Genomic DNA, 56,587 nt, shown 5'->3' with positions numbered 1-56,587 from the left:
GGCGCACTCGGGTTCACCGTCGCGGCGATGCTGCTGCTCGCCTTCACCGTCGCGATCGCCGGCGCGCTGCGGCGCGGCCGGCGCTCATCGTGCCGCTGCTTCGGTGCCTCCGACGCCCCGCTGGGCGCGCGCCACCTGGCCCGCAACGGGGTCCTGCTCGCCGCCGCCTGCGCCGGTGTCGCGGCGGCCGTGCCGGGTGGCGCCGCCGCTTCCCCGCCGCTCGCCGGCGGCGTGATCGCGGGCGTGGCGGGCCTGGTCGGCGCACTCCTGATCATCACCCTCGACGACATCGTCGACCTGTTCGCGAGGACTGCCTGATGCCCTACCTGGTCGCCGCCGTGGTGCTGCTGGCCCTGATCACCGCGGTCAATCTGCTGCTCACCCTGGGCGTCATCCGTCGCCTGCGGGAACAATCGAGTCCGCCACACGGCGGCCACGCGGCCTCGGACCCACCCGCGCACGGGCTGCGACCCGGCGTGCGTCCCGAGTCGTTCACCGCGACCACCACCGACGGCGAACGGATCTCCGACTCCGACGTCCACGGCATGGTCGGGTTCTTCTCCGCGCACTGCACGCCCTGCCACACCCTCGCGCCGCGGTTCGCCGAGCAGGCCGAGGTCATGGGCCGGGACCGGGTGATCGCGGTGATCGCGGGCACCGACCCCGAGTTGTCGGCCGTCCTCGCCCCGGTGGCCCGGGTGATCGTGGAGGACTACGACGGCGCGGTCCAGGCGGCCTTCCACAACAGTTGGACGCCGTGGGTGTACCTGCTCGGGCGGGATCGGCGCGTGGTGGCCTCCGGCGGCCGGATGACGGACCTGTTCAGCGAAGCCCCCGCGTGAGCGGACGGATATCCACCCGCGAGGCGGCCGGCGCCGCGCGGGTGGGGCTGGCGCTGATCCTGCGCGCCGCGCCCGGCCGGGCCGTCGGGTCGCTGGCGGTCACGATCGCTTCGGCGGGTCTGCCGATCGCCACCGCGTGGTCGACCAAGTCGGTGATCGACCGGTTGGCCGACCCGCACGGTTCGATCACCGCGCCGGCGCTCGCGCTCGCGGGCATCGGGCTGGTCGCGACCGTACTGCCCGGGCTCGGCCGCTACCTGCACGCCCAGATCGGCCGGGCCACCGGCGTGCTGGCCACCGACCGACTCTTCGGCGCGGCCGAACGCCAGGTGGGGCTGCGCCGATTCGAGGACCCGGCGTTCCTGGACCGGCTGCGGCTGGCCAAGCAGAGCACCACCAACGTCGGCGGCCTCGTCGACGGCGCGGGCAACACCCTGCAGGGCTCGCTGACCCTGGTCGGCTTCATCGGCTCGCTGTTGATCCTCAGTCCCACGATGACCGCGCTGGTGTTGGTGGCGGGCGTGCCGGTGCTGATCGCCGAACTGCGGTTGTCCCGCATGCGGGCCGGGATGTTGTGGGAGAACGAGCAGGTGCACCGCCGGGAGTTCTTCTACGGCGGGCTGCTCACGGGTGTCCAGGCGGCCACCGAGATCCGGCTGTTCGGGATCGGGCCGGTGCTGCGGGCGCGGATGATGGGCGAGCGTCTTCGCGCCAACGAGGCCGAACGGCGCATGGATCTGCGCGAGTTCGTCACCCAGGCGGCACTGGGCGCGCTCGGCGCCGCGGTGGCCGGCGGCGGCCTGTGGTGGGCAGTGACGGCGGCGCACGACGGCAGGCTCACCGTCGGCGACGTGGTGATGTTCGTCGCCGCGCTGACCGGTATCCAGAACGCGCTGAACACCCTGGTCGCCTCCATCGCCGCCACCTACGGGCAACTGCTCGGCCTGACCCACTACGTCGCGGTGTCCCGGGCCGAACCCGACCTGGTCTCGGCGATCGCCGGCCCGACGGTGGTGCCCGTGCCCGGGGCGGGCATCGAGTTCCACGACGTGTGGTTCCGCTACAGCGACGAGCATCCCTGGGTGCTGGGCGGGGTCGACCTGAGCATTCCGCACGGCCGCGCGGTGGCCCTGGTCGGGCTCAACGGCGCGGGCAAGAGCACGCTGGTCAAGCTGCTGTGCCGGATGTACGACCCGACCCGGGGGCGGATCACCTGGGACGGCGTGGACCTGCGCGAGATCCCGCCCGCCGCGCTGCGGGAGCGGATCAGCGCGGTGTTCCAGGACCACATGAACTACGACATGAGCGCGGCGGACAACATCGCGCTGGGCGACCCGACCCACCTGGACGACCGGGACCGGATCGAGGCCGCCGCGCAACGGGCGGGCATCCACGCGAAGTTGGCCGCCCTGCCGCGCGGCTACGACACGCTGCTGACCCGGATGTTCTTCAGCGAGGCGGACAAGGCGGACCCGGACACGGGCGTGGTGCTCTCCGGCGGCCAGTGGCAACGGCTCGCCCTGGCCCGGGCGTTCGTCCGCGTCGGGCGCGAGCTGATGATCCTGGACGAGCCCAGCTCGGGGCTCGATCCGCAGGCCGAGCACGAGGTGCACACCCGGATGCGCGAATACCGCGAGGGAGGCACCAGTCTGCTCATCTCGCATCGGCTCGGCGCGGTGCGCGACGCCGACGTGATCGTGGTGCTGTCGGCCGGCCGGATCGCCGAACAGGGCTCGCACGAGGAATTGCTCGACCGCGAGGGGTACTACGCGAAGCTGTTCCGGCTCCAGGCCGCGGGATATCAGGAGGCGAAGTGAGCGCACGGGTGCACGGACGCACGGGCCTGGTGGCCGCGACCGCGGTCGGGGCGCCGGCCGTGGCGGCGCTGCTGTGGGTGCGGCGGCGCTATCTGGTGGCCACGGTCGAGGGGCCCAGCATGGAACCCACGCTCGCCCCGGGCGATCGGCTCCTGGTGCGCCGCGGTGCCCGGGTCCGGGCCGGTCAGGTGGTGGTCGTCCTGGTGCCCAACCCGGCGACACTGCCCGGACTGCCGCCCGAACTGCGGGAGTCGACGCCGGAGGAGCTGGCCGCGCTGCCGATGCGGCCGGAGTGGGCCCCGCGGCCGGCCGGTCGGTTGATGATCAAGCGGGCGGTGGCGGTGGGCGGTGATCGGGTGCCCCGGGAGCGGTTCCCGGTGCTGCGCGACGTGGCCGAGGAACGGGTGCCCGACGGCGCGCTGGTCGTGCTGGGCGACAACGCCGCGTCGAGTTGGGACTCGCGCGCGTACGGATTCGTGTACCGCCATCAGGTGGTCGGCGTCGCGGTGCGCCGGATCGTGCCGCCGACCGGCGCGACACGCACCTCGCGCGAGGGTCTGGCGTGGACGGCGCCGGCGTACGAGGATGGGGCCGCGCGGGAATCGCACACCGTGGACGGCGCGTGGCGCGGGATCGAACCTCGTTGGTTCGACGCGTACCGCGGCTGATCGCCGCGATCGAACCTCCGTGAGTGAATACGCCGAATTCGGCGAATATTCAAGCGCCGTTTCCCTCGACCTTTCGACCGGGGATCGCGACAGGATCTTGGGCGTCCCGAAAGCGAAAGGTTGTGTCCTTCATGCCCACCACCCACCGCCTGCGCACGATCGCGCCGGCCGTGGCCGGAGTCGTCGCCGCCACCGCCCTGCTGTCCGGCTGTCTCGGCAGTGACAAGAGCGACAAGAGCAGCAAGGCTCCCACCTCCTCCGCGACCGCGTCCACGAACGCGAGCGCCACCGAGAAGGCCACCACGAGCCCGACCGGCAAGCCGACCGGCAAGGCGACGGGCCTGCCGAAGCCGACCGGCTCCGCGAGCGGCTCGGCCGACGTGATCGACGCGTTCACGTACAAGACCGGCCAGTGCATCAACCAGAACGGCACCAAGACCGACGACGTGCCGTGCAGCAAGTCGCACAACGGCCAGGTCGGCCGGGCCTTCGAGCTGCCGTCCACGGTCACGCCGGAGACCCCCGGCTACGAGGACAAGGTCAGCGATCTGTGCGAGCAGTACGTCGGCCCGATCGTCGACCGGCAGCCCGCGTCGCCGAAGATCACGTTCTCGTTCACGTACCCGCTGGACATGGAGTCGTGGCGACACGGCAACCACCAGGCCGCGTGCATCATCGAGCGCGAGGACAAGTTGCCGCTCACCACGATCATCAAGTAGCACCGATTCCGGTGACATCGGTCGAGGCGTAGCGGCCCGCGGCCCCTCGACCCCTTCGAACCCCGGCCGGATCCGGCACGTCGCGTACGCCCCCTCGCGACGCGTATCGTCGCATCCGAGCGCACGTCTTGTTCGAGCCCCCGTGACTCCCCGCGGGGGCTCGATCGTTTTTCGCTCGGGCGGCGAAGGGGTTCGGGCGGGCGACCGGCCCCGCACCGCGCGGTGCGAGCGCGGTGCGGGGCCGGGCTGCGGGGGCTCGCGGGGGGCGCGGGCCTCCGCTTCAGCAGGCGCCCTTGTACAGGTACTTGCCGACGTCGGGCTGGTCGACGTTCTCCTTGGTGACGGCGATCAGGTCGGTGGAAATGGCCTTGGGGACCGGCTTCTTGTCCAGTGCGGCCACGGCCTGTTCCACGCCCTGGGCGCCGATGTCGAAGGGCTTCTGCGCGATCAGGCCCTGGATGGAGCCCTTGCGCAGCGCCTCGACCTGCTTGGGGGTGGCGTCGAACGCGATCAGCTTGACCTGGCCGGCCTTGCCCGCCTGCTCGATGCCGGTGGCCGCGCCCTCGCCGCTGAACACGTTGGCGGCGAAGACCCCGACCAGATCGCGGTGCGAGGCGATGGTGGAGGTGACGATCGAGGCCGCCTTGGCCGGGTCGTCGTCGTTGTACTGCACGCCGAGATAGGTGATGCCCGGGTGCTTCTTGATCTCGGCCTCGAATCCCTTCAACCGGGCGTCGGTGGTGGAGATGCCGGGCTTGACGCTGATCGCGGCGACGGCGCCGCGCTCCTGGACCTGGGCGGCCAGGGTCTGCGCGGCCAGCATGCCGCCGCGTTCGTTGTCGGAGGAGATCGCGGTCTCCCGGATCGAGGCGTCGTCGAGCTTGGTGTCCACCTCGATCACCTTCGCGCCGCGCGACTTGAGCTGCTGCTCGGGTTGGCGCATGGCCTGGGTGTCGGTCGGCGCGATCAGTACCGCGTCCGGGCTCTTGGCCGCGACCGCGTTGACCACCGGGGTCTGGAGCGACGCGTCCCACTTGTCCGCGCCGGTCACGTCGAGCTTGACGCCGAGTTCCTTGGCCTTCTGCTGCGCGCCGCAGGCCATCGAGATGTAGAACTCGTCGCCCTTGACGCCCTGGACGAAGGTGATCTTGCGCCCACCCCCGGAGCCGGCGCCGTCGTCGCCGCATCCGCTCAGGGCGGCGACCGCGGTCAGGGCGATGGTCACGGCGACGTAGGTCGGTGTCTTCATCGGGCAGTGCCTCCTGGCGGTGGTGGGGCGATGCGGGGGTGGACCGAGAGGGTGGGTAACCGGCGTGGATTTCAACGGCGTTGGCGACCGCGGCGGCGCAACTGGTCGGCGTACACGGCGGCGATCAGGACGGCGCCGACCGCGACGCTCTGCCAGAACGGCTGCACGCCGAGGATGACGAAGCCGTTCTGCAGGATCGCGGGGATGAACACGCCGATCAGCGTGCCGATCACGGTGCCGATGCCGCCGAACAGGCTGGTGCCGCCCAGCACCACGGCCGCGATGGCGCCCAGCGAGTCGTTGGCGTGGCCGCCGATCGTGGTGGTGGTGAAGCGGGCGAGGGACAACACGCCGGCGAGCCCGGCCAGGGTGCCCGACAGCGCGTACACCGCGATCATGTGCCGGTCGACCGGGATGCCGGCCCGACGCGCCGCCTCGGCGTTGGAGCCGACCGCGTAGGTGCGGCGGCCGAATCGGGTGGTGCCGAGCACGAGCGCGCCGACCGCGGTGACCAGGAGGGCGATCACCACCAGCCAGGGCACGCCCAGGATCCGGCCGTTGCCGATGGTGTCGGTGAACCGGGTGGGCACGCCCCGGACATCCTGACCCTCCGTCATCACCTGGGCCAGGCCGAGCGCCATGCCGAGGCTGCCGAGGGTGACGATCAGCGCCGGCACCCGGGCCTTGGCGACCAGGAATCCGTTGAACGCGCCCCACGCGGCCCCGGCGGCGAGGCCGGCCAGCACACCGAGCAGGATCGCGCCCCAGCCCGCGTCCGGGCCGGAGACGGCGGTCATCGTCTTGGCGGCCGCGACACCCGCGAACACCAGGACCGAGCCGACCGAGAGGTCGATGCCGGCCATGATGATCACGAAGGTCATGCCGACGCCGATGATCAGCAACACGGCGGCGTCCGTGGCCACGTTGCGCAGGTTGAACGTGGTCGGGAACTGCGACGGGCGCATGATCGAGAAGGCGGTCACCAGGACCATCAGGACCAGGAAGGTCCACCAGGTGTTGGTACGGGCGAGGCGGGGCCACAGGACGGTGCGGGCGAAGGCGACCGCGGGGTGCGAACCGGGCGTCGACTTGCGGTCGACGCCCGGGGGTTCGGGGTGATCGGTGCGGGGGTCGTCGGCTCGGTTCGCGGGTCGGCCGTCCGGGTCGGCAGCCGGGTCGGCAGCCGGTTCGGCGTCCGAGCCGGAACCCGGTTCGGCGTCCCGGTGGGCACTCGATGTGGTGTCCGGGTCGGGTCGGGCGTCCGGATTGGCGGTCGGTTTGTCTTCCGGCAGGTGGTCGGGGCGGTCGTGGGAGCCCGGAGTGGTGGCCGTGTCGTCGCGGTTCATGCCGGGGCGCCTTCCGTGTCGAGTGTGTCGAGCGCGCCGGTCATCGCGCCGACCAGTTCCTCCACAGTGGTGTCCGCCGCGGGGAGACTCGCCACCCGGCGGCCGAGGCGCAACACCTCCACGCGGTCCGCGACCGACAACACCTCGGGCATGTTGTGGCTGATCAGCACGACCGCGATGCCGTTGTCCCGGACCCGGCGGATCACGTCGAGCACCCGGCCGCGCTGGAGGACGCCGAGCGCCGCGGTGGGCTCGTCCATGAAGATCACCTTGTCCGCCCAGGCGACCGCGCGGGCGATGGCCACGCTCTGCCGCTGGCCGCCGGACAACGTCCCGATCGGCGCGTCCACGTCCTGGAGTTCGACGCCGAGTCGGCCGAACGCCTCGATTGCCCGCGCCCGCATCGCGACCTTGTCCAGCACGCCGAGACGGCCGGCCAGGCCGCGGCGCAGCAGTTCGCGGCCGAGGAAGAGGTTGGCCGGCCCGTCCAGGTCCGGCGCCAGGGCCAGGTCCTGGTACACCGTCTCGATGCCCAACCCCTGTGCGTCGGTGGGGCGTTCCATGTGCACCTCGCGACCCTCGAAGAGGATCCGCCCCGCGTCGGGGCGTTCGGTGCCGGCCAGGGTCTTGGTCAGGGTGCTCTTGCCCGCGCCGTTGTCGCCGATCAACGCGACCACCTCGGCCGGGAAGACCGTGAAGTCGGCGCCGCGCAGGGCCTGCACCTGGCCGTATCGCTTGACCAGGCCGCGACCTTCGATCAGGGGTTGCACGTGCCCAACTCCTTCGGATTGTCGGGTCGTTCCCCGCGAGCCGGCTCGGCCGGAACCGGCGGGCGCCACGCGTTCGCACGTGTGTCGGGACGGGGACGAGGGGATCCGCGTCGCCTGCCGCTGACAACGGTGTCAGTACAGTGCCGGCCACACCGGCGGGTGTCCAGGGGTTGCGCCGCCTCGGATGAGGCGGAAATCGGGTGGGGATTACGGTGATTGCCCCGACAGGTACCGGCCAAACGGATGGCCGCCGAGGACGATCGGGTCGGGATGTCGACAGCTCGGGGCGAGGCGGGTACGGTCCGCATGACAACGATGTCAGAGGGAGCGTGCGGCACATGGCAGCTGAACCCTGGCCGGAACCCTGGCAGGACTCCCCCGAACACGCGGCCCGGCTCGACGCGGAATGCGACCGGCTGATCCGCTTCGCGACCGGCGCCAGATTGGCCGGCGGCGGCTTCGGTTGGCTCGACGACGTCGGCCGGCCGCTGCCGGACGGGGTGGTGCACACATGGGTGACCGCGCGGATGACCCACGTCTTCGCCCTGGCCCGACTGCGTGCGGAGGCGCGCGGGTCGGCGTTCGACGCCGCCGAGGCGGGCGCGCTCGTGGCGCACGGGATCGCCGCGTTGACCGGGCCGCTGCGCGACCACGAGTACGGCGGCTGGCATCCGGTCGTGGATCGCGGCGGCCGACCCGCGCCCGGCGCCGTCGACGGCGGCACCCGTGCCGGCGCCGAACCCGAACGGCCGGACGGCAAGCGCATGTACGACCACGCGTTCGTCGTGCTGGCCGCCGCGAGCGCGTGCGCGGCCGGTCATCCCGAGGCGCCCGCGCTGCTCGCCGAGGCCCTCGACGTGGTGGAGCGCCGCTTCTGGGAACAGGACCGCGGCGCCTGCGCGGAATCCTGGGACCGGACCTGGACCGTCGGCGAGCCCTATCGGGGCGCCAACAGCAACATGCACGCCGTGGAGGCGTTCCTGGCCGCCGCCGACGCCACCGGTGAGGCCCGCTGGCGCGAACGAGCCCTGCGGATCGCCGAGCGGGTGGTGCACGAACACGCCCGAGCCAACCACTGGCGGCTGATCGAACACTTCGCCGCGGACTGGACCCCACGGCCCGAGTACAACCGCGAACGCCCCGCCGACCCGTTCCGTCCCTACGGCGCCACCGTGGGCCACTGGTTCGAGTGGTCCCGGCTGCTGATCACGCTGGCCGAGGCGCTGCCGGAGGCGCCCGGGTGGCTGCGCGCCGACGCGGTGGCGCTGTTCGACGCGGCGGTGCGGGAGGGTTGGCGCGCCGACGGTCGGCCGGGCTTCGTGTACACCGTCGACTGGTCCGGGAAACCGCTGGTCCGGACCCGGATGCACTGGGTCGCGGCGGAGGCCATCGCGGCCGCGGCGGCGCTGCGTGGGGCCTCGGGGGACGCCGACTACGATGACTGGTACCGAGTGTGGTGGGAGCATGCCGACGCCGTATTCCTGGACCGGGAGCACGGCGGCTGGCATCACGAACTCGACGCCGACGCACGGCCCTCGGCCGACGTCTGGCGGGGCAAGCCCGACGCGTACCACGCGGTCCAGGCGACCCTGCTGCCTCGGCTCCGGTCCGCACCGACCATCGCGGAGGCGCTGCGTCGTCGGGCCGTGCGGTGAGCGCGGCGCCGTCCCGTTCCCCTTCCCACGCGCAACACGCAACACGCACCGTGAGTGCCGGGTGTGAGCCCGGTCGCCGGAAAGGAATGCGATGGCCGGCCCGACGACACCGGAGCGCCCGCGCGGGCGCGGGCGCTCCACGATGAAGGACGTGGCCGCCCTCGCCGGCGTGGGGATCAAGACCGTCTCGCGCGTGATCAACGGCGAGCCGAACGTGAGCGCGGTCAAGCGGCAGGCGGTGTGGGCGGCGGTCGCCGAGACCGGCTTCCGCCGCAACGACAGCGCCGCGCAGTTGCGTTCCGGACACACCTCCAGCATCGGCCTGGTGCTGGAGGACGCCGCGGATCCCTTCTCGTCCGCGCTCACCCGCTCCATCCAGGACATCGCGCACCAGCACGGCACGGTGTTGTTCAGCGCGTCGTCGGCGGAGGACCCGGACAAGGAGCGCGACCTCGTGCTGGCGCTGTGCGCCCGGCGGGTGGACGGGCTGATCGTGGTGCCGGCCAGCGGCAGCCATACCTATCTGCTGCCGGAGATCGAGGCGGGCATGGTGTGCGTGTTCGTCGACCGGCCGCCGGGCGACATAGAGGCGGACACGGTCCTGGTCGACAACGTGGGCGGGGCCCGGACCGGCGTCGGGCATCTGGTGCGGCACGGGCATCGGCGGATCGCGTTCATCGGCGACCGGCTGGAGATCTTCACCGCGCGCGAGCGGGTGCGCGGATACCGCGAGGCGTTGACCGAGGCGGGTATCGAGGTCGATCCGCGCCTGGTGTACAACGGGCCGCCGTACGGTGAGGAACTGCGCGCGTGGTTGCGGGCGATGCTCGGCGGCGCCGATCCGGCCACCGCGGTGTTCTGTGGGAACAGCCGGTTCACGGTCGAGACGGTGCGCGAGATCCGCCGCTCCCCGGTACAGCCGGCCCTGGTCGGCTTCGACGACTTCGAACTCGCCGACATGCTCACGCCGGCCGTGACCGTGGTCGCCCAGGATCCGTTCGGTCTCGGGCAGGCCGCCGCGCAGTTGTTGTTCCGGCGGCTGGCGGGGGATCCCACTCCGGTCCAGCACGTCCACATGCGCACCCGGCTCATCCCCCGGGGTTCGGGCGAGGTGGGGCCGTGACCGCGCGAGGGGTGAAGTCGGCGTACGACCAGGGAGGTTCCGCGGTGATCACGGTGATCGGCGAGGCGTTGATCGATCTGGTCCGGACCGAGGGCGGCCCGCCCGTCGCCCATCCGGGCGGCAGTCCGGCCAATGTGGCGGTGGGCCTGGGTCGGCTCGGGGTGCCGGTGCGGCTGATCACCCGTTACGGGAAGGACGAGTACGGCGGGCTGCTCGCCGCGCACCTGGCCGCGAGTGGGGTGGAGGTGGCGCCGGAGGGTGTGCACTCGGGGTCGACGAGCGTGGCGCACGCGCGGGTGGACGCGGCGGGGGTGGCCGACTACTCCTTCGACATCGTGTGGGATCCGCCCGACACGGTTCGGGTGCCGGCCGAGTCGCGGTGCGTGCACACCGGTTCGATCGCGGCGACGCTGGCGCCGGGGGCCGAGACGGTACGGGGGTTGATGGCCGCCGCGCACGCCGGGCGTCGCGCGCTCGTGTCGTACGACCCGAACTGCCGGCCGTCCCTGATGGGCGACCCGGAGGCGGCCCGGGCGCGGATCGAGGCGCTGGTGGACCTGTGCGATCTGGTCAAGGTCAGCGACCAGGACCTGGAATGGCTGTATCCGGCGCGGTCGTTCCTCGACGTGGCGGACGAATGGCTGGCCCGGGGGCCGGGGCTGGTCGTGGTGACCCGGGGGGCCGAGGGTGCGTACGGGGTCTGCCGGGCGGGCCGGGCGACGATGCCGGCGGTGTCGACGCCGGTGGTGGACACGGTCGGCGCGGGCGACGCGTACACGGCCGGGCTGCTCGACGCCCTCCGCCGGCGGGACGTGCTGAGCCCGAACGGGGTTCGCGACCTGCACTCGTCGACCGTGGCCGAACTGCTCGTCGAGGCCTCGTTGATCGCGGCGCTCACCTGCTCTCGGCCGGGCGCGGATCCGCCGACGGCCGCGGAGGCGGAGGCGTACCGGCGGAACGTGCGCGCCGAAATTGGTGATGACTGTGTGTGATCGCGTGGCGACCGAGGGGAAGGGATGTCGGGCGGCGATATTCGGACACTCGGTCGAGCGCGGGTGTCGTCGGCCTGTGGGGTGACACCGGGTCGGGGCCTCGTGGTTGTCCCGTGTCGGTGCTTCGGCGGGGGGATCGGAGGGTGATCGGGGCGATGGCCGATTCCGGTGGTGTCCGGTGGGTGGGGGTGGGTCCGGTACGTGGCCGGAACCGCGATCGACGCCCGTTTCGGTCACGGGTAGATGACGGCCGGCCCGGACGGTGCCGAGGTGGGATTCGGGCGCTCTACGGTAAACCCATGACTGTGTCGTCGGATGCCGACAAACAGCTCGCACTGATCGTCGAAGTCCAGGACCTGGCCCGGGAGTTGGGTATCGAGGTCTGGTTGCGCGGCGGTTGGGCGATGGATTTCTACCTCGGCCGGGTCACCCGGGAGCATGTGGACGTCGACTGGTTCGCGTGGGCGGAGGACGCCCCGGCGCTCACGGTCGCGTTCGCCGCGCGCGGCTTCGTGCGGTTGGCTCGGGCACCGGCCGAACAGCAGCTCGATTACACGACGGGAGACGTGGAATTGGGTTTCGCCTTCCTGGCCCGCGATCCGGAGGGCCACGTGATCGTGGCCGGCGGCCCGTGGGCGGGCGCCCGCTGGCCGGACGGGATGCTCGATACTCCGCCCGGGAAGTTGGCCGGGGTGTCGTGTCCGATCATCTCGCCGGAGGCCCAGATCGAGATCAAGTTGATGACCCCGGTCTGGCGACCGCACCGACCGCGCCGGCCCAAGGACGCGGAGGACATCGAACGCCTGCGTGAGGGATTGGCCCGGTAGGCGGTGGGGTGCGCGGTGGGGATCGCGTGACCCGGGACTGTGGGGAGGGTGGGGATGCGCTGGGGAGCGTGCCGGGCTTCGCCCGGGGTGCGTGCCGGGCTTCGCCCGGGGGTGCGGCACCGATTCGGCCGTGATCCGGATCGGGCCCGGAAACGAAATCCGTGTCGGGGAGCCGACCGCGTCGTCGGTCGAGCGGACTGAGACCGACATCGACAATCCGTGATCCGTATCCGGTCGCCGGTCGACCGTGATCGGGAAATTCGACGTGCGCTCGTGCGCGTGTGCGCACATGCGCTTTCGGGGCGCCGAGTCGTGGCCCGCGTGCCGGTACCGGCACGAGCGGTCGCGCCGAGGCGCCCTGGTCGCCGACCTGGCGAACTGTCGCGCCGACGCGACCCGATCGGCAACCCGGCAGGCAGTCACGCCGGGGTACCCCGGTCGGTAACCGGGCGGGTGGTTGAGCCGACGTGCCCCGATGGGCGAGCGGGCAGGCAGTCACACCGACGTGCCCCGATCCGGTAACCCGGGCGGGCGGTTGAACCGGGGTCTCCCGGTCGCTAACCGGGCGGGTGGTTGAGCTGGGGTGGACCGGTTGGGGCCTGGGCGGGTGGTTGGAGCCGGAGTGCCCCGATCGGCAACCCGGCAGGCAGTCACACCGACGTGCCCCGATCCAGCAACTCGGGCGGGCGGTCGAACCGAGGTAACCCGGTCGGTAACCGGGCGAGCGGAGTACCGACGTGCCCCGGTCACCCACCCGGCAGCCAGTCACACCGACGCGCCCGGATCCGGTGACCCAGGCGGGCGGTCGAGCCGACGTGCCCCAATCGGCAACCCGGGCAGGCGGTCGAACCGAGGCAACCCGGTCGGTAACCGGGCGAGCGGAGTACCGACGTGCCCCGGTCGGCAACCCGGCAGCCTGTCACGCCGAGGCGCCCCGATCCGGTGACCCAGGCGGGCGGTCGAGCCGACGTGCCCCAATCGGCAACCCGGGCAGGCGGTCGAGCCGAAGTAGCCCGGTCGGTAACCGAGCGAGCGGGCACTGACGTGCCCCGATCGGCAACCCGGCAGCCAGTCACACCGACGCGCCCCGATCCGGTGACCCAGGCGGGCGGTCGAGCCGACGTGCCCCGGTCGGCAACCCGGGCGGGCGGTCGAGCCGAGGTAGCCCGGTCGGTAACCGGGCGAGCGGGGTATCGACGTGCTCCGGTCGGTAGCCCGGGCTGGCGGTTGAACGGGGGTGTCCCGGTCGATAACCGGGCGGGTGGTTGAGCTGGGGTGGACCGGTTGGGGTCTGGGCGGGTGGTTGAGCCGGAGTGCCCCGGTTGGGTCCGGGTGGGTGGTTGCGTTGCGGGGGGTGTGGCGGTGCGAGTTTGGTGGGCGGGGGTCCGGGTGGGGTGGGTGTTGGGTGTTCGGGTGGTGGGTGGCCGGGGCTCCGGGGGGTTCGGGGGTGGCCGAGCCCCCCGGAGCGGTCACCGGCGGTCCGATCGGCGGATCGACGGTGGCCGGCCGACCCTTCGGGTCAGTTCGTGGGGGCGGGGCAGTGCAGCGTGGGGGCGTTTTGGCGGGCGCCCGCGTTGCTCAGGTCGGCGAAGCCGGTCCCGGCCAGGCCGAGTACCGCCTGGGCGGTGGCCCGGGTCGCGGTGGCCGGGTTGTACCCGCCCGCGTCGTAGGCGATCGCGCCCCGCGTGCCGGCGTCGGCCGAGCAGCCGACCTGACGCTCGGTCAGGAAGTGACGGGCGGTCAGGCCGGGGATCAGGCGCCCGCCGGACAGCAGCGCCTGCGCGGCCAGGCCCGTGCTGTTGGCGTTCGACGCGGTCGCGCCGGGCGTACCGAATCCCCCGTCCGGGAGTCGGTGTGCGACCAGCCACCGCAGGCCGGCCGCCGCCTCCTGGTGTCGCCCGGTGGCGGCCAGCGCCTGCACGCTCATCGCCGTGGAGTCGGCGTCGCTGGTGCACGTCGGCTGTCCGTAGTCGAGCGGGAATCCGCCGTCGGCGCAGTGCGCGCCGGCCAGGAAGTCCACCGCGGCGGTGGGCGCGCCGGCCGGGGTGCGATCCAGGGCCAGGAGGGCGAGGGACTGGCTGAAGGCGTTGCTGTAGTCGCCCCACGGCGAGGTGTCGGTGAATCGGCCGGAGGGCTGCTGGAGCGAGCGCAGCCGGGCGGGCAGGTCCACCCCGCCGAAGGTGGTGGGGTCGACGCGGCGCACCTCGGCGGCGAGGAGGGTCTTGGCGGTGGCTCCGGCGTAGGCGTTGGTGGTGCCGTCGCCGATGTAGCCGGACAGGATCTCCGGGCGGGCCAGCCACGCGGTGGCCTTGGCCCCGTTCTGTTCGGCGACCCCGGCCGCGGCGAACGCCAGGACCGCGTCGATGGTCAGGCCCTGGTCGGGGTAGGTCACGCCGTCGAAGGTGGTCTCGAAGCGCTCGCCGTCGACGAGTTGCCGGGCCAGCCAACCGGCCGCCGCCTGGGTGCGGTTGCCGGCGAGCACGGACGCGGTCGCCGCGGGCGTCGGGTCGCTCGTGGGCGGTGCCGCCACGGCGGTGGTCGGGATCAGGGCGGTCGCGCCGGCCAGGGCCAGTCCGCCGAACAGCGCGGCCATCCGGCGTCCGGGGCGGGTGAGCGTCATCACGGTGCCTTTCCGGGCCCACGACGCGGCGGACCCGGCGGATCCGTACGGCCGAACGGGACCGCCGACGGCGGCACCGTCCCGGCGCGCGGGGCGCTGGGGCTCCGCCCCGCGGACCACGACGGGGAAGGGAGACGAAACGCTCCGACGACAGGCATTCGGGCTGGCCGTCGGGAGCGACGGACCACCGTTGCGGGTCAGCGCCGGATTCACACCGGACTTCCCCTGCCACCGGAGATGGGGCTGGAAAACGGGATGCTACGGGAGCTACGGAACCGCGGGTCGCCACGCGGGCGACCGGATCGAGTCGCGATGTCCGCAACGGACACCGCGGGTACACCGGTATCCCGGCGTGTCGACGTCCCGCACTCTACGAGTTCGGGCGCGCGGGAAGAAACGCCGTTTCCGGCCAAGGACCGCGCCACCACGCCACCGACCGCCCGACCCGACCCAACGCATCGACTCCGTGGGCGACTTCGTGGCGATCGGTTTCCGTGCGCCCGGGGCGGCTTCGCGGGTCCGTCCGAACGCGATGGGAACGTCCCACGTCGCAGCGGTGGTTCGGGTCGCTTCCGGGCCGCCCGACGGTCGCGCGAGGCGACGATCGTGACGAACCGCACGGCGAATCGTCTTCCCGTCCCGTTATCCGAAGCACGGAATGCTCCGTATGCGCCGCTCGCCGACCCGTGTCGGCACCCTCACAACTTGATGATTCGAAACCCAGGGGAAGCCGGTCGAAATCCGGCGCCGACCCGCAACCGTAGGCGGTGGCCGCGAGGCCGCCGCGAGTCGGAATACCTGGGTGCGTACGAAGTGCGGGCTCCAGCTGTCGTGGACTACACGCTGAAGCCCGGGCTTTCCGACCGGCGGCGTCGCGGTCTGCGGCGCCGTGCTCGTAGCCGTTTCCCGGCCTTCTCCGGCTCCGACCGGGGCCCGACCGTCGACACGGTCATGGCGCCGGCCGCCACCCGCTCGGAGCCTGCGGCGCCGAAGGCCGCCGCCGACGCCGTGGACGTGGACGTGGACGTACGCAGGTACAACAGCGCCGAGGAGCGGGGTTTTTCCCGGCTCGCGGATCGCCGGCGCGACCACGAAGGTGCTGTTCGCGGCCGTGGTTGCGGACTCGCCGGTGACCTCCACCGTGCCGCAGGCGACCTGCTCTACCCGGAGACGGTCGACGCGGAATGCGCCGAGGCGGACCGGGAATCCGGCGCCGAACCCGGTGCGTGCCGAGCGCTGTTGGATCGCATCGCGCCGGGTATCGACGGCGCCGTCCACCCGCGCGGCGTCTCCGAGGGGCAGCGGCCGGCACTGGTGCCGGCGATCCGACTCGTGGCGGCGCCGCACGTGGTGCTGCTCGACGAACCCACCCGGGGTCTCGACCACCGCGCCAAGCTCCGCTTCGTCCGGGTGGTGCGCGAACTCGCGGACGCGGGACGGGTAATCGTCCTGGCCACGCACGACGTCGAGTTCGTGGCGCAGGTCGCCGATCGGGTGGTGGTGATGGCCGAGAGGGACCTCATCGCGGACGGCCCGACCGCCGAAGTGGTGGTGTCATCGCTGGCGTTCGCACCGCAGGTGGCCAAGACCTCGGCGCTGCGCGGTGGTTGACGGTCGGCGATGTCGAGGAGGCACTGGGCGGGGCGGCGACGGGTGGGCGGGCGATCCCGACGTCCGGCCGGCCACCGCCACGACGTCCGGGCGGCCGATGACCGCGCCCGGGAATCCGTACAGGACAGGGAGACGACCGGATAAGCACCGTCGACACCGGCAACCGCTCGAACACGATCCGGATCACCCCGCGGACCGCGATCGTGCCGGCCGTCGCCTCGGTCACCGGCCCGGCCATGTTCCTGTGGCCGCTGCTCGCCTCCCCGGCGCCGGGGTCGGCGGCGCATTCGGGGGACGCGCCGCTGATCTTCGCGGTCCTGCCGCCGTTCGTGGTCGCGGTGGTGCCGGCCGAACCGACCGGCGGCGGGCTCGACTCCAAGGCGCCGGCCATGCCGGCGTACTGTCCGCGATCAACGCGGCACTGCGGCCGCTGGGCGCCGCACGGCGGGGATCGAGACGGTGTTCTTCATGCTCGTCCCGGCCGGGCGGGTTTCGGGCCCGGGTTCGGGTTCGGGTTCGGGTTCTTGCTCGGCTGTACATCGCTGTTCGTGTCCGCCCTGCTGACCGCCGGGGTCGGGCCGGCGTTCGTACCCGGCGACGCCGTCCTGGACAACCTGTGCCGGTTCTCCGTGTTCGCCGTGCTCACCTCGGGACACCGAATGGGCGATCACCAACTGTGTCGCGATCGTGCCGGTCAGGCGTCGGCGGCGACCGTGACGGGCGGGCCGAAGCGCACCGGCACGCCCGGGGAGTAGAGCACGCTGGTCGGGGCGCCGGTGACGTTCGGGAGGCCGGCGGCGGCGATCAGGTTCTCGTCGAGGCGCAGCACCTCGGCGTGGTGCAACGACCACTGCGGATGCGCGTTGGGCAGGTAGAGGGTGCGGCCGGCGACGCGGGTGTGCAGGCCCCAACGCGCGGTCAGGAAGTGTTCCAGCGGCCCGGGTTCGGTCACCGGCGGTCCGACCCGGACCTCGACCGTCGCCGCGTGCGGCGCGCCCTCGACGCGGTGCCGGCGGGTGGTGTAGCGCACCCGGTCGCCGGCGCGCTCGATCCGCATCCGGGCCCAGCGGTAGGGCAGGCGCAGCGTGGCCCGGGCGGTCAGCACCGGGAGCAGGCGGGCGGCCTCCAGGGAGCGGAAGACGACGCCGCGACGACCGGCGCCGTCCACCGAGTACAGCCGTACGTTGGTCTCCGGGAAGGTGCCCAGCCACGGAACGCGCGGCAGCCGCAGGAGGCCGACGTCGACCATCCGGAACGGGACCAGGCCGACGTAGGTCACCCCGTCGAGCACGTCGGGCCGGGTGCCCTCGGGGAGCAGCGGGGCGACCTCGGCGGGCGGCACGGGCCAGTGCAGGAAGGTGAGTTCGCTCCAGCGCTGGGTGAGTACCACGTGCCGGATCCCGCGCGGCGCCAACGGGGTGACGGGTTCGATCCTCATCGGGCCATGGTGGCGTATCGGCGGGGGCGAGTGTCGCCGCATCGCCCGGGTCGGGGCCGGCGCCCGTTCATCGTGGTGTCTGGGCGGCGATCAGGGCCTCGCCCGTCGGGGAGCGGTAGTACAGGACGGAGCGGCCGGCACGGCGGCGCAGCACCAGGTGGGCGTCGAGCAGGATCCGCAGGTGGCGGCCGACCGAGCCCAGGCCCTGGCCGGTGAGGGCAACCAGTTGGCTGGTGCTCTTGGGCGTGTCCAGGCGGACCAGTACGCCGGCCCGGCCCACTCCGAGGAGGCGGGCCAGCGCATCGGCCCCGGCCGGTCGGGGGCCGTCGGCCAGGACGCCGGAGCAGGGGTAGATCACCGCGTAGTGCCGGGCCTCGTCCCAGGCCACCCAGCCGCGCCCGGGGGTGACCGGGACGAACGACAGCCGCGCACGGCCGAGATCGCGCGGCGGGTAGTCGTACGCGTTGATCCGCAGTCGGCTCGCGCCCAGCCAGCGCATGCCCGGGCGCAGGTCGTCCAGCGCCGCCGCCCAGCCGCCGCGGCCGAGTCGATCGGTGCGGGCGACGATGTCGGCCTCGATGATCCGGCGGCGGCGCGGCCAGTCGGGGCGGACCACCACGGTCCAGACCCAGTCCAGGATGTCGGCGGCGCGGGCGGCGAGGTCGTCGCGCCGCAGCGCGGGCGGCAGTGATCCGCCCATCGACACCTCCAGGTCGGCCCGGGCGTCGGCGGCGGAGGCGGCCCGGACCCGCGCCAGTTCCGTGCCGAAGCCCGGCTCCGGATCGCGGGTCGGCGGAGGCGTGAGGAAGTCGGCGTTCCAACTGCCGCCGTAGCCGACGCGCAGCAGCAGCGCGGTGATCGGGTCGGCGGCGAGCCGGGCCCGGTAGGCGGGCAGGTGCGCGGCCAACCAGGCGCCCTCGCCGGGGTGGCGGGCCGTACCGCGCTCCAGGGTCTTCAGCGTCGCGGTGACCTCGGCCAGTGGTGAAACGGTGAAGCGGCTCCCCGCGAGCGTATCCGCGTCGACCTGCCACCACCCCATGCTTTCGCCTCCCGGCGAAACAGTAACGCCCCGGCCCCACCTGCCCCGAAGCTCTCGCCATGCGCACCTACCGAGAGCTGTTCCGAACACCGGAGTACACCCCGTTGTTCGCCGCCACATCCGCCCATCTGGCGGCGATGACGGTGAGCGGACTGGCCCTGGGCACCCTGGTCTTCGACCGGACGGGCTCGCCGCTGCTGGCCGCGCTCGGCATGTTCGGCGGGTCGCTCGCGCAAGTGGTGGGGGCGACCGCGCTGATGTCGGCGGCCGACCGGTTGCCGCCCCGGGCCGCGTTGACCGCGACGGGCCTGATGTTCGCCCTGGGTACGGCCGCGTTGACCCTGCCCGGAATGCCGCTGTGGGCGCTGTTCGCCATCGTGTTGGGCCAGGGCGCGGTGGCCGCGGTGGGAGGCGGGGTGCGTTTCGGGCTGCTGAACGAGATCCTGCCCCGGGACGGCTACCTGCTCGGCCGGTCGGTGCTCAACATGAGCAACGGGACGGTACAGATCCTCGGCTACTCGCTCGGCGCCGTGCTGGTCACCGCGCTGTCCGCGCGCGGCACGCTCCTGGTGGGGGCCGGGTTGTACCTGCTCGCGGCGGTGGTGTCGCGGTGCGGGCTGGCGGCTCGGCCGCCGCGCGCGGCCGGTCGACCGTCGGTGGCCGAGACGTGGCGCAACAACGCGCTGCTGTGGTCGGTCAAGCCGCGCCGGTACGTCTACCTCGCGCTGTGGGTGCCCAACGGGCTGGTCGTCGGCTGCGAGTCGTTGTTCATCCCACTCGAACCCGACCACGCGGGACTGCTGTTCGCGGCGGCGGCGCTGGGCATGCTGGCCGGGGACGTGGTCGGCGGCCGGTTCGTGCCGGGGCCGTGGCGGCACCGGCTCGGGCTGCCGATGTTGCTGCTGCTCGCCGGGCCGTACCTGCTGTTCGTGACGCGTCCGGCGCTGCCGCTCGCGCTGGTCGTGGTCGCGATCGCGTCGGTCGGCTACTCGGCGAGCCTGCTGTTCCAGGAGCGGCTGATGGCCATGACGCCGGACGAGTTGAGCGGCCAGGCGCTGGGGCTGCACTCGTCCGGGATGGTGGCGATGCAGGGGGTCTGCGCGTCGCTCGCGGGCGGGATCGCGCAGGTGACGTCGCCGACCACCGCGATGGTGGTGATGGCGGGGCTGTCGATCACGGTGACGCTGAGCCTGACGGCGGGCCTGCGGGCGGGGCCGGGGGCGGCGGAGGTGCCCGTGGGGTGATGTCGGTGCCGTTCGAGAGCATGTACGCATGATCGACACCCCGGCGCCGGCCGCCGTTCTCGCCGACTTCGACGCGTACACCCGGGCCGTCGCGGCCGTCGCCGACGCCGCGCGGGCCTACTACGGCGGCGCCGAGTCCACCGTCGACGACGACACCTACGACCGGCTGCTGCGCGGGATCGAGGCGTACGAGCGGACGCACCCCGAGCACGCGGTCGCCGAGTCCCCCGTGGGCAAGGTCGCCGCGGGTGCGCTGCCCGGCGGGGAGGTGCCGCACACGGTGCCGATGCTGAGCCTGGACAACGTGTTCGCCCCGGAGGGGCTGACCGCGTGGGCCGCGTCGTTGGAGCGCCGGCTGGGGCGGGCGCCGGCGGCGCTGACGGTCGAGCCGAAGATGGACGGCCTCGCCGTCGCGGTGCGCTACCGCGAGGGCCGGCTCGACCGGCTGATCACCCGCGGCGACGGCATCGCCGGGGAGGACGTCTCGCACGCGATCGGCACCATCGTCGGTCTGCCCGAGCGGCTGGCCGAACCGGTCTCGATCGAGGTGCGCGGCGAAGTCCTGCTCACCACCGCGCAGTTCGAGGCGGCAAACGAGATCCGCCGGGAGTACGGCGCGAGTGTGTTCGCCAATCCGCGCGGCGGCGCGGCCGGCACGCTGCGGGCCAAGGACCGGCCGTACGTGATCCCGATGACCTTCTTCGGCTATGTGGCCCTGCCGCTGCCCGACGACGAGAGCACGTTCGCGGCCGAGTTGCGCACCGCCGACCACTCGGCGGTGATGGCCCGGGTGGAGGCGCTGGGCGTGCTCACCACCGGACGTACCGCCGCGCGGCTCCGGGTGTGCGCCACGATCGCCGAGGTCCAGGCCGGGGTGGACGAAATCGCCGCGCTGCGGGCCGAGTTGCCGTTCGGGATCGACGGCGTGGTGATCAAGGCCGACGCCGCCGTCGACCAGGCCGAGGCCGGCAACGGCACGCGTGCGCCGCGCTGGGCGATCGCGTACAAGATGGCCGCCGTGCACAAGATCACCCGGCTCCTGGGGGTCGACTGGGCGGTCGGCCGCACGGGGGTGATCGCGCCGCGCGCGATCCTGGACCCGATCGAGATCGACGGCAGCGTCGTCGGCTTCGCGACCCTGCACAACCCGGCCGACATCGAGCGTCGCGGGCTGATGATCGGCGACACGGTCAGCGTGTACAAGGCGGGCGACATCATCCCGCGCGTGGAGGCCCCGTTGGTGCACGCGCGCACCGGCGCCGAGACGCCGATCGAGTTCCCCACCGCGTGCCCCAAGTGCGGCGGCGAGGTGGACACCTCGCAGCAGCGGTGGCGGTGCGCGCAGGGCCGCGCGTGCGGTCTGCACGCCGGGATCCTGTACGCGGTGGGCCGCGACCAACTCGACATCGAGGGCATCGGTGGCCGGATCGTCACGCAACTCGTCGAATCCGGCGCGGTCGCCGACGTGGCCGACCTGTTCACCCTCACCCGCGAACAGTTCCTGGCGCTGGACCGGATCGACAAGATCGCCGACCGGCTGATGGCGGGCATCGAGGAGGCTCGGGTCAAGCCGCTGAACCGGGTGTTGTGCGCGCTGGGGGTGCGGTTGACCGGGCGCTCGATGTCCCGGCGGATCGCCCGCCACTTCGGCACGATGGACGCGATCCGCGCGGCCGACGTGGAGGCGATGGCGCGGGTCGAGGGGATCGGGCCCGGAAAGGCGGCGGTGATCGTCGCCGAACTGGCCGAACTCGCGGATGTCATCGACAAGTTGGTGGCGGCCGGGGTGAACATGACCGAGCCCGGGGTGGTGCCGGGCACGAGTGCGGATGGGGATGCGGGGGCAGAGGCATCCGCGGACGAATCGGCGGGCGAGGCCGGGCCGCTCGCGGGCATGGCCGTCGTGGTGACCGGGGCGATGACCGGTGCGCTCGCGACGCTGTCGCGCAACGAGATGAACGAGTTGATCGAACGCGCCGGTGGCACCGCCTCGTCCGGGGTGTCCAAGAAGACGGCGCTCGTGGTCGCCGGGGACAAGGCCGGATCCAAGCGGACCAAGGCGGAGCAACTGGGTGTGCGGATCCTGACGCCGGAGGAATTCGCGGAACTGGTAGGGGCGTTGCTCCCGTCCTGACCGACGGGGGCGCCGGCATTCGCGTCGATACCCGCTCCGACGACGGCGATTCGGGCGATCCATAGCAGATCGACGAACACCGCGAGGCGAATAGGACGATATCGGTGTGCGAAGTCGCGGACGCCGGCATCGTCGCGTTCGGGAGCCGGTGGTGGCCGGGAAGGTTCGCAGCACGCGGAAGCGCCGGGCCGCACCACCCTTCGACGACGAATGGAGTCCCCATGGTCGAGGCACATCCCCCGCGAATACCGCTGCCGTTCGCTCTCGACCGCAATCCGCACGCGCCCGAAGCGGAATGCCGGCTGCTCGACTGGGCCCGACGCCACGACCTGCTCGACCACGCCGACGCCGAGAAACGGCTGGTCGGCGCGCGGCTCGGGGACCTCGCCGCCTACACGCACCCCGACGCCGAGCCCGACCGGCTGGTCCTGTACGCGCAGTTCATCGCCTGGCAGTTCCTCACGCACGACCGCTACGCCGAACCGGACGAACGCACCGCAACCGGCCGGGAGCACCTGATGGATCAGGTCGAGCCGGTGTACCGCACGGGTCGCGCCGATCCCGCCGCCGGGCCGATGGCGCGCGCGCTCGCGGACATCCTGGGGCGGGTGTATCCGGCCATGAGTGCGGACTGGCGCGAGCGTTTCGTGGTCGAGGGCGTGGAGACCCTGCGACACGTGTTGCCACACCCTCCGGGCGGGCCACGCACGGCGGGGCGGGATCACCCCGGTGGGGTCGAGGCGTATGTGCGGCATCGGCGGTTCGCCTGCGGGCAGTTCCCGTGTCTGCTGCTGGACGAGTACATGGCGGGCGGGGAACTGGCGGTGGTGATTCGGGACGGTGCGGCGTACGACGATGTGCGCAACGCGCAGGCGGACGTGGTTTCCTGGACCAGCGACTACTACGCGTCGCGGGACAGTGCGGTCGGTGGCGGCGGGGTGGGTGCGGGTTCCGGGGCCGGTCGCGGGGCGGATGTGGCCACCGACCTGGTCGGTGTGCTCGCGTACACGGAGCATGTGGGACGCGCGCATGCGGAATCGGCGGTGGCCGCGCGGATTCAGGATCGGGTGGCCGACTTCCTGAGCGCGCGCCGGGAGTTGCAGGGCGGCGGGAGCGCGACGGCGTTGGCGGATCCGGCTGCCGATCTGGTGCTGACGCGCTGCGTTTCGGCGATGCACCATCGCATGGCGGGGACGGAGGCTTGGGCGTGGGAGAACGTCCGGTCGATCGACCGTCGGCGGGGGGTGGCCGGTGCGAGTGCGCGGAGCGCCGAGGGTGGTGGGCTGCGGGTGCCGGAGTTCGTGGAGGACCTGTTGGATGCTCGGGGTCGGCCGCGGGGTTGGGACGGCGGTGCGGCGGGGCATCGGTGGCCGTAGGGGTGGGCCCGGGCCCGGTGCGCGTGAGGTGAACCCGATGTGGCTTGCCGTCCTCAAACGCCGGACGGGCTGGGGCTGTTGGTGCGGCCTGCAGGTCGGCTGCGGTACGGGCTCGATGGGCCCGCGCGCCTCGCGTCGTGGGCCCGGAGGCCGCTTGGTGTCCTCAAACGCCGGACGCGCTGGGGCGGTTGGTGCGGCTGGCAGGTCGGCTGCGGTGCGGGCTCGATAGGCCCGCGCGCCTCGTGTGGTGGGCCCGGAGCCGCTTGGCGTCCTCAAACGCCGGACGGGCTAGGGCGGTTGGTGCGGCCGGCAAGTCGGCTGCGGTACGGGCTCGATGGGCCCGCGCGTCTCGGGTCGTGGGCCGAGGGCTGCTCGGGGTCCTCAAACGCCGGACGGGCTGTGAGGGTTGTTGATATTGGGGAATCGGTTGCGGTGTGCGGCGCGGTGAGCCTGCGCGCCTCGTGTCGTGAGCCTGGGGCCGTGGCGGCCGTTGTTCGGGTTCCCGTGGTCAGGGACGCCGTTGCCGCGTTCAGGGCGTGTGGGCAGACCGGCCTCGGGCTCGAATGTCCGTTGGTGCGCTGCTGGAGGTGGCCTGTGGTGGGCAACTTGGCGGCGGGTGTGCGGAGTTGGGCCATGGCGGCGTGGATTTCGGCTCGGGCGGACGGTGCGCGTATCGTCTCGGCGAGCGCTTCGTCGGCGGTGGCTGGGCCCACCGTGCGCTCCAGGTCGGGGAGCGGGTCCCGCCGGTGTGTTCCCGCGCGGGGTCCCGGGCCGGGTCGGGCAGGTGCAGGGCCTCGGTGAGCAGGGTTTCAGCGCGGCGCCGCCGTGGGCGGCCGTGTCGGCGGCGGGTTCGAGCACCGGGATCCCCGACCGGGGCGGGGACGGCGTCCCACAGGTCCTGGACACGTTCCGGCATGGCCGGCCGCTCGGCGTAGGCGTAGGCCGCGCCCGCCGCGCGCCAGGCGGTGGCGAAGGCGCGGGGCCGGTCCCCGGCGGCGTACCGGTGCGCGGCCGGTTCGGCGGCGGCCCGGCCCTCCGGGGCGGGCGCGGGGCCGGCGGTCGGCGCCCGCGCGCGCCGGGTGTGCAGCCGGATCCGCTCGCCCGGGAGGAGATCGTGGTGGACCGCGTCGCGGATCAGCGTGCGCCGGAAGCCGTAGCCGTCGCCGATCGGGATCGGCAGCCGAGCGTCGATCACGGCGCGCAGCGCGTCGTCGATGTCGGTGGCGCCGTGCCCGGGATTCGGGTGGGGGTCGCGGTGTCGACGGCGTTGATCGTGTGGAGGAGGGCGTGGCCGACGGTGGTTCCGGCGACGGCCGCGCGGTCGGGCGAGTCGACGCGGTGTGCGCCGGTCAACAGCAACTCGCGCAGCGGGGCCGGGGTTTCGGCGGCGGTGTCCGCGTCGGGCTCGACTCGGGTGCGCGCCGGCGCCTCGACGAACAGCGGGTTGCCCTCGCTGCGGCGGAAGACGCGTTCCACGTCTCGAGGGTCCGGCGGCCGGTCGACCGGCGCGTGCGTGGCAGGGCCGACGGCGTGCCCGATGGAACCCCGGCGGACGCGCCGATCCCCGTCGGGTAGTGTTGCCGCCGCGCCCGGTTCGGGGCGCGGATCGGACTCGACGTCGAGGAGGTGGGACCCATTACCGCTGTGTCAGGTCGGGTGCTCTCCTTCCACGACCGTGCGGCCTCCCCGGCTTAGGTGAGCCCGCGAGAGCACCCTTCGGCATCCCGAAAGGCTCCAAGGCTCTCATGTCGGATTCCTCCGCCGCACCGTTCCCGATGTCCTCGACTTCCTCGATGTCTTCGATGGCACCCATCGTTGCCACGCTTCGCGCCGCCGGTTGTGTATTCGCCGAGGACGAGGCGCGGTTGCTCGTCTCCACCGCCGTCGATCCGGCCCAACTCGCCGCGATGGTGGATCGCCGGGTGGCCGGCCTCCCGCTGGAACACGTGCTCGGCTGGGCCGAGTTCCGCGGCCTGCGGATCGCCGTCGATCCGGGCGTCTTCGTCCCGCGCAGGCGTACCGGGTTCCTGGTCGAACAGGCCGTCGCGCTGGCCCGTCCGGGCGCGGTCGTGGTCGACCTGTGCTGCGGCTCGGGCGCGTTGGGCGCGGCCGTGACGGCCGAGGTGGCCGGCGTCGAGGTGTACGCCGCCGACATCGACCCGGCCGCGGTGCGGTGCGCACGGCGCAACGTCGCGGCGGATCGGGTGTACGAGGGCGACCTGTACGAACCGTTGCCCGCCTCGCTGCGCGGTCGGATCGACGTCCTGATCGCCAACACCCCGTACGTGCCCACCGAGGACATCCAACTGCTGCCCTCGGAGGCCCGGATCCACGAACCCCGGGTGGCGCTGGACGGCGGCTCGGACGGTCTGGACGTCCAGCGTCGGGTCGCCGCGGCGGCGCCGGATTGGCTCGCCCCCGGCGGTGGACTGCTGGTCGAGACCAGCGAGCGGCAGACGGCGCGCACGGTCGAGGTGTTCCGGACCGCCGGCCTGCGTACGCGGGTGGTCGAGTCGGAGGAGTTGTACGCCACGGTCGTGATCGGCACGCGGGCGGCGGACGGGTAGGGGTCGGCGCGGGAACGCCCGGCGTCTCCCGCTCCCGCCCGCCCCGGTCTATTCGGCGCCGTCCAGCGGACAGTCCATCCCGGTGTCGATCTCCTCCATCCCGACACCGACACCACCAACGCCGACACCGTCCCCGGCTCCGTCCCCGGCCCCGACCTCGGATCCGTCCACCCCCGCGGCCTCCGCCCGGGCGCTCGCGCAGACCCCGCTCAGGCCGTCCCGGATGGTGCGGCCGATCTCGGCCATCGAGGCCACCTGGCGCGGCGTCAACGTGTCGAACACGTGCTCCCGCACGGTGGCCGCGTGGGTCGGCTCGGCCTCCGCCAGGGCGGTCAGACCCGCGTCGGTCAGATGTGCGACCCAGCCCCGCCGATCCCCCTCGGCGGGGCCCCGGGAGACCCATCCGGACTTCTCCATGGCGGTCACGGCGTGTGACAGTCGGCTACTGGACGACAACGACGCGGCGGCCAGTTCGCTCATCCGCATCCGACGATCCGGCGATTCGGCGAGCAGGCCCAGGATCTCGAAGTACGTCATCGGCATGCCCGCCTCGCGCCGCATCCGCCGGTCCAGATGGGCGGCGAGTTCCCTGGTCCCGGTGAAGTACGACCGCCAGATCTCGCGCTCGGAGGTGGTCAGCCGATCGTCGTCGTTCATGGGAACAGCATAAGACTTGTTGAATCCTCAACTTACTGGTGCTATGTTGCTGAGCGTTCAACAAACCCGGCGCGGAACATCGCGGCGGGCCGGCCACCCCATCGCAGTGCTTCCCAAGGAGTTCCCATGACCACCTCCGTCGAGACCATCCCCGGCTACATCGCGGGCAGCTGGACCATCGACCCGGTCCACTCGGACGTCTCGTTCTCGGTACGTCACCTCGGTGTCGCCAAGGTCCGCGGGCGCTTCGACACCTTCGAGGGCACGATCGTCACCGCCGAGAACCCGCTGGAGTCCTCGGTCACCGCCTCCATCGAGACCGCTTCGGTCAACAGCAACAACAAGATGCGCGACGACCACATCCGCAACGAGGACTTCCTCGACACGGACGGGTTCCCGACGCTGACCTTCACCTCCACCGGTCTGCGTGCCGAGTCCGCGCTGGTCTACCAGGTCGACGGCGACCTGACGCTGCGCGGCGTGACCAAGAAGGTCACCCTCGAACTCGAACTGAACGGCTTCGGCACCGGTTTCGACGGTAGCCCGGTCGCCGGCTTCACCGCCACCACCGAGATCAGCCGCGGCGACTTCGGCGTCACCGGCGGTGCGGCGGGCGCGGCGGTCGGCGACAAGATCACCATCGTCCTGGAAATCGAAGCCAAGCAGGCGTGACCCCCGCCTGTAGTCGACCCCGCCCACGCCGGGCCCCGATGCGCGCCCGCTTCCCGAAGCGCATCGGGCCCGGCGACCCCGGCGGGTTCGGGGACGCTACAGGTGCGGCGAAGCGGCAACGGTGATCCCGATCCGGGCGAGGTCGGCGCGCAGCGTCGGAGTGTCCGTGTAGTGGAGGGTCTCGATGCCCAGGGCCCGGGCCGCCGTCAGGTTCTCCGGCCGGTCGTCGATGAACAGCAGTTGGTCGGGGCGCGCGTCGAGCCGCTCGCACAGGTGGAGATAGATGCGCGCGTCGGGCTTGGCCAGGCCCAGGTCCGCGCTGAACACCCGGTGCCGGAACAGTCGCGACCAGTCCTGCTCCTCGAGGTGTCGGGCCATTTCGATCGGGGCGTTCGAGAGCAGCGCGAGACCGGGGTCGGCGCCGCCCGCGGGTCCGGCCAACTCGGCCAACAGGTCGAGGGTGTCCTGGTTCATGTCCATCCAGATCGCGAGGTCGGCGGCCACCAGCACGTCGACCCGGGCCGAGTCCGGCGTCGGACGGCCCAACCGGGCGCACACCCCGCTCCAGAACCCGGCGGCATCCAGCGTGCCCGCGTCGTAGTCGACGCGATCCGGCCAGTACGCGGGCCACAACTCGGCCGCCGTGACCCCGACGACACCGGCCAGGGCCTCGCTCGCCGCGTCGGAAGGCGGGACACAGATGACCCCGCCGAAGTCGAAGACGATCCATCGGGTACCCATGGGCGCTCCGTTCGTTGACTTTCGAACATCCGATACGTTTGATTGAACGCATGGAAAGTGCGGAACGTCAACAAACGCTCATCGAACGTATGCGTACGACGGAGCGCGTTACGGTCGCGGAGCTGGCCGAGGAGACCGGCTGCTCCGAGATGACCATCCGTCGCGACCTCGACCAACTCGCCGAGCGCGGTGTGCTGCGGCGGGTACGGGGCGGCGCGGTAAGCCTGATGTTGCGCGGCGAGGTACCGCCCTTCGGTGTCCGGGAGCACGAGGCGACCAAGAGCAAGCGCCGCATCGCCGCCGAGCTGGACTCGCTCGTCACCGACGGCGAATCGCTGATCCTGGACAGCGGCACCACGAACCTGGCCATCGCCCGCGTCCTGGCCCGCCGCCGGGTCACCGTCGTCCCGCTCGACCTGCACGCGGCCCGGGTCCTCGGCGACGCGCCCGACGTACGCCTGCTCGTCCCGGGCGGCCGGAGCACACCCGGCGCGCTCAGCCTGAGCGGCCCCCTGACCGAGAACTCGCTGCGCACGCTGCGGGTGGACACCGCCGTCCTCGGCGTCTGCGGCATCTCCGTCGAGCACGGGCTGACCGCCCACGATCCGGACGAAATCCCGGTCAAACAGGCGATGATCGCCTCGGCGCAGCGGATCGTCGCGGTCTGCGCCGGGGCCAAGTTCGGCCGTACCGGCCTCGGTCACGTCTGTCCGGTGACCGACCTCGACATGGTGATCACCGATGGGGACGCCCCGACCGAGGCGGTCGAGCGGCTACGCGACCTCGGCGTGGACGTCCGGGTGGTCTGAACTCCCGCGCCCACTCGCCGAATCACCGAATCACCGAATCACCGGATCGCCGGATCGCCGAAGCGGCCGAACGGCGGGCATCCGGGCCTCATCCGCAACAGAAGAGGTTGTCGCACGGACGCCCCACCTCGCTGCCGTACGCCACGAAGTCCCGCACGGGCGCCAACGCCGCCTCGACGGCCTCGGCCGGCAGCGGCGGAGCCTTCGGTTCGACCCAAAGGTCCCAGTACGGCGGGGAGTCGTCGAAGTCGAAACGCCGCGCACCGTCGACGAACAGCGTGAACATCGGATGATCCGGAAAGACATTGAGGCGCAGCACCCACCACACCCCCCGCACCATGGCGGCATGTGGAAAGTGCCCAACACCGGTGCGCCGCCACGGCGGCACTGTCGCAAGCTCGGAACGCTCCATGCCCTGCACCCTTCCCCATCAGCGCGTGGTCGGCACCACCGGCGATGATGGGAAGATACGCACAGGTATGGCTACCGGCGTGACGGCCCGGCGCCGCGCGCCGCACCCGGGCCCACGGGACCGCTACGCCCGAAGCGCCGTGGAACAACACGCCGAGCCCGAACCGGAGGATCCTCGATGAACGCCGCGGATGGCTGGGACGGTGTCGTTCGACTGGTGCGGGCGGCGTTGGGGGACGACGTCGTCGGGGCGTACCCGCACGGGTCGGCCGTGGCGGGTGGGTTGCGGCCGGACAGTGATCTCGACGTGCTGGTCGTGGTGCACCGGCCCACCACCCTCGGGCAGCGGCGGGCGCTGGTGGACGGGCTGTTGGCGATCTCCGGGACGCGGGCGCGGGGCGGGCCCGCGCGACCCGTGGAGTTGACCGTCGTGGTGCACGACGAGGTGCGGCCGTGGCGGTATCCGCCGCGCCGCGAGTTCCAGTACGGGGAGTGGCTGCGCGAGGCGTACGAGCGTGGGGAGACGCCCGGGCCGACGGTGGATCCGGACCTCGCGCCACTGCTCACGATGGTGTCGGCGGGCGGGGTCGCGCTGTTCGGCCCGGCACCGCACGAAGTCCTCGATCCGGTTCCCCATCGGGACCTGGAACGGGCCGTCGTCGCCGGCATCCCGGACCTGCTCGACGAACTCGAATCCGACACCCGCAACGTGTTGTTGACCCTGGCCCGGATCTGGACCACCCTCGCGACCGGCGCGATCGAGTCGAAGGACCGGGCCGCCGACTGGGCACTCGGGCGACTCCCGGCCGAGCACCGGGCGCCGCTCGCCCGGGCCAGGGCCGGCTACCTGGGCATCGAACGGGATCGATGGGACGAACTCCGGCCGCAGGTACGGGCGCACGCCGCGCATGTCGTCGCCGCGATCGATCGTCTGGTCGCCGCCGAGGGGAATCGATGAGGAGCGCCCGTCGACCCCGACCGGGCTCGACCACCACACCCTCACCGTCGGCGAGCCGGGCCGAACCGGACGCCCGGGCCGACCGGTCGACCGAGGCCGGCGTGACCGGCTCCCGCGTCTCGCCCACCCCCGAGATGGGCTTCACCCGGCCCGCCTCCCGGGATCCGAACGACATCCGGCCGCAGACGTACGTCGCGTGAGCCCGCGCCTCACAGCGGCGGCAGCGGATCGTGCCGGGTCGGCTGACGGCCCGTGATCAGCCAGAACAGGTACCCGCGCAGATAGTCCTCGAGGCCGTGGTCGAGATGTGCCGCGAACGCCCGCAGCGTCGCGGGGTCGTGATGCGCCGGATCGGGATCGGCGAGACGGGCGTCGATCCACGCGCGGACCCGATCCCGATCGGCCCACCAGGCGCGCACCGCCGCCGGGGTCCAGTGCTCGTCCCCGTCCCACCCACAGCCGCCGACCGGCCCGGCGGCGGCCACGCCGAGGAGGTCGCACACCTCGCGCGGCGTGCGGGGTTGGCGGTGCACGAAGGCCCGACGCCCGTCGTCGGCCAGGAGATGGGCGGCGGCCACCCGGCCACCCGGGCCCACATCGCCCGCGCCGATGAAGAAGGGGCCCGGGACACTCAGCCAACTCCGGTCGACCCAGCGGGCGTTGCCGAACCGGCGGCCGTCGCCGAGGCCGCCGCCGACGGCGTCGAGCGCGTGGTGGGCCATCGGCAGCGGATCCCAGTACACGAGGCACGGGTCCCAACCGGCGGCCCGACGGTCGTGCCCGAGCGGGGCCCTCGACTTCCGCGTCTCCCGCGTCTCCCGCGCCTTCAGGTTCGCGTCGGCCAACGCCGCGAGCCACATGACCGCGACGGCGGCAACCACGAAGGCCGACACGGAAAGCGGCGTCACGTCCATGACGCCGAACCTTATTGCGCCAACCGGAATCGGCCACCGGCATTACGCCGAGACCGCGGCCGAGAACCGGTGGAACCGACGGCAAGGCAAGGCAAGGCAAGGGAACGGAACGGAACAGACACGGCCCACCCGGTCACAGCCACACCCCGCGCCGATCCGGCGCCCGGCTACTCCGAAACCGTCGAGCCGACGGCCGCCACCGCCCGGGCCCGCGGCGGCCGGATCCCCAGCACCGCGCACGCGGCCGCGACCGACGGCCCGACCAGCGGCCGCAGGTCCTCGTACCCCTCCAGCGCGGCCAGTGGAACGGTGAGCGCGGCCAGCGCGGCCAGCGCCCGCACCTCGCCGACCATCGTGTCCTCGGCGCCGCTCCGGTTCAACGCCCGCTGGGTACGCCGCCGGCAGGCCAGCACCCGCGTGCCCAGCACGGGCTGGGCCCGGAAGGTGCGGTCGAACATCAGCACGGTGAGCAGGCGCCGATCCCGCGCGTACAACTCACCCATCGCGACGAGCAGATCACGGGTCGCGGCGGGCGAGAAGCCGTGCCCCTCGGCCCGGTCGAGGATCGCCTCCAACTCCTCGACGGCCGGCTCGACCAGGTCGGCGAGGATCTCTTCCTTGGTGTGGAAGTAGTAGTAGAGGGCGGCCTTGGTCACGCCCATCGCGTCGGCGATGTCCTGGAGCCGGGTCGCGCCGTAGGTCCGCTCGGCGAACAGCGTCAGTGCGGCATCCCGGACACGGCGCCGGGTGTCGCCTCGTTGACCGGTCACGCGCGCATCCTTCCCCGGTGGCGGTGAACACCTTCGCGCCCCGCACCCCACCTGCTGCCGAGACCCACCACCGCGATCCGGTTCCCGGACCTGCTTCAAAACCTATTTCTACTGTACGGCCAGTAGAAACTACGCCCCACGTAGTACGCGCGGCCAGAACCTCCGAAGGACGTCCGCGGGGTTGATCGCGGTGAATACTTTCTACTGTCCGGCTAGTAGAAATGCTCGGCCGGACGGGCCCGCGACCTGCTCGCGCATGCCCTCACCTGCCCCTGTCTCTTTTTCGCCTTTCCGTCACGCGCATCCAACCCGGCGGTTTCGACACGTGTCGTCCGGGTCGATGGCACACGTCCCGCCCCGTCCAGTCCCGACTCGCATGAGCCTGGAGACCCCTTTCATGGCCACTTTCCTGTATCGACTCGGCCGGAGCGCCTTCCGGCGGCGGCGCCTGGTCGTCCTGCTCTGGGTGGCGATCATCGCCCTCGTCGGGTTCGGCGCCGCCAACGCGTCCGCCCCCGCCGCCAAGCCGTTCACCGTCCCCGGCATCGAGGCGCAAAAGGCCGTCGACCTGCTCGGCGAGCGCATGCCCGAGGCGGCGGCCGACGGCGCGAGCGCGCGGATCGTCTTCCGCGCCCCCGCCGGCCAGCAGATCGACTCCGCCAAGAACAAGGCGGCCGTCGACCAGGTCGTCGGCGCGCTCAAGGGCAGCGACCAGGTGGCCGCCGCCGACGACCCGTTCACCGCGGGCACGGTGAGCAAGGACCACACCACGGCCTATGCCGCGGTGTCCTACCAGGTCTCCGGCGACACGCTGAAGGACGCCACCCGCGACAACCTGAAGCACGCCGCGCAGAAGGGCCGCGACGCGGGCCTGACCGTGGAGGTCGGCGGCGACGCGCTCCAGGACGACTCCGGTCCGGGCAACGGCGAGATCGTCGGCATCGCGATCGCGGCCGTCGTACTCGTGATCACCTTCGGCGGCCTGGTCGCGGCGGGTCTGCCGATCCTCACCGCGCTGCTCGGCGTCGCGGTCGGCGTCGGCTCCATCACCGCCCTGGCCGGCGTGTTCGACCTCTCCCCCACCACCTCGACCCTGGCCATGATGCTCGGCCTGGCCGTGGGCATCGACTACGCCCTGTTCGTGGTCTCGCGCTACCGCAACGAACTCACCAAGGGCCACGAACCCGAGGACGCCGCCGGCCGCGCGGTCGGCACCGCCGGCTCCGCGGTGGTCTTCGCCGGCCTCACCGTGATCGTCGCGCTCGCCGGCCTCGCGGTGGTCAACATCCCGATGCTGACCGAGATGGGCCTGGCCGCGGCCGGGACGGTGGCGGTGGCCGTGCTGGTCGCGCTCACCTTCGTCCCCGCCATCCTGGGCTTCGCGGGCAAGCGCATCTTCGGCCGCAAGGCCCGCAGGAAGGCCGAACTGCTCGCCGCCGAGGCCGCCGAGGGCGGCAGCGTGCACCGACGGGCCGCGGAGAAGCCGAACATGGGTACCCGCTGGGCCCGGTTCGTGCTGCGCCACCCGATCCGGGTGCTCGTGATCGCCGTACTCGGCCTGGGCACCCTCGCGATTCCCGTCGGGAGCATGCAGCTCGGCCTGCCGGACGACGGCGTCAAGTCGACCGACACCACCCAGCGCCGCGGCTACGACCTGCTGACCGAGAGCTTCGGCCCCGGCTTCAACGGACCGCTCCTGGTCGTCGTCGACGCCGCGAAGAGCAACAACGGCAAGGAGGCCGCGGCCGAGGTCACCCAGGCGCTCGGCAAGGTCAAGGGCATCGCCTCGGTCGGCGAGGCCACGTTCAACAAGGCGGGCAACACCGCCATCATCGAGGTCACGCCGAACTCCAAGCCCAGCAGCAACGCCACCAAGGACCTGGTGCACGCGATCCGCGACACGGCGGATCAGACCAAGGCCCGCACCGGTGCCGAGACCCTGGTCGGCGGCGGACCGGCGCTGAACATCGACTTCTCCCAGCGCCTGAACGACGCGCTGCTGCCGTACCTGGCCCTGGTCGTCGGCCTCGCGATCCTGCTGCTGATGGCGGTGTTCCGGTCGGTCCTGGTGCCGATCAAGGCGGCCGGCGGCTTCCTGCTCTCGGTGGTGGCCTCGCTCGGCGCGGTCGTCGCGGTGTTCCAGTGGGGCTGGCTCGGCGGCCTGATCGGGGTCGACCAGACCGGGCCGATCATGAGCATGATGCCGATCTTCCTGGTGGGCATCGTGTTCGGCCTGGCGATGGACTACGAGGTGTTCCTCGTCACCGGGATGCGCGAGGCGTACGTCCACGGCGAGAGCCCCCGACAGGCCGTGGTCAGCGGATTCCGCCACGGGGCCCGGGTGGTCACCGCTGCCGCGCTGATCATGATCGGGGTGTTCGCCGGCTTCATCGGAGCACCCGACTCCATGGTCAAGATGATCGGCTTCGGTCTCGCCTCGGCGGTACTGTTCGACGCCTTCGTGGTCCGGATGACGATCGTGCCGGCCGTCCTGGCCCTGCTCGGCAAGTCCGCGTGGTGGCTGCCGGGTTGGCTGAACCGGCTGATCCCGAACGTCGACGTGGAGGGCGAGGGGCTGCGGAAGTACCTCGGGGACGACGACGCGAACGCGGCGCCGGTGGACGCGAATGCGCCTCGGCGACCGGACCGGGACCCGGATCTGGACACCGTGAAGGTGTGATCCGAACGGTCGAGGTCCGATCCGGGCGACCGGGGTGTGATCCGATCCGGACGACGAAGATCTGATCCGGACGACAGGGGTTCGATTCGACCGGACAAGACGACGGCGGGGTGTGCCCGGGCTTCGGCTCGGGCACACCCCGTTGTCGTGCGCCTGCGGTGGTGGCGCGGGTCGGTCGGATCAGGTCGTCGCCGTCGGCTGCCGCTCCCGGGGCACCCGGGGCTCCCGCGCCTCGCTCGGGAGTGCCATGCGGAGTTGGAGGAGATGGTCCGCCACGGTCATGGCCGCGAGTACGGCCGTGGCGGTGGCGAGCGTGGCCCAACCGGCGCCGGCCAGTGGGGCGGTCAGTGGTACGACCACGATCGCCGCGCCGATCCGCGCCGCGATCGATCCGGTGCCGAGTACGTGGCGATGCCAGGCGTGGCCGAGCAGGAAGACGGCCACGCCCGTGCCCAGCCACCAGCGGTTGGTGTCGGTGCCCAGGTGGTGGATGCCGTCCGAGATGCCGGCCGCGACCAGCACGATGCCGGCGATCATCACCGCGTGGGCCAGGCCGAACGCCACATAGCCGAGCATCTGCCGGCGCTCCACCGACGCCTCGGACATGGCCCGTACGGTGCGTTCGTCGTCACCGCCGAAGTAGGTCCACCAGATGCCGGTGGCGACCGCGATGCCGAGCAGGATGCCCCCCGCGAGCTTCCAGTCGACCGGTCGCCCGCCCGCACCGATGCCGACCGCCACGACCGACTCGCCGAGCACGATCAGGATGATCAGGCCGTGACGCTCCACGAAGTGGTGCGGCTCGACCACGAATCCGCGGATCCGGCCGATCACCATCGACAGGTACAACACCGTCACCGCACCGGCCCAGCACACCCAGGTCCCGACGTCGGACAGGTGCGGCGCGACCAGGATCAGTACGCCGCCGACCGCGTTGAACGGGGCAAGCCGCAGGATCCCGGCGCGGGCCGACGGCTCGGCGGCGGTCAGGAACAGCGCGACGTGCATCCCGACCGCGACGAGGAAGGCGAGTCCGAACGCCCAGCCGTCGGGGTCGAACGCGTACGGCAGGTCCAGGCCCATCACGAAGAACGCGGTCATGGTCAGCGCGAGCAGCAGCCGATGCGCCACCGCGTCGGGCCGCACCGCGTTGGTCAGCCAGCTGAACGCGCCGAACATCCACCACAGCGCGGCCAGCGGCAACATCCCCTGGAACAGGCCGGACCAGCCCGGATGGGACTCCACCTGGTGGGTGGCCTGGGTGAGTACGAAGACGAAGACGAGGTCGAAGAACAGCTCGATCGGCGTGACGCCGGTGGACCGCTCCCGTTCGTCGGGGGGTTCGACCGGGTCGTGCGGGAGGTCCATGGGGATGGAGAGGACGGGCTCGGCGGCGGTCGTGGCGGGCGCGTCGCCGGCGGCGGTCGGTGGGTGGTCGTGCGGGTCCCGGTCCGGTGGGGTCGGGGAGGGGTTCATGCGGTCACTTCCAGGTGTCTTGCGAGCATGCTTCCTTCGATCCCGACACACGCGTCGCGGCCGCCGGCCGCGAGCCGGTCGGGCCGCCCGAACCTGCGCGGGTGGTCGAGTTCGGGTCGTACGTGCGAGGGCCCATCATCACCGCGCCGCGCGTCCCGGGACAGCGGAAATCATCACGTTCGCGGTCGGCGTATCCCGGACGCGCCGAGATGGGCCGGGATGTGCTGCGGCGGACCGGATTTCCGGTCCGCCGCAAGGGTTGGTGGTCGGTGGTTGGTGGTCGGTGGTTGGTGGTCGGTGGTTGGTGGTCGGTGGTTGGAAGTTCACGTGCACGCGAGTACGCGTGCTCAGGTGCTCAGGTGCTCAGGTGCCCGGTGCGCGGTGCCCGGTGCGCGGTGCCCGGTGCTCACGAGCACAGGATGAGCAGTGATGTGATCACCGTGCACGATGCCGACGAGGTGTTGTTGCCCGGGTTGGGGTCGTTGGGTGTGCTCGCCGTGCGGCTCGCGGTGACCTCGTAGCCGAGGCCCAGATTGAGCAGGTCGATCGGGGCGGTGAAGTGGCGGGTGGTGGCCGCGCCCTTGGCGAGCGGGCCGACCGTGCAGGTGACCGTGCGGTTGGCCACCGTGCAGTCCGGCGAGGTCGCGGTCATCGGCGACGGCAGCGGCGCGGTGACGGTCGCCGAGGCGAGTGCGTTCGGGCCCCGGTTGGTGACGGTGACGGTGTAGTCGATGTGGGCGCCGAACAGGCCGCCGACGCCGTTGGCCTGGAGCACCACCGACACGTCGGCCGCGCTCGCGATGTAGGTGTAGTGGTCGGCCGGCACGGTCGCGCTGGTGCCGCCGGCGGTGGTCACCCGGACGTCGACCTGGCCGGCCGGACCGGGCGGCGCGGTCGCGGTGCAGGTGGTGGCGGTGCAGGTCACGGCGGTGGCGGGGCGGCCCGGGCCGAAGGTGATGCCGGTCGTGCCCGCGAGGTCGGTGCCGGTGACGGTGACCACCGTGCCGCCGGTGTCGGGGCCGGAGTTCGGGCTCACCGCGGTGACCGTGGGGGCGGGCACGTAGGTGTAGCGGTCGGCGGCCGAGCCGGCGCTGGTTCCGCCGGGGCCGGACACGGTGATGTCGACGGTGCCGGGTGCGCCGGGGGGCGCGGTCGCGATGAGGGTGGTGTCGTCGACGACGGTGAACGCGGCGGCCGGGGTCGTACCGAACACGACGGCGGTGGTGCCGGTCAGGTGGGTGCCGGTGACGGTGACGGAGGTACCACCGGCCGTGGGGCCGGAGTCGGGGCGCACCGAGGTGACGGTGCGCGGTTGTGGGACGCCGACGACGACGATGCCGTAGGGGGTGGAGCCGACCGGGACGGTGGCCACCACGGTGTCGGTCGTGCCGTCGATCACGGACACGTCACCGGACTGGGCGTTGGTGGTGTACACGTACCGGCCCGCGACGTGCAGGGTCAGGTTGGCCGGGTACCCGCCCACCGGCACGCTGTCGACCACCGTGTTCGTGACCAGGTCGACCACCTTGACCTCGGCGGGGAACGCGGAGACGTACGCCCGCCTTCCGGTCGGGTCCACCGCGACATTGCTGCCGTCGGTGATCGGCACGGTCGCGACGAGCAGGCCGCCGGCGGTCAGGTCGAGCGTCCACAGTCCGGACTGGTTGTCGACCGCGTACAGCCGACGCCCGTCGGGGCTGAGCGCGGCCCCGTCGGGTGTACCGGGCAGCGTGATGGTCGTGCCGACCACGCCGGTCGCGGTGGTGATCACCGAGACGCTGCGCCCGGCGTTGTTGACCGCGTACACGTGTGCCCCGTCCGGCGCGACCAGTACCGCGATCGGGCCGGTGCCCACCGCGATCGTGGCGGCGACGGTGTTCGTCGCCGTGTCGACGGCGAGGACGGAGTTGCCCTGGGCCACGTACAGCCGGGTGTCCGTCGGGTCGATCGCCATCGCGAACGGCGCGCCGCCGGTGGCGATCGTGGCGACGACCGCGTCGGTGGCGGTGTCGAGCACCGAGATGCCGCCGGAGTCGAAGTTCGCGACGTACACCCGGGTGCCGGCGTGGTTCGCGGCGAGCCCGTACGGGCCCCGGCCCACCGGGACGGTGGCCGTGGTGGTGTTGTTCGCGGCGTCGATGACCGAGACCGTGTTCGAGCCGGAGTTGGCCACGTAGACGGCCACGCCCGGGCGGGCCGCGGCGGCGGGTACGGCCTGGGCGATCAGGCCGGCGAGGACGAGGGCCGCGGCGGCGACGAGGGCGATCAGCCGGGCGGGCGGCGCGGGGTGGGTCGGTGGGCGGTGGGGCCGGGCCGGGCGGCGCGGGTGCCGTAACCGGTCGGCGGGCTCTGCGAGATCGTGTGACATCGGGATCCCCTCCCTGACGATGGAGCGCACCCGGCCGGTTCCATCGGGGCACACCGATCCCCACCCCGCGGTGCAGCACTCGGGCCCCCACCCGAATCCGGTGCCACGCCCGGCAACGGGTGCCGAGCCGTGGTACCGGACGGCCGCGAATCACGGATCGCGATTCGTCGGTGCATCGCCCGAAACGTACCGGGTCGGCGGGCGGTGATGCGGCCTTAACGGCGAAATCGCCTCATGGGAGCGGGAGTTGGTGTACGAGGCGTGGGGGGCGTCGGCGTGCCGGGCGGGAATCGGGGGCGGTTCGTTCAGTCCCTGGGCAGGTATACCGTCCGGCCCTGGGCACGGGCGCGCAGCGCGGCGGGCACGCGCGGAGCGACCGTGCTCGGCAGCAGTTCCGCGGCCCGCTCGACGGTGACGAACGCGTGATCGTCGAGTTCGTCCTCCTGGATCCGAATGGCCGCGATCCGATCGGGGGTGAACGTACCGCCGTCGAACATCCAACCGGTCAACGGGCGGGGCCGGGGCTCGAGTTCGGGCACCCAGTCGATCACCAGCAACTCGCCGACGGGCACGTCCAGCCCGAGTTCCTCGCGGAGTTCGCGCGCGCAGGCGTCGTGGGGCGACTCGTTGCGGTCGACGAAGCCGCCGGGCAGGTTCCAGTAGTCCCGGTAGTTGGGTTTGACCACCAGGACCCGGTCGTCGGCGTCGGTGATCAGCGCGGAGGCGGCGGCGTAGAGGGAGGGCAGTTGCTCGTACCACTGCTCGGGCGGCAGGAACTCGTGGGTCATTTCGTCGAGCCTACGGCCTGTCCGGCGGAAGCGGGGGCGGCGGGCGACGGGCGACGGGGGCTCCGGGCCCGGAGCGTCGGGCGCCGAACCTCCCGCACCCGGCGCCGAGTCGCCACCGCACACCGGCACGGCCCCGCCGGCCGGGAGCCGGCGGAGCCGTGGAGAGCCGCCTCGGTCGATGCTCGGGTGTCGATCAGTCCTTGGGAATGTACATCGGACAGGTCGAGAACGCGTTCTGCTGCACGCAGGTGAACAGCGCGTTCCACTTGCTGCCGGTGTCGGCGACGGCCTGGGTCAACGCGTCGCTGCACGTGTCGTCGGCAAGACCCCAGAGGGATCCGTCCGGCCAGCCGGCCTGACGGGTGCGCGTTTCGATCGTCGTGAGGCATTCCGCGGTCGGGTTGTAGCGTTTCACCTCGTTGAGGAACTCCAGATACTTGGGATTCCGGAGCACGTTGGCCTGCGCGGCCAGAGTCTGCCGGGCCGCGTCCTTGGCCTGCGGCGACGCCTTCGGGTCCTGGAGCGTCGCGGTCGCCTGCGCGGTCGCCGTCGCGGTCGCCTGCAGGACCTTCCGGATCTGCTGCTGGTCCACCGGCTTCTTCGGCGCCGTCTTCGGGTCCTTGGAGGCGAGCAACGCGTCGCTGATCAGCGTCACGACCTGGATGGCGAAGCCTCGCTCGGTCGCCGGGAAGGTCGGATCCTGGAGCCGGACCATGATCTGGGCCACGCCCTGCGCGGTCTTCAGATAATCGCCCCGCTCCCCCACGGCCAACTTCGGGTCCTGGCTGCGCCGCAGCGCCTCGTTCACGCCCTGCACGATCTTCGTGTACAGCAGCCGGTCCGGAACCGAGGTCGTCGGATCCTGGATGGCCTTCAGCGTTTGATTGATCGCCGAGACGGCTTCCGCGTACCTGTTCCGGTCCTCCGTGGACGTGGACGAATTCTTGATCGCGTTCACCGCCGTGTTCAGCCCCTCCTTCAGCTTCTGCTTCACATCCGGCGGGACGTCCAGTTTGTCGATCTCGGCCTCCACCTCCCGCTTCGCGCCGTCCGGGTCCGTCTTCGGATCCGGCGGCGGCGCGACCTGCTGCAGCTGATTCGGTGGACGCGACGAACCGCCCGGACCGGGTGTGCCCGGCGTCCCCGACGAGGGGGTACCCGGGGCGCCGGGTGTCCCCGTCCCCGGCGTGTTCGGCTGGTTCGGGCCGTTGGGGGAGTTCGGCGTATTCGGGGTGTTCGGCGCGTTGGGCGTGTTCGGGGTATCGGGTGGGGGCGGGGTGTACGCCGGCGCCTGCGGGGTGTTCGGCGGTTCGGGGGTGTCGACGGGTACGCGGCTCGTGGCCTGGCCGGGCGAGGCGATCCGGGGCGCGGCGGCCGCGGCGGCGGTCGGCAGCGCGAGTGCGGCGGCCAGACAGGACGTGCCGACGATGCGGGATATCTGTCGCCGGGCGGTTTTGGACATGACGAATCCAGTCGAGTGGGGACGTTGCTGCTGTGCCGTTGTCGGCTCGGCCCCCGAGTCGGCAGCCTGCGGACACCGGAGACCTGGGCCTCGACGGTGCACACGGGACGGTGCACATGTGTCGAACGGTGCACATGGATCGACAAGAACAACTCTTCGCCCCTCCCCCGCCCGTCGCAACTCCGCCCCACGCCGCCGTGCGCCCGCCAAGGTCGCGGGAGCGGTGTGGCGCGAACGGTGAGTAGGCGACGGATCTCAGGCGGTGCATCAGTGGGTCTCGGTGGGTCTCGGTGGGTCTCAGGCCGCGGTGAAGCGGTCCCGGTGTTCGCCGCGAAGTCGGCCCGGCGGAAGCCGGCGGCCGAAGGCGACGAGGAGGAGGTCCTGTCCGGCGCCGGTCAGCGGGGCGTCGGCGGCACTCCCGTAGGCCCAGTCGAGGTCGTCGGCACACAACCGGACACCGGCCAGGTTCGCCTTGAAGAACCGGAGACCTCGGGGAGCGATCGCATCCAGCAGCGGGCGCAGCCGCTCCTGCGGGACCCGGCGCTCGAGCCCCAGGGCAACGGTGACGTCGAGGCCGTGCACCACGTCGTGGCCCAGGGCCGAGGTGGGACCGCCCGGCGGCTTCCACGGATGCTCGGCGTTGTCCCGCAGCGCCGCGACCAGTTCATCGGTGGACAACGCGGCCGCGTCGGCGCGGGCGCGGCGATCGGTCATGCGGTGGAGGCTCCCGCGTGCCTTGACCGCCTCCAAGCCGAGCCGGGGCAACGAGCAGCGGAAGCCGAGCGACATGTGCGCAACCACTTCGCGCACGCGCCAACCCGCGCACAGGGACGGGGAGTTCCACTGCTCGACGGAAAGTCCCTCGAACACGGCGGCCAAATCCCGACGTTCGGCGGCGGTGGCGACCGCGAGCTCCACGGAGGTCGGCGAAGCGGGCCTGCTGCCGCCTGACACGCGCGACGGGTGGGAGATGCCGGGGGCATCGGGGGTGTCGCCGGTATCACGGGTATCACGGGTGTCGACCATGTGATCAAGCGTGTCGAGGCACCTTCGAGAAGTCCAAGACCCATGCGGTCTCGAATCTAGAATCATCGGTTATGGAACTCAGGCAGCTGCAATACTTCGTCGCCGTCGTCGAGGAGGCCAACTTCACCCGCGCCGCGGCCCGACTGCACCTCGCGCAGCCCGGCCTGAGCGCGCAGATCCGCCGACTCGAACGCGAACTCGGCCAACCCCTGCTCGACCGTTCCGGCCGCACCGTGACACCCACCGCGGTCGGCCTGGCCGTCCTCCCCTACGCGCGGGCCGCACTGGCCGCGATCGAGGGGGTTCGGCACACCGTGGACGAGTACACCGGCCTGTTGCGCGGCCGGGTGACGCTCGGCCTGGTCTCCGGCGCCGCCACCCACGAGTTCGACGTGGCCTCGATCCTGGCCGGCTTCCATGAGGACCATCCCGGGGTCGAGATAGCCCTGACCGAGGACACGTCGGAGCGGATGCTCACCGCGCTGCTCCGGGGCGAGTTGGACATCGCGCTGGTCGGCGTGGTGGATCCGGAGCCTCCGGCCGGGGTGACGTTCCGGATCGTGGTGGACGAACCCCTGGTCGCGGCGATGGCTCCGGGCGACACGTTGCTGACGCCGGGACGGACCACCCTCCCCCTGGCCGCGCTCCGGGATCGGCCGCTGATCAGCCTGCCGCGCGGCAGCGGGTTGCGCGGGGTATTGGAACGCGCGTGCACGGAGGCGGGATTCCGGCCGCGAATCGCGTTCGAGGCCGCCGCCCCGCTGCTGCTCACCCAACTGGCCGCGCGGGGCCTGGGCGTTGCGGTGGTACCGGCCCTGCCCCCGGACGCGGCGGCGGCCGCCGGACTGCGCACGCTGGAACTGATCCGGCCGCGCGCCCGGGGCCGGATCGCACTGGCGTGGCAGACGGCCGGCCCGAACGGGCCGGCGGCGCGGGAGTTGCTGGGGCGGCTGCGGGGGGTGTTGGGCGAGCACACGTCGGTGGGAGGCGGCGGGTGAGGCCCCCGCGCAGGAGGGGCGGGAGCGCGGGGCCTCGGCGCCGTGAGCGGTGTGGTGCGGTGTCGCAGCAGTGTCGTCCGGTGTCGAGTCGAACCGTCCCCCGAGTCGCCCAATGCCGAATCGAGTCGACTCGTCCCACGTCATCGCACGTCATCTCACGTCATCCCACGTCATCCCACGTCGTCCTGCGCCATCCTGCGCCGTTCCTCGTCGTCCAGCTGGGTCAACCGGCGGTCAGACCGCTGTCGTTGTGCAGGATCGCGCCGTGTACGTTCCGGGCCTCCTCGGAGGCGACGTACGAGAACATCGCCGCGATGTCCTCCGGCTGCGCCATCGGGCGGGGCGTCATGGCGCGGCCGACCAGGTCCCAGTCCACGTCCGCGGGCATCTGGTAGTTGGCCACCAGGTTCGTGTCGATACCGCCCGGCGCGATCGCGTTCACCCGCAGCGGCTGCTTGGCGAACTCCCAGGCCAGCGACCGGGTCAGCTGGACCACGGCGCCTTTGCTCATGGTGTAGACGACGCCGTACGCCAGGCCCATCACCCCGGCGTTGGACGCGATGTTGACCACGTTGCCGGACCGTTCGAGCAGGTGCGGGATGGCCGCCTGGCACATGAAGAAGTAGCCGTCGATGTTGACGCCCATCATCCGCCGGTAGTCCGCCTCGGTGACCTCCAGCACGTGCTCGGCCCGCGCGATGCCGGCCACGTTGCCCAGCACGTCGATCCCACCGAACTCGGCCACGGCCGCCGCCACCGCGGCGAAACACTCGTCCCGTACCGCCACGTCGGTGACCCGAGTGGCCACCTTGCCCGCAAGCCCGACCGCCGCCTCGGCGGTCTCGGCCAACGACGCCGCCGCGATGTCCAGCGCGAACACGTCGGCCCCCTCCGCCGCCAACCGCAACGTGGTGGCCCGCCCGACCCCCGACCCGGCTCCGGTAACCACTGCGGTCTTACCGTCGAACCGGCCGGACACATGGGCTATCGACATGCGTTCACTCCATCGGACGAGGATTCGGAAGACGGATCGAAAGGGCACGACAACGCACCCACGACCAGAGGTGAGGGATCGTGCCACAGCCAAGTTGGGGAAACCAGACCCATTTCCCCACCCGTCGCCCAACACGAAGAACCTCACGGACCCGGTAACCCGCACGTCCATGGCGGGACGAACAAGGGAAGCGAAACAAGAGAAGGAAGGCCGAGACAAGGGAAGGCCCGAACAAGGAAAGCGCGGGCGACCCAAGGGGAGGGCACGACGACACCCACGATGCCTGCCTCGGCTTCGCCACCGGTCCCTCCACCCACCGATACGCGAACGCCCTCGTCAGAACCTCGGAAGCCGAGCCGTCATCCGGACGCCCCGCTCAGGACGATCGTCGCGGAGGCACGATCCAAGTAGGCACCCACCCCGTTGTACGACCACCGGCCATGTTCGAGTACGAGCGAACGCAAAGCGCTCGGCAGATCCGCCATCGGCGGCCCGTCGATCGCCCGCCACTGCCCCCACCCTTCCGCTGCGACGGTGTCCGCGAGATGAACGACCCCGTAGTAGCCCCAGTCGTGCGGCCCCGGCACCGTCACACGCGCCGTGTCGGGCGTACCCATGGCCCGGACACACCACTCGGCGGAGGTCAACGGGCCCAACTGCGGAAACACCGCCAACAGATCGGCTGTGACGGAACGCGTCGGTTCACAACGGTGCGCCGCCTGTTCGTCCTTGTCGTCACCGTCTCCGACACCACACGCGCCGACCAGCATCGCGGCCGTGACCGTGAGCCCCACAACAACCCTTCGCGCCGTATGCATCACCCGACCTCACCCATACGCACGCCCCCGACCTCGGCATCGAACCGACACCCAAGTCCGGCATCGGGACCAGGGACGATACATCCAACCTGGTACGCATGCTCGTGCCCGCTACCCGCGCACCAGGCCGCCGACAACAGGCACCGCACCGACCCGACCCTGGCACGCCAGCACCCGAGCAAAGCGGCCACGGATCGACCGCACCGACGCGACGCCGCCACACTCCCAGGCCCCACCCCCGACTCGGACACCTCCGAGCCACCCACCCCCAGGCGCGTCAGCGCCCACGCCCCTGGCCACCCACGCGATCGACGCGCGCAGCGCGGAGAGCGGCGGAGCCGCAGAACTTGGGTCGGGTGACCCGGAGCGAAGCGGAGGGGCGCACGGCCCCGAGCGAGGGGCCGCTTTTTCTTGGAGGAGCGAAGCGGGGGAAAGAAAAAGCGGTCCCTCGCGAGCCGGCGCGGAGCGCCCAATAAAAAGCACCGCCGCACCCACGACCCCGGCCACCCCGACCCGCCCAACCTGCCCCTCAGCCCCCCGCGACCACGACACCCGCCTCCGGCAAGCCACCCGCCCCCCATGCCACTCGGACCCATCCCACGACAACGCGCGCCCCTGGCAAGCGACCCGCTCCGTCGCGACTCAGGCCCTGCCCAACAGCAACACCCCACAGCCACCCACTCCGCCGCGACTCGACCGGCCCCCAACGCGCGATCCTGACGAGCCGCCCACCCCTGACCGCTCGGGCACCAACACGCATCAACACCCGCCCCTGCCAAGCCACCCGCTCCGCCATGGCTCAGGCTCCACCCCACCGCAACGCCCCACCCCAACAAGCCACCCGCTCCGCCGCGACGCAGGGCCCTCCCCCAACGCACGATCCTGACGCGCCCCCCACCCCTGACGACCCGGGCACACCCAGCCTGCCAAGCCACTTCACCCCGCTGCGATTCAGCTCGCTCCCATCACCGCTCAAGCGCGCCGCACCTCAAGGGCACGACCTCGGCGCACAACCGACAACGGGCCGCCATCGCCTCGCCGTCGGACGCGTGTCAGATTCCGGCGTCGCCGAGTTCGGGGTCGTCGGCGTGGTTGCGGCGGGCGTCGAGTTCGTCCTGGGCCAGGCCGAGGAGGCGTTGGCCGGTTCGGCTGCTGACGCCGAGGCGGCGGCCGACCTCGGCGCCGGTCACGTCGGCTTCGGCGGCCAGGAGGGCAACCAGTCCGAGGATCCGGGGGTCGCGACGTGCGGCGCTGGTGAGCGGGGTGCCGTCGACGGCGTGGCCCTGGCGCGGGAAGTCGTAGGCGGGCGGCGCCTCGACGGCGGGGGACGCGTTGTCCGAGGGCGCCGCGTCGACATCGGCAACGGCAACGGCGCTCCGGCGGTTGGCCCCCGTACCCTCGGCCGCTCGTTGTTCGGAGATCGTGTTCGGCAACGGTACGTCGGCCGGGGCCACGTCCGACACCGTCGGCCGCGTCGCGGCCCGGCGGCGCGCCGTGTCGGAGTCGGCGTCCCGGGCGGCGTCGGCGCGCGTCGACCCACGGCGCGCGTCGGAACGCGGGGCCGTGTCGGCGCCACGCCGCCCCCGAACCGCGCTCGCGTCGTCGCGGGGCGAATGCGCCTCACCCGGTGCTCCGGCCGCACCCCGGTGACGCATGTCCGTGACATCGGCCGCGATGGCGGCCGACGTATGGTGATGCAAATCCCCCTCCGCAGGCGCCCGCGAAGCCCCCCGCGACCCGGCGCCCTTGGTGGCACCGACCGACGGATCCGGCGACACGACGCCCCCGTCCCGACCACCTCCGGCTGCCTCCGCCCATGCGACCGTCGCGTCCCGCAGCCCACCGGCGCCGGCTCCGCCTCGGCGAACTTCCGTACCCTCCGGCCAATCCGCCACCACGTGGCGCCGCGCCCCGACACCGCCGGGCGACACGACAACAGCATCGGCATCGGCATCGGCCGCACCGGACACCGGCACTTGGCCACCCGCCTCCTCCGGCCACGCGGACACCGGCCCGCCACCCGCCGGCGGCCGGCGAATGTCCGACGCACCATGCGGCGTACCGGACACGCCGTGGCCGCCCTCCCCGTCCGTCGGCCATCCCGTCACCACATCACGACGCGTATCGGCTGCACCGGACACGAGACCGCCGGACACGAGACCGCCGGACACAAGGCCGTCCGGCACGAAGCCGCCCGACACGACACCCCCGGAAACCATGACATCCGCCCCCAGCCACTCGGCCATCGGGGCGTCGCGCACCGCCGCGTCGTCGTCGGCGTCGGCCGGCTGCCGGTGGATGTCCGGCGTGATCGCTCGGCCGGCGGGCGCGTCATGGCCGGCGACCTCGTACCCGGCACTCGGCACCACGACATCGGCGACGCCCGTCGGCCGCCTGCGCATGTCCGAAGCGGCCACACGACCGGCCACACGACCGGCGGACACCTCGTCGGACACACCACCGGACACCGCGATACCGGACACCACGACACTGGGCACCGGCATCCGGTCATCCACCTCCCCCGGCAGACCCGCCAACCGCCCGTGTATGCCCGAGGCGGTCGCCCCGCCCGCAGGCACTTCGCGAGGTACATGCGCATCGCCTCGCGACGCCACGCCACGAACGTCCGAGCCACCCACGACACCGGACACAGCAACGCCCGTGGATGCGCCGGCGTCCGGATGTCCGGCGTCCGGATGTCCCATGTCCGGATGTCCGCTATCCAACGAGGCGTACATCCCGCCCTCCCGACGCAGCCGACCCGGCCCCGCCACCGCCACCGCCCCGACGCGCCACCGATCGTCGCCTACCTCGTGACGAAAGGGCCCGCCTGCGGTCACCACCGCCGATCCGTGGCCGAGATCGTCGTGCCGGCCGTCACCGTTCGGCGGCACCGCGCCCGCGCCGACGCCCGCACTCGTACCCGCGCCCGCGTCCGTGTCGCCCACACGTGGCCGGGGCATCCTCGGCGTCGGCGCGGCCTCACCCACTCGCGGGTCGGCGGCCCCCGGCGCGGGCCACGTCATCGTGGCCAACCGGCCGACGTCGACCAGGACTCGGAGCTGGGGAAGCACCGCGGCCTCCACCTCCGCGTCGGCCAACCGCACCCGGGACGCGGTGCGTTGGGCGAACGCCTCGGCGCGGCGATACCGGCGGTCGATCCCGCGTACCGACCGCGCCGACGCCCCACCCGTTCCGGCACGCGCGTCCCTGGCCTCCGTGGCCTGGCGCAGCCGGTACAGCGCTCGCGCGGCACGCCGCTCCCGGACCCGCTCGGTCGCGTCGGCCGCGCCGAGGTGTTCGTCGCTCGCCAGTTCCGCCAGGACCAGGACCCGCTCGATCGGGTGCAACCAGCGGATCCAGCCCACCCGACGGTCGGCCCGCGCGGTCCGGGCGTGGCGCTCCTCGGCCAGGCCCAACTCCCACAACACCGCCGCGATCGGCGCCCAGATGCCCAACGCGAACATCTCGCCGAGGCCGGCCCCCTCGCTGGCCGACATCGACGCCGACAACAGCGCCAGGACCCACACCAGCGCCCCGGACAACCCCGCCGCCGCACCCCGCGAGGCCCGCCGCCGGGCCCGCAACGCGCAGACCACCGCGGCGAAGTCCAGCGCGACGAAGGGCAGATACGCCCACGGCCCGGTCAGGCCCATGACGTCCCGACCGAACTTGCCCAGCTGAGCCGCCGACAGACCCGCCGCGGCGGCCGCGACACCCGCCGTCAGCAGGTCCTCGACCCGCCGGCCGCGCCGATCCCGGGTCGCGGCCCGGTCGCTCTCCAGCGCCTTCCGGGCCTCTTCGGGCAGCGCGGCGACCCTGGCCCGCTCGGCGACGGCCCGGCGGCGTGCCCGTTCGATCAGGACGGCCGACGCGAGCACGACAAGGGCTCCGGCCAGGTAGGGCCAGTCCCGGGACCAGTCCCAGCGCGCGAGGTCCAGCATCTGTACGACAACTCCTTCGTCCCGCGCGAGGCACGGGTCCGATTCGGGAAGTGCTCGTGTCCGTGGGTGATACGACCGCAGGGAAGGGCCCGAATCACCGGCGGATGATCCGATCGACGGTCACTGCGCAACGTGCGATGTGCGAATTCGGTCACCGGACCAAGCCCGTTCCCGGGGCGATCCGATCAGACGCCGCAGACATCCCGACCACCGCAACGCCCCGAACACACAGGAACCCGACCACGCAAGGCAGGGGCCACCCAAGCCACACCCAACCGCCCCGACAACAGCCCGAGCGATCCCAACCGAGTCCACCCGGGTCCCACCGAGCCCAAACGAGTCCCACCGAGCCCAACCGAGCCCAACCGGGTCCCACCGAGCCGAACAGGGTCCTACCGCAGCCAAGCAAGTCCGACGGCAGCCAACCGAACACCAACGAGTCCAGGCGAATCCAACCGAGTCCAATTGGACTCACTCGACAACCGCCACCCGGCAACCACCCGGCAGCCAAGCGTCAACCGCCGGCCATCGACTGCCACTCGCCACTCGCCACTCGCCGCTCGCCGCTCGCCAACCGCCCGCCCTACGCGCTCAAGGCATCCTTGTCCGCACGCCGCCCGCCCCGCGACCCGTCGCCGACGCCCTCATCCGCCTCCGCAAGCTCCCGTCGAGCCTGGGCAACCTGCCGCTCCAATTCGTCGAGATACGCCACCGCGGCCGCGCGATCCTGCCGGGCGAGCGTGCTCAGCCAGCGGCGCGGGATGGTGTCCGCGGCCTTGGCCGTGTAGTCGACCACCCGCTCGCCATCGGGCTCCACGGGTTCGATGCCGAGCGAATCGAGGTAGCGCCGCACCTGTTCCACCGCAGCGGCGGGCGAAAAGGCATCCCCGATGGCGGCGACCGCCCCCCGCAGCACCGACGCGGTCAGCGGCACGAACTCGGCCTCCGCGACCGTGCGATACACCGTCACCGCGGCCTCGTTCCCGTACCGCCCCGCCAGCGGGACCAGTTCGCGCACCTGCGCCTCGTTCACCGCCTTGAGTCCAATTGGACTCAACGCCTCGGCGATCGGCCACGCCTGGATCAACCGGTCCGCATAGCGGCGTTGCATGTCCCAGCGATCGAGGCAGTACTCCTCGAAGCTCTCGTAACGCGTGCGGTACAACCGCGCGTCGCGAACGATCTGGAGCGCCTTGCCCGCCGCCCAGAACGCGACCCGCAACGTCTCGATCGCCGCCTCGCACGCGGCCAGTTGCCGCTGCTCGTCGTCGATCAGAACCGGACTGTCCGACAACGGCCGGAACGGCGTGGGCAGTTCCTTGGCCATGTCGGCGGCGGTACGCAGTCGACGCGGCTCGGCGGCCGTCCGGGGAGTACGCTGCCGGCCCATCAGAGCGCCTGCTCGATCGCGAGGGCGAGCTTGTAGAAGTCCTCTCGGGCACGCAACGCGGTACCGCTCTCCTTGTATTGGGTGACCACGAGCCCGCCCTCCGCCGCATGAGCGTGGATCTTGTACTTGCGAATCGGTTCCCGCGCCCGCGGATATCCGCGTTCGTCTATCCACGCCTCGACCCGCGCCCGGTCGGTCTCGCCGTCGCGCGGGTCCCACAGGTTGACCACCGCGATGTACGGGATCCCGCGCGGCTTGAGCACCCGCTCGATCGTGTACTCGCTGGGCGACCAGCTCATGAACTCCGGCGTGATCGGTACCACCGCCAGGTCCGCCACTTCGAGCATGTCGCGCAGCGCGTCCGCCGCCGCGCCGTGGCCCAGCGGGTCGGTGGCGAGCTCGGCCTCGGGGTCGGTGTCCATGAAGCCGGGACTGTCGACCACGATCCGGGCAACGCTCGGGTCGGCCTTCAACTCGGCCAGCATGCCGGGCTTGCCCTTGGTGGACATGTAGTCGAACGGCAGCAGTTCCTCGGGAACCCGGTCCGCCCAGTCCTCCATCGACCCCTGGGGGTCGATGCCACATGCGACCACCGGTGCGTCGGCATCCGGATCGATCGGCCCGGTGGGGGTGAAGTTCTGGCCCTGAACCGCGGCCAGATTCACCGCGATCGTGCTCTTGCCGACACCACCCTTGCGGTTGATGACGACCACGACCCTGGCTTTCGACGGCGGCGGCGCCGACCTGCGGGCAGGACTCATCTGGGACCTCCGTTGGCTTCCCCATAACGGGTACTCGGACGCCACCCAGCATGCCAGACCCCCACCGAGCAACCCCCATTCGGGACGAACGACACTCCGCGAGCCCGAACAAACCAGCCATACTCCCCGGAACACACAGTCGGAACCCGGACACCCATCGGCCAGAACTCCAACACCGCCCCGAAGCCCGAGTCGCCCCGACCACTCGAGTCAGCGCCACCACCCGCGTGGGCGCAACCACCCGCGTCGACCCGAACAACACTGCAAAAGCAACCACAAACCCGGTCACCAAAAAACCAACTGCCGCCGCAGTCCACACCATTCTCAACCCGGCAAAAAATCAGCGACGTCCGCAAAGAACCGATCGCCGGCCGCATCCGCCGCCGGCGAAACAAGCTCCATGGTCAAAAACCCATGAATCATCCCGAGTTCACACCGATGCCGAACCCGAACCCCGGCGCCACGCAGGCGTTCCGCGTACTCATCCCCCTCATCCCGCAGCGGATCATGCTCGGCGGTGACCACCACCGCCAGCGGCAATCCGGCCGGATCGGCGGCGAAAAGCGGACTGACCACCGGATCGGCACGCCAAGCAGGATCGGGCACAAGGTTCTCGACACCCCACGCCACGGCATCCGTCGTCAGGCCCCAGCCGGTCGCCTTGTCCCGCGTACTCGGCCGCGACAAGGTCAAATCGGTATTGGGAAACGCAAGAAACTGCGCAGCCGGCATCGGCCCACCCTCACCACGCATCCGCAAGCACACAAGCGCAGCCAGATGCCCACCGGAACTGTCCCCCGCAATCGCCGGCACCCCGACCGCACCACACAACTCACCGGCATGCTCCGCAGCCCAACGAAACGCCGCAACGGCATCATCAATCCCGGCAGGCCAGGGATGTTCGGGCGCCAAGCGGTAGTCGACAGCCAACACGGCAGCCCGCGCAGCAACAGCAAGCCGCCGACACAGCCGATCATGCGACTCCAGACCACCGATACTCCACATCCCACCATGCAAATAAACCACCAGCGGAACCGCATCAAGGGTCGGCCGATAAAGCCGAGCCCGTACAGAAGGCACCGCCACGGCACGGCCGACCGAACCATCAACCGAAGCCGACCCACCCGCCACCACATCAACGCCGGTCACACCCCGGCGGCCAACCTCGACATCCCGAACCTCGGCAAGCCCAGGCCCATCCACCCGCCCGGCAACCCGCACCGCCTGCCGCCGCCGAACCTCAACGACACCCAATTCCCGAACCGAGGGCCCACGATCAAGCCGCTCCGCATCCACATAGCCGGCAAGTTCAACATCAGCCAGCCCACCAAAATCCCCATCACCCATAAACCCAAGCCTGCCGGCGATTCCCCAACGGCCGCCCGATGGCCCGCGTGTCGGCTCGGCCGGCTCATTGCGGGTCGTGTTCGCCCGGATCGGGAATCCGTGGCCGCCCGGACCTGGGTGTTGCGAGGGTAAACCGCCGCGTGGACGAGGTCGGTTCGGTGCAGGGGAAGAACAGGGTGGTCGCGTCGGGGACGCCGAGGGCCGACGGTTCGCGCACGTGTACTGGTCCCAGCAGAGAAACGGGTGGGCCCTCCGGACGCCGTGCACGGGAAGGCCGATTCGGGATCGGGCGTGCGGTGGTTCGCGCGGTCGAGTCGGTCAGGGGCCGGCGGATCGCATCGATTCTGTGGTGTTCGCCCGCGCCGAGCAGGACGGTGATGTCGATCCGGTCCGCGCCGCCGCCGGTCTCCGTGTGCGCAAGGCAGGCCGGGAGGTTGTTCGGGCCGAGTGCGACGCCGACACTCGACGCGGTGCGCGAGCACCGGTCGAGCCCGCGATGTCGCAGTGCCACGGTCGCCGCGGGCAGGTGGAGGACGCGTCGACGTCGACGACGGATACGCCCCGCGTCAGACACAGCCGGGCGATCCCGGCGTCGGGAGGTTCCACGCACAGGTTCACCGCCGCCGGCCGCGCCGCCCACCTCGGCGGCGCGGCAACGGGCTCGGTACAGGTCGCTGCCGGCGGGCGGGCCACAATCCGGGAACCACGAGGCGTGGGTGCGGGCGACCAAGGCGACGATCGCGCCGTCATCGCCGATGGTCCGGATCGGGTCGGCGTTTCCGTCGGGGGTCGAGGTCTCCGTCAGGCCGCTCCTGTGTACGCCGGTGTCCTGCTTCGGTCGAATGCGGCGGCTCGACGGCGCGCACCCGGGCTCAGCCCGAATCCTCCGCCCACATGAGCAGTTGCAGGACCGGGGCGTCCGCCACCCACACCTGCCGGCCCCCGGGCTCCAGGCCCGCTCATGGACCAGGAGACGGGGGCCTTCAGGGACGAGTACGGCGAGCGCGCGATATCCGGCGCGCGGACCGCGTCGATACCGGCCCACGGGTCGGTCCTGGCGGCCGGCGCCTCGGCCACCCAGGGTCGGCCGAGCGTGGCCATCGGCTCGGCGTCGCCAGCCACGCTCACGTCGAGCGGTTCGGTCAGGACCGCACGCTTGGCCGCGATGATGAAGTGGAGTGCCTGTACGGCGACCTCGGCCTCCCCCGCGACGGCCGCCGTCGTGGTCGCCGCGTACCCGCGCACGGTGAACAGCCGGTGCGCCGCCGCCAACATCCGGGCCGGGCCGGGTCGCGGCGGCCTCGGCGGCCCGGTTGCCGGGCGCCCGGGATGTCCGCCGGGGCGCATCCGATCGCGCCGTGGTCGATATCCGCACCACCCGGCGTGCGGGCGTGATCATCGGTGCGTCACCGGGGCTGGGTTCACGCCTTATGGATCGTGTGATGGTCGGGAAAACTTCGACAAGCACGCCGTTGTCGAGGTGGGGTGACGTGGGGTGAGCCGGATCGGACCGAACCAGGCCCAGCCGTCCCACTGGTACTCCGGCCGGCCCGCGTCACGGCATCGCCACGACACAGGACCGCACGGCACGGCACCGCACGGCACGACGTGGCACAACGCACCGCACCGCACGGCGCCGCGACTCGGCCCCGCCGTACCGCACTTCGGACCCGGGAGGGACATGCACCTGCGTTCAGCACTCGGCCGGCCACCGGGGACCACGCCTCGATCAGCCGCCGTACCGGCCGTCGGGCGAGGCCGTGCCGAATCCCACGTCGGCCGACGCGTCGCGCACAGCGGTGCCACGCGACCGCGAGGGGCGCACCCATGCGCACAGGAGGTACCCGCATGACCGCCCTCGACCTCGGCCTGCCCGCGGTTCCCGCGCGCGTACCGGTTCGGCGCCGGTCACGGCGCATCGACGTCGGCCGCGTCCCGGTCGGCGACGGCGCGCCGATCAGCGTGCAGACGATGACCACCACCCCGACCGCCGACGTCGACGCCACGCTCCGGCAGATCGCCGAGGTGACCGCCGCCGGATGCGACATCGTCCGCGTCGCCGTACCGTCCCCCGACGACGCGGACGCGCTGCCCGCGATCACCGCCCGATCGCCGATCCCGGTGGTCGCCGACATCCACTTCCAACCGCGCTACGTCTTCCAGGCGATCGACGCGGGGTGCGCGGCGGTACGGGTGAACCCGGGCAACATCCGCAAGTTCGACGACAAGGTACGCGAGATCGCGGTGGCGGCCGGCGCGGCGGGCGTACCGATCCGGATCGGGGTGAACGCTGGGTCGCTGGATCCGCGCGTACTGGCCCGGCACGGCGGCCACGCGAACCCCGAGGCGCTGGTCGAATCGGCGTTGTGGGAGTGCTCGTTGTTCGAGGAACACGGCTTCCGCGACCTGAAGATCGCGGTCAAGCACCACGATCCGCGCACGGTGATCGCCGCGTACCGACTGTTGGCCGAACGTTGCGACTACCCCCTGCACCTGGGGGTGACCGAGGCGGGGCCCAGCCTGCAGGGTTCGATCAAGTCCGCCGTCGCGTTCGGCATCCTGCTGGCGGAGGGCATCGGCGACACGATCCGGGTATCGCTGTCCGCTCCCCCGGCCGAACAGGTCAAGGCCGGCTGCCACATCCTGCAATCGCTGGGTCTGCGGCCACGTCGGTTGGAGATCGTCTCGTGCCCGGGCTGCGGCCGGCTCCAGGTCGACATCCACCGTCTGGCCCGCCGGGTCGAGGCCGCCTTCGAGGGCTTCCCCATCCCGCTCCGCGTCGCGGTCATGGGCTGCGTGGTCAACGGGCCGGGCGAATCCCGCGAAGCCGACATCGGCGTCTCCTCCGGCAACGGCAAGGGCCAGATCTTCGTCCGGGGCGAGGTGGTGAAGACCGTGCCGGAATCGAAGATCGTCGAGGCGCTGTTGGAGGAGGCCATGACCCTCACTTCGGCGATGCCGCCGGGGGACGGGCGAGACTAAGAAGCGAACGGTTGGTTCGGTCGGCCGTCTCGGGCTGATGCGGCCACGCTCGTCCGGCTCGGTCAATCCGGCTCGGCGCGCTCCGGCCGGATCCGCTCCGCCCGAAGGCGACAAGGCAAGCCGTAGGGGACGAAAAGCACAACCTGGCGGTGGCGGTGACGGTAGCAACCACACCACCGGCCCCTCAGTCGGCCGGGTCGGCGGGCAACGACCCCGCGACCCCGCCGGCGCCGACGGATGCTCGGGTGACTGGGGAGTCCACCCGAGCACCGTCGGCCGCACACCCATCGGCAACCCAGGAACCCACACCGGCAGGCATGAACCTCCAGAACCTGACGGAAGTCCGAGGCAAGCGGTACACAGTCGGCGGCAAGCCCACCGAATTCCAAAGCCGCATCGACAAGATGGTCCTCACTGCCCCGACCGTCCCGAATCCGCCCGGCGCACAGTGATCGCCGTCCGGCTGCCCATACACGCCTGACCAAAACACCCACCACTACTGGTGGCATCACCGCAAACACCGGCAAACCGCAGGTATTCACCAATCACCCCGGCATCGACCCGGTGCCCGCCGTCACTGCAAGCCACGCAGCCCCGGAGCTTGGCCCGGTCACCACCGACGACACCCGCTTCACCAACGGCCACGTCCGCCACGCCATCAACGCCGACCCAGCCGCCCACCACAACCGCGTCGTGGTCCCGGCCCTTCCCCATCGAATCCCGAACCCGCCCGCCCGACCGCCCGACCTCACCCGAATCGAAACCGGAGTCGAGGCACGCGAATGAATTCACCACGCCCGTACGAAAGTTGCCCATTCATGACGCACGGTTCACATCCGACCCACCAACCCATCACGAGGTAAACCAACCCCACTCCACAGCTCCCCTACACTCTCCTATTCATGAACGCGACCGAGGATCTTGAGCCCACCCAGGAACCGGCCGACGTAACCGACAGCGGTCGCACGACCGCCGGATCACCCATCCGGATCGGCGCTCTGGTTCCATTGAGCCCGCCAGGCTGGGTCGAGGCCGGGCAACACTTGCTCGCCGGGCTCGAACTGGCCGTTCGCGACGTCAACGACGACGGCGGGATCGATGGAAGACCACTCGAACTCGCGATCCGGGACACCGCCGCCGATCCGCAAACGGCCGTGGCGGCCGTGGACGAATTGGCCGGTCTGGGCGTGGCCGCCGTGGCCGGGGAGTATCACAGCGTCGTCGCCCGCGCCGCCGCCGCCAGGGCCGATGCCCTCGAACTCCCTTTCCTCTGCTCGTCGGCGGTCCTCGACGCGCTCACCGACCAGCCGACCGAATGGGTCGCGCGCCTCGCCCCGGCGCAATCCCACGGTTGGCGCATCTACGCGGACTTCCTGCTCGCGGCAGGCCACCGTCGAATCGCCCTGGCAGCCCAACCGAGTGTCTACTGGGCGTCCGGGACGGGCATCCTGCGGGACCACCTCACTGCCCGCGGCGGCACCGTCGTGGAACTCGACATGCGCACGCTCACCCCCAAGGACGTGTGCGACGAACTCGTCGACCACCGCGCGACAGCCCTCCTTCTTCTGGTCGGCCATCCGGAAC

Annotated in this window: 48 protein-coding genes, 1 pseudogene and 1 riboswitch (2 of these 50 cut by a window edge); of the genes and pseudogenes, 23 read left to right on the top strand and 26 right to left on the bottom strand. The window is 72.0% G+C overall.

Annotation, left to right across the window (positions count from 1 at the left end; all coding sequences use genetic code 11):
- The 5 genes from EMA17_RS11940 to EMA17_RS11920 all read left to right on the top strand — a co-directional run.
- Nucleotides 1-318: the 3' portion of a MauE/DoxX family redox-associated membrane protein gene (locus EMA17_RS11940; RefSeq protein ID WP_126636906.1), read on the top strand. 204 nt of this gene lie to the left of the window's left edge; only the last 318 of its 522 coding nucleotides appear in the window; the start codon falls outside the window, past its left edge; the stop codon is at nt 316-318.
- The gene (locus EMA17_RS11935; RefSeq protein WP_126636905.1) at nt 318-842 is read left to right on the top strand and encodes a peroxiredoxin family protein; all 525 of its coding nucleotides are present in this window, start codon (nt 318-320) and stop codon (nt 840-842) included. Before EMA17_RS11940 ends, EMA17_RS11935 begins: the two co-directional genes overlap by 1 nt.
- Nucleotides 839-2,659: an ABC transporter ATP-binding protein gene (locus tag EMA17_RS11930; protein WP_126636904.1), complete on the top strand. Its 1,821-nt coding sequence runs from the start codon at nt 839-841 to the stop codon at nt 2,657-2,659. The genes EMA17_RS11935 and EMA17_RS11930 overlap by 4 nt, the downstream gene beginning before the upstream one ends.
- On the top strand, nt 2,656-3,327 hold the full coding sequence (locus EMA17_RS11925) for a S26 family signal peptidase (RefSeq protein WP_246126602.1): 672 nt from the start codon (nt 2,656-2,658) through the stop codon (nt 3,325-3,327). The genes EMA17_RS11930 and EMA17_RS11925 overlap by 4 nt, the downstream gene beginning before the upstream one ends.
- 131 nt (nt 3,328-3,458) lie before the next feature.
- A complete protein-coding gene (locus tag EMA17_RS11920) occupies nt 3,459-4,046 on the top strand; it encodes a septum formation family protein (RefSeq protein WP_126636903.1) in 588 nt (195 codons plus the stop codon).
- Nucleotides 4,047-4,326: 280 nt separating this feature from the next.
- Here EMA17_RS11920 and EMA17_RS11915 read toward each other — a convergent pair whose 3' ends face one another.
- The 3 genes from EMA17_RS11915 to EMA17_RS11905 all read right to left on the bottom strand — a co-directional run bounded on the left by EMA17_RS11915 (nt 4,327) and on the right by EMA17_RS11905 (nt 7,411).
- A complete protein-coding gene (locus EMA17_RS11915) occupies nt 4,327-5,295 on the bottom strand; it encodes an ABC transporter substrate-binding protein (protein ID WP_126636902.1) in 969 nt (322 codons plus the stop codon).
- A gap of 71 nt (nt 5,296-5,366) precedes the next feature.
- On the bottom strand, nt 5,367-6,641 hold the full coding sequence (locus tag EMA17_RS11910) for an ABC transporter permease (protein ID WP_246126601.1): 1,275 nt from the start codon (nt 6,639-6,641) through the stop codon (nt 5,367-5,369).
- Complete coding sequence (locus EMA17_RS11905; RefSeq protein WP_126636901.1) at nt 6,638-7,411, bottom strand: ATP-binding cassette domain-containing protein; 774 nt, start codon at nt 7,409-7,411, stop codon at nt 6,638-6,640. Before EMA17_RS11905 ends, EMA17_RS11910 begins: the two co-directional genes overlap by 4 nt.
- Nucleotides 7,412-7,749: 338 nt before the next feature.
- Between EMA17_RS11905 and EMA17_RS11900 the strand changes: the two genes are divergently transcribed.
- The 4 genes from EMA17_RS11900 to EMA17_RS11885 all read left to right on the top strand — a co-directional run bounded on the left by EMA17_RS11900 (nt 7,750) and on the right by EMA17_RS11885 (nt 12,008).
- Nucleotides 7,750-9,066, top strand: a complete 1,317-nt coding sequence (locus EMA17_RS11900) for an AGE family epimerase/isomerase (protein ID WP_126636900.1) — start codon at nt 7,750-7,752, stop codon at nt 9,064-9,066.
- A 91-nt stretch (nt 9,067-9,157) separates the two neighbouring features.
- On the top strand, nt 9,158-10,189 hold the full coding sequence (locus EMA17_RS11895) for a LacI family DNA-binding transcriptional regulator (protein WP_126636899.1): 1,032 nt from the start codon (nt 9,158-9,160) through the stop codon (nt 10,187-10,189).
- The gene (locus EMA17_RS11890; RefSeq protein ID WP_246126600.1) at nt 10,186-11,181 is read left to right on the top strand and encodes a carbohydrate kinase family protein; all 996 of its coding nucleotides are present in this window, start codon (nt 10,186-10,188) and stop codon (nt 11,179-11,181) included. The genes EMA17_RS11895 and EMA17_RS11890 overlap by 4 nt, the downstream gene beginning before the upstream one ends.
- Nucleotides 11,182-11,480: 299 nt before the next feature.
- On the top strand, nt 11,481-12,008 hold the full coding sequence (locus tag EMA17_RS11885) for a nucleotidyltransferase domain-containing protein (protein WP_246126599.1): 528 nt from the start codon (nt 11,481-11,483) through the stop codon (nt 12,006-12,008).
- Between the two features lie 1,519 nt (nt 12,009-13,527).
- On the opposite strand, the gene EMA17_RS11875 is transcribed toward EMA17_RS11885, so the two are convergent.
- Nucleotides 13,528-14,628 (bottom strand): prenyltransferase/squalene oxidase repeat-containing protein, encoded by a 1,101-nt coding sequence (locus tag EMA17_RS11875; RefSeq protein WP_126636898.1) that lies wholly within the window; start codon nt 14,626-14,628, stop codon nt 13,528-13,530.
- A 132-nt stretch (nt 14,629-14,760) separates the two neighbouring features.
- Nucleotides 14,761-14,879, bottom strand: a riboswitch (cobalamin riboswitch).
- Nucleotides 14,880-15,579: 700 nt separating this feature from the next.
- Here EMA17_RS11875 and EMA17_RS11870 point away from each other — a divergent pair.
- Nucleotides 15,580-16,239, top strand: a complete 660-nt coding sequence (locus EMA17_RS11870) for an AAA family ATPase (RefSeq protein WP_174861347.1) — start codon at nt 15,580-15,582, stop codon at nt 16,237-16,239.
- A 140-nt stretch (nt 16,240-16,379) separates the two neighbouring features.
- Nucleotides 16,380-16,820, top strand: a pseudogene (locus tag EMA17_RS11865) (ECF transporter S component); the annotation flags it as partial.
- A 113-nt stretch (nt 16,821-16,933) separates the two neighbouring features.
- Here the strand turns inward: EMA17_RS11865 and EMA17_RS11860 are convergent.
- Nucleotides 16,934-17,677, bottom strand: a complete 744-nt coding sequence (locus EMA17_RS11860; protein WP_126636897.1) for a YqjF family protein — start codon at nt 17,675-17,677, stop codon at nt 16,934-16,936.
- A gap of 67 nt (nt 17,678-17,744) precedes the next feature.
- Nucleotides 17,745-18,716, bottom strand: coding sequence for an ArsR/SmtB family transcription factor (locus EMA17_RS11855; RefSeq protein WP_126636896.1), 972 nt, complete (start codon nt 18,714-18,716; stop codon nt 17,745-17,747).
- A 59-nt stretch (nt 18,717-18,775) separates the two neighbouring features.
- On the opposite strand from EMA17_RS11855, the gene EMA17_RS11850 reads away from it, so the two are divergent.
- The 3 genes from EMA17_RS11850 (at nt 18,776) to EMA17_RS11840 (ending at nt 23,470) form a co-directional block, all read left to right on the top strand.
- Nucleotides 18,776-19,960, top strand: a complete 1,185-nt coding sequence (locus EMA17_RS11850) for an MFS transporter (RefSeq protein ID WP_126636895.1) — start codon at nt 18,776-18,778, stop codon at nt 19,958-19,960.
- 28 nt (nt 19,961-19,988) lie between these two features.
- Nucleotides 19,989-22,094, top strand: coding sequence for an NAD-dependent DNA ligase LigA (ligA, locus tag EMA17_RS11845; RefSeq protein ID WP_126636894.1), 2,106 nt, complete (start codon nt 19,989-19,991; stop codon nt 22,092-22,094).
- A gap of 221 nt (nt 22,095-22,315) precedes the next feature.
- Nucleotides 22,316-23,470 carry a terpene synthase family protein gene (locus EMA17_RS11840; RefSeq protein ID WP_126636893.1) on the top strand — a complete coding sequence of 385 codons (1,155 nt, stop codon included), beginning with the start codon at nt 22,316-22,318 and terminating at the stop codon, nt 23,468-23,470.
- 529 nt (nt 23,471-23,999) lie between these two features.
- On the opposite strand, the gene EMA17_RS11835 is transcribed toward EMA17_RS11840, so the two are convergent.
- Together EMA17_RS11835 and EMA17_RS11830 are read right to left on the bottom strand one after the other, a co-directional pair.
- Complete coding sequence (locus EMA17_RS11835; RefSeq protein ID WP_126636892.1) at nt 24,000-24,665, bottom strand: hypothetical protein; 666 nt, start codon at nt 24,663-24,665, stop codon at nt 24,000-24,002.
- A complete protein-coding gene (locus tag EMA17_RS11830; RefSeq protein ID WP_126636891.1) occupies nt 24,662-24,946 on the bottom strand; it encodes a hypothetical protein in 285 nt (94 codons plus the stop codon). Before EMA17_RS11830 ends, EMA17_RS11835 begins: the two co-directional genes overlap by 4 nt.
- Before the next feature lie 299 nt (nt 24,947-25,245).
- Here EMA17_RS11830 and EMA17_RS11825 point away from each other — a divergent pair, with 299 nt between their 5' ends.
- Nucleotides 25,246-26,037: a putative protein N(5)-glutamine methyltransferase gene (locus tag EMA17_RS11825; RefSeq protein ID WP_126636890.1), complete on the top strand. Its 792-nt coding sequence runs from the start codon at nt 25,246-25,248 to the stop codon at nt 26,035-26,037.
- A 48-nt stretch (nt 26,038-26,085) separates the two neighbouring features.
- Here EMA17_RS11825 and EMA17_RS11820 read toward each other — a convergent pair whose 3' ends face one another.
- Complete coding sequence (locus EMA17_RS11820; protein WP_126636889.1) at nt 26,086-26,694, bottom strand: MarR family winged helix-turn-helix transcriptional regulator; 609 nt, start codon at nt 26,692-26,694, stop codon at nt 26,086-26,088.
- Between the two features lie 126 nt (nt 26,695-26,820).
- Between EMA17_RS11820 and EMA17_RS11815 the strand changes: the two genes are divergently transcribed.
- On the top strand, nt 26,821-27,366 hold the full coding sequence (locus tag EMA17_RS11815; RefSeq protein ID WP_126636888.1) for a YceI family protein: 546 nt from the start codon (nt 26,821-26,823) through the stop codon (nt 27,364-27,366).
- 96 nt (nt 27,367-27,462) lie between these two features.
- Here the strand turns inward: EMA17_RS11815 and EMA17_RS11810 are convergent, their stop codons facing one another.
- Complete coding sequence (locus EMA17_RS11810) at nt 27,463-28,107, bottom strand: HAD family hydrolase (RefSeq protein ID WP_126636887.1); 645 nt, start codon at nt 28,105-28,107, stop codon at nt 27,463-27,465.
- A 50-nt stretch (nt 28,108-28,157) separates the two neighbouring features.
- Here EMA17_RS11810 and EMA17_RS11805 point away from each other — a divergent pair, with 50 nt between their 5' ends.
- Nucleotides 28,158-28,916 (top strand): DeoR/GlpR family DNA-binding transcription regulator, encoded by a 759-nt coding sequence (locus EMA17_RS11805; protein ID WP_126636886.1) that lies wholly within the window; start codon nt 28,158-28,160, stop codon nt 28,914-28,916.
- 88 nt (nt 28,917-29,004) lie between these two features.
- On the opposite strand, the gene EMA17_RS11800 is transcribed toward EMA17_RS11805, so the two are convergent.
- On the bottom strand, nt 29,005-29,328 hold the full coding sequence (locus EMA17_RS11800) for a hypothetical protein (RefSeq protein WP_126636885.1): 324 nt from the start codon (nt 29,326-29,328) through the stop codon (nt 29,005-29,007).
- 177 nt (nt 29,329-29,505) lie between these two features.
- On the opposite strand from EMA17_RS11800, the gene EMA17_RS11795 reads away from it, so the two are divergent.
- Together EMA17_RS11795 and EMA17_RS11790 are read left to right on the top strand one after the other, a co-directional pair.
- Nucleotides 29,506-30,285 carry an aminoglycoside adenylyltransferase family protein gene (locus EMA17_RS11795; RefSeq protein ID WP_126636884.1) on the top strand — a complete coding sequence of 260 codons (780 nt, stop codon included), beginning with the start codon at nt 29,506-29,508 and terminating at the stop codon, nt 30,283-30,285.
- Nucleotides 30,282-30,485, top strand: a complete 204-nt coding sequence (locus tag EMA17_RS11790; RefSeq protein WP_126636883.1) for a hypothetical protein — start codon at nt 30,282-30,284, stop codon at nt 30,483-30,485. The genes EMA17_RS11795 and EMA17_RS11790 overlap by 4 nt, the downstream gene beginning before the upstream one ends.
- Before the next feature lie 9 nt (nt 30,486-30,494).
- Here the strand turns inward: EMA17_RS11790 and EMA17_RS53985 are convergent, their stop codons facing one another.
- Together EMA17_RS53985 and EMA17_RS53980 are read right to left on the bottom strand one after the other, a co-directional pair.
- Entirely contained in the window at nt 30,495-31,199 is a 705-nt protein-coding gene (locus tag EMA17_RS53985) for a ferredoxin (RefSeq protein ID WP_246126598.1), read from the bottom strand.
- Nucleotides 31,200-31,366: 167 nt separating this feature from the next.
- The gene (locus EMA17_RS53980; RefSeq protein WP_160161378.1) at nt 31,367-31,969 is read right to left on the bottom strand and encodes a TetR/AcrR family transcriptional regulator; all 603 of its coding nucleotides are present in this window, start codon (nt 31,967-31,969) and stop codon (nt 31,367-31,369) included.
- A gap of 397 nt (nt 31,970-32,366) precedes the next feature.
- On the opposite strand from EMA17_RS53980, the gene EMA17_RS11775 reads away from it, so the two are divergent.
- A complete protein-coding gene (locus EMA17_RS11775; protein ID WP_126636881.1) occupies nt 32,367-34,649 on the top strand; it encodes an MMPL family transporter in 2,283 nt (760 codons plus the stop codon).
- Nucleotides 34,650-34,829: 180 nt separating this feature from the next.
- Here EMA17_RS11775 and EMA17_RS11770 read toward each other — a convergent pair whose 3' ends face one another.
- The 5 genes from EMA17_RS11770 to EMA17_RS11745 form a co-directional block, all read right to left on the bottom strand.
- Nucleotides 34,830-36,125, bottom strand: coding sequence for a low temperature requirement protein A (locus tag EMA17_RS11770; RefSeq protein ID WP_126636880.1), 1,296 nt, complete (start codon nt 36,123-36,125; stop codon nt 34,830-34,832).
- A 406-nt stretch (nt 36,126-36,531) separates the two neighbouring features.
- Nucleotides 36,532-38,493: an IPT/TIG domain-containing protein gene (locus EMA17_RS11760; RefSeq protein ID WP_126636878.1), complete on the bottom strand. Its 1,962-nt coding sequence runs from the start codon at nt 38,491-38,493 to the stop codon at nt 36,532-36,534.
- A 305-nt stretch (nt 38,494-38,798) separates the two neighbouring features.
- A complete protein-coding gene (locus EMA17_RS11755; protein ID WP_126636877.1) occupies nt 38,799-39,281 on the bottom strand; it encodes an NUDIX domain-containing protein in 483 nt (160 codons plus the stop codon).
- A gap of 193 nt (nt 39,282-39,474) precedes the next feature.
- Nucleotides 39,475-40,743, bottom strand: coding sequence for a hypothetical protein (locus EMA17_RS11750; RefSeq protein ID WP_126636876.1), 1,269 nt, complete (start codon nt 40,741-40,743; stop codon nt 39,475-39,477).
- Between the two features lie 297 nt (nt 40,744-41,040).
- Complete coding sequence (locus EMA17_RS11745; RefSeq protein ID WP_126636875.1) at nt 41,041-41,769, bottom strand: maleylpyruvate isomerase family mycothiol-dependent enzyme; 729 nt, start codon at nt 41,767-41,769, stop codon at nt 41,041-41,043.
- A 71-nt stretch (nt 41,770-41,840) separates the two neighbouring features.
- On the opposite strand from EMA17_RS11745, the gene EMA17_RS11740 reads away from it, so the two are divergent.
- The gene (locus tag EMA17_RS11740) at nt 41,841-42,767 is read left to right on the top strand and encodes a LysR family transcriptional regulator (protein WP_126636874.1); all 927 of its coding nucleotides are present in this window, start codon (nt 41,841-41,843) and stop codon (nt 42,765-42,767) included.
- A 223-nt stretch (nt 42,768-42,990) separates the two neighbouring features.
- On the opposite strand, the gene EMA17_RS11735 is transcribed toward EMA17_RS11740, so the two are convergent.
- The 7 genes from EMA17_RS11735 to EMA17_RS11705 form a co-directional block, all read right to left on the bottom strand.
- Complete coding sequence (locus EMA17_RS11735; RefSeq protein ID WP_246126597.1) at nt 42,991-43,761, bottom strand: SDR family NAD(P)-dependent oxidoreductase; 771 nt, start codon at nt 43,759-43,761, stop codon at nt 42,991-42,993.
- A 359-nt stretch (nt 43,762-44,120) separates the two neighbouring features.
- Complete coding sequence (locus tag EMA17_RS11730) at nt 44,121-44,555, bottom strand: hypothetical protein (RefSeq protein WP_126636873.1); 435 nt, start codon at nt 44,553-44,555, stop codon at nt 44,121-44,123.
- Between the two features lie 1,076 nt (nt 44,556-45,631).
- Nucleotides 45,632-48,523 (bottom strand): hypothetical protein, encoded by a 2,892-nt coding sequence (locus tag EMA17_RS11725; protein WP_126636872.1) that lies wholly within the window; start codon nt 48,521-48,523, stop codon nt 45,632-45,634.
- Nucleotides 48,524-49,106: 583 nt separating this feature from the next.
- The gene (locus EMA17_RS11720) at nt 49,107-49,850 is read right to left on the bottom strand and encodes a hypothetical protein (RefSeq protein WP_126636871.1); all 744 of its coding nucleotides are present in this window, start codon (nt 49,848-49,850) and stop codon (nt 49,107-49,109) included.
- A gap of 62 nt (nt 49,851-49,912) precedes the next feature.
- Nucleotides 49,913-50,674, bottom strand: coding sequence for a ParA family protein (locus EMA17_RS11715; RefSeq protein ID WP_246126596.1), 762 nt, complete (start codon nt 50,672-50,674; stop codon nt 49,913-49,915).
- 324 nt (nt 50,675-50,998) lie between these two features.
- Complete coding sequence (locus tag EMA17_RS11710) at nt 50,999-52,021, bottom strand: alpha/beta hydrolase (RefSeq protein ID WP_246126595.1); 1,023 nt, start codon at nt 52,019-52,021, stop codon at nt 50,999-51,001.
- A gap of 801 nt (nt 52,022-52,822) precedes the next feature.
- Nucleotides 52,823-53,296: a TetR family transcriptional regulator gene (locus tag EMA17_RS11705; protein WP_126637176.1), complete on the bottom strand. Its 474-nt coding sequence runs from the start codon at nt 53,294-53,296 to the stop codon at nt 52,823-52,825.
- 573 nt (nt 53,297-53,869) lie between these two features.
- Here EMA17_RS11705 and ispG point away from each other — a divergent pair.
- Nucleotides 53,870-55,003, top strand: coding sequence for a flavodoxin-dependent (E)-4-hydroxy-3-methylbut-2-enyl-diphosphate synthase (gene ispG, locus EMA17_RS11700; RefSeq protein ID WP_126636870.1), 1,134 nt, complete (start codon nt 53,870-53,872; stop codon nt 55,001-55,003).
- Between the two features lie 411 nt (nt 55,004-55,414).
- Here ispG and EMA17_RS11695 read toward each other — a convergent pair whose 3' ends face one another.
- Entirely contained in the window at nt 55,415-55,798 is a 384-nt protein-coding gene (locus EMA17_RS11695) for a hypothetical protein (protein ID WP_126636869.1), read from the bottom strand.
- Between the two features lie 107 nt (nt 55,799-55,905).
- Here EMA17_RS11695 and EMA17_RS11690 point away from each other — a divergent pair, with 107 nt between their 5' ends.
- Nucleotides 55,906-56,587: the 5' portion of an ABC transporter substrate-binding protein gene (locus EMA17_RS11690; RefSeq protein ID WP_126636868.1), read on the top strand. 461 nt of this gene lie beyond the right edge of the window; only the first 682 of its 1,143 coding nucleotides appear in the window; its start codon is at nt 55,906-55,908; its stop codon lies beyond the right edge, outside the window.

It is taken from the genome of Embleya hyalina (genome assembly GCF_003967355.1).
Lineage (GTDB): Bacteria > Actinomycetota > Actinomycetes > Streptomycetales > Streptomycetaceae > Embleya > Embleya hyalina.
The sequence above is the reverse complement of the archived record's forward strand: the minus strand, read 5'-3'. Positions and strand labels throughout refer to the sequence as shown.

Excerpts from the sequence above, each read along its gene's own strand:
- EMA17_RS53985 (WP_246126598.1), bottom strand. The coding sequence starts at position 31,199 with ATGGACGTGACGCCGCTTTCCGTGTCGGCCTTCGTGGTTGCCGCCGTC.
- EMA17_RS11915 (WP_126636902.1), bottom strand. The coding sequence starts at position 5,295 with ATGAAGACACCGACCTACGTCGCCGTGACCATCGCCCTGACCGCGGTC.
- EMA17_RS11710 (WP_246126595.1), bottom strand. The coding sequence starts at position 52,021 with ATGGGTGATGGGGATTTTGGTGGGCTGGCTGATGTTGAACTTGCCGGC.
- EMA17_RS11735 (WP_246126597.1), bottom strand. The coding sequence starts at position 43,761 with ATGTCGATAGCCCATGTGTCCGGCCGGTTCGACGGTAAGACCGCAGTG.
- EMA17_RS11750 (WP_126636876.1), bottom strand. The coding sequence starts at position 40,743 with ATGTCCAAAACCGCCCGGCGACAGATATCCCGCATCGTCGGCACGTCC.
- EMA17_RS11910 (WP_246126601.1), bottom strand. The coding sequence starts at position 6,641 with ATGAACCGCGACGACACGGCCACCACTCCGGGCTCCCACGACCGCCCC.
- EMA17_RS11810 (WP_126636887.1), bottom strand. The coding sequence starts at position 28,107 with ATGGGTACCCGATGGATCGTCTTCGACTTCGGCGGGGTCATCTGTGTC.
- EMA17_RS11815 (WP_126636888.1), top strand. The coding sequence starts at position 26,821 with ATGACCACCTCCGTCGAGACCATCCCCGGCTACATCGCGGGCAGCTGG.
- EMA17_RS11755 (WP_126636877.1), bottom strand. The coding sequence starts at position 39,281 with ATGACCCACGAGTTCCTGCCGCCCGAGCAGTGGTACGAGCAACTGCCC.
- EMA17_RS11820 (WP_126636889.1), bottom strand. The coding sequence starts at position 26,694 with ATGAACGACGACGATCGGCTGACCACCTCCGAGCGCGAGATCTGGCGG.
- EMA17_RS11855 (WP_126636896.1), bottom strand. The coding sequence starts at position 18,716 with ATGGGGTGGTGGCAGGTCGACGCGGATACGCTCGCGGGGAGCCGCTTC.
- EMA17_RS11935 (WP_126636905.1), top strand. The coding sequence starts at position 318 with ATGCCCTACCTGGTCGCCGCCGTGGTGCTGCTGGCCCTGATCACCGCG.
- EMA17_RS11740 (WP_126636874.1), top strand. The coding sequence starts at position 41,841 with ATGGAACTCAGGCAGCTGCAATACTTCGTCGCCGTCGTCGAGGAGGCC.
- EMA17_RS11895 (WP_126636899.1), top strand. The coding sequence starts at position 9,158 with ATGGCCGGCCCGACGACACCGGAGCGCCCGCGCGGGCGCGGGCGCTCC.
- EMA17_RS11770 (WP_126636880.1), bottom strand. The coding sequence starts at position 36,125 with ATGAACCCCTCCCCGACCCCACCGGACCGGGACCCGCACGACCACCCA.
- EMA17_RS11715 (WP_246126596.1), bottom strand. The coding sequence starts at position 50,674 with ATGAGTCCTGCCCGCAGGTCGGCGCCGCCGCCGTCGAAAGCCAGGGTC.
- EMA17_RS11800 (WP_126636885.1), bottom strand. The coding sequence starts at position 29,328 with ATGGAGCGTTCCGAGCTTGCGACAGTGCCGCCGTGGCGGCGCACCGGT.
- EMA17_RS11875 (WP_126636898.1), bottom strand. The coding sequence starts at position 14,628 with ATGACGCTCACCCGCCCCGGACGCCGGATGGCCGCGCTGTTCGGCGGA.
- EMA17_RS11825 (WP_126636890.1), top strand. The coding sequence starts at position 25,246 with ATGTCCTCGACTTCCTCGATGTCTTCGATGGCACCCATCGTTGCCACG.
- EMA17_RS11760 (WP_126636878.1), bottom strand. The coding sequence starts at position 38,493 with ATGTCACACGATCTCGCAGAGCCCGCCGACCGGTTACGGCACCCGCGC.
- EMA17_RS11870 (WP_174861347.1), top strand. The coding sequence starts at position 15,580 with ATGGCGCCGGCCGCCACCCGCTCGGAGCCTGCGGCGCCGAAGGCCGCC.
- EMA17_RS11720 (WP_126636871.1), bottom strand. The coding sequence starts at position 49,850 with ATGGCCAAGGAACTGCCCACGCCGTTCCGGCCGTTGTCGGACAGTCCG.
- EMA17_RS11805 (WP_126636886.1), top strand. The coding sequence starts at position 28,158 with ATGGAAAGTGCGGAACGTCAACAAACGCTCATCGAACGTATGCGTACG.
- EMA17_RS11705 (WP_126637176.1), bottom strand. The coding sequence starts at position 53,296 with ATGTTGGCGGCGGCGCACCGGCTGTTCACCGTGCGCGGGTACGCGGCG.
- EMA17_RS11790 (WP_126636883.1), top strand. The coding sequence starts at position 30,282 with ATGAGGAGCGCCCGTCGACCCCGACCGGGCTCGACCACCACACCCTCA.
- EMA17_RS11920 (WP_126636903.1), top strand. The coding sequence starts at position 3,459 with ATGCCCACCACCCACCGCCTGCGCACGATCGCGCCGGCCGTGGCCGGA.
- EMA17_RS11725 (WP_126636872.1), bottom strand. The coding sequence starts at position 48,523 with ATGCTGGACCTCGCGCGCTGGGACTGGTCCCGGGACTGGCCCTACCTG.
- EMA17_RS11745 (WP_126636875.1), bottom strand. The coding sequence starts at position 41,769 with ATGGTCGACACCCGTGATACCCGTGATACCGGCGACACCCCCGATGCC.
- EMA17_RS11775 (WP_126636881.1), top strand. The coding sequence starts at position 32,367 with ATGGCCACTTTCCTGTATCGACTCGGCCGGAGCGCCTTCCGGCGGCGG.
- EMA17_RS11860 (WP_126636897.1), bottom strand. The coding sequence starts at position 17,677 with ATGAGGATCGAACCCGTCACCCCGTTGGCGCCGCGCGGGATCCGGCAC.
- EMA17_RS11900 (WP_126636900.1), top strand. The coding sequence starts at position 7,750 with ATGGCAGCTGAACCCTGGCCGGAACCCTGGCAGGACTCCCCCGAACAC.
- EMA17_RS11850 (WP_126636895.1), top strand. The coding sequence starts at position 18,776 with ATGCGCACCTACCGAGAGCTGTTCCGAACACCGGAGTACACCCCGTTG.
- EMA17_RS11840 (WP_126636893.1), top strand. The coding sequence starts at position 22,316 with ATGGTCGAGGCACATCCCCCGCGAATACCGCTGCCGTTCGCTCTCGAC.
- EMA17_RS11795 (WP_126636884.1), top strand. The coding sequence starts at position 29,506 with ATGAACGCCGCGGATGGCTGGGACGGTGTCGTTCGACTGGTGCGGGCG.
- ligA (WP_126636894.1), top strand. The coding sequence starts at position 19,989 with ATGATCGACACCCCGGCGCCGGCCGCCGTTCTCGCCGACTTCGACGCG.
- EMA17_RS11885 (WP_246126599.1), top strand. The coding sequence starts at position 11,481 with ATGACTGTGTCGTCGGATGCCGACAAACAGCTCGCACTGATCGTCGAA.
- ispG (WP_126636870.1), top strand. The coding sequence starts at position 53,870 with ATGACCGCCCTCGACCTCGGCCTGCCCGCGGTTCCCGCGCGCGTACCG.